The following is a 57,671-nucleotide window of genomic DNA, read 5'->3' as shown; positions in this document are numbered from 1 at the left end:
ATATGATAGACACGATCAACATAAACCGCGTATTCTCGTAATGTTTGGCCTTCAGGTCGCGGTACACCCGCGCGATTCAATTGCTTGAGAAGAACATGATAAGCACTTGTAAATGTATCTGTACCGTTTTTCCCTTTATATCTTGTAATAAATACATATGGCAGCCATTTTCTTCTCGATTGATAGAGCAAGAAAACAAAGATCGTCACTCCAGCAAGACCTATCGCTGTATTTTGCAAAACGTTTTTCCAATAAACACCATCCAATTTTGAAGATGTTGATTGATTTGGTTTATCTATTTCCGGAAGTGTTTTTTTGTCCGACTGAGTAGCTTCCTTTTTCTCTTGAGTCGTCACAGCCGTATCATGGTCATTCGCGTTAGAGTTGGTATTCAAAGAAGCATCATAAAACTGATTTGTGTTATTAAAGCCTTTTGTTGGCTCAAACGGAACCCAACCAACCTCTGGAAAATAAACCTCTACCCATGAATGGGCATTATTGTTTGTGATCATATAAACGGATTCACCGTTTTTGATCGTTGCCACACCATCAGAATAGCCTTTTGCCCAGCGTGTCGGAATGTCGAGTGAACGCAATAGAACAACCATCGCAGTAGAGAAATTATCACAATACCCCCGAAGTGTTTCAAATAAAAATTGATCCACATAATCTTGCTGCTCTTCTGGATAAGGAATATCTTGCTTATCATATACAAACTTCGGACCATCAAAATAATTTTCAATGGCCTTTGCCTTGTCATACCAATTATCTTGATCACTAGTGATCTCTAGCGCTAAATTACGAATTCTTTCAGGTAGATTCCTTGGCAACTGTGTATAAATACCTATGATATCTTTAGGAACATCATTTGCAGATGTAACCTTTTTTAAATAATTCCTATCAAATGTTGTAAGATAATAATTCACTTCATAATCAGTAAGCTTGAGCCTACCCCAACTATTCGATTGAGCTGTCAATAGATTCGTCGAGTCATTAAAAATATACTGATCTGCTCCTTCAGCTGAAACCCTCTTAAGTATACTAGGAGTTGGATACGGGACGTGATTGTAGAACTGCTCCATTTTAACGGTAGTCTTTAGTTCTTGAAGCTTCATCCCAGGTAATTCCGTACCTGTAAGATTCACCATATCCCGATCATTGTCATACTCTGTCAATTCTCCTGGATAATCAAGCCTTGTCCAGCCCTTGCCAGTATAATAATACTTGTTCTCCACCTTCCAATAGTGACGAGTAGGAGCATCTGCATAAAACACAACTGCATGATCGTCAGAAATCGAACCACCTAGTTGGCTATCATTTTCTCCGTATCCAACACGCTTGCTTCCCGCTTTGTTTGAATCTCCTGTTGATTTATTTGAATAGGATGTAATAAATGGAACAGGATCCGGCCATTGCGGTTTTAGTTTCGGTGCTGCAAAACCGATTGTCCCGCTGAACAATACCATGATCGTTAACGGCATGAGCCAGTTTCGTAATCCACGGATAGAAACTGATAATTTTTCCTGTTCAAATAAACGGAAAAAAGCGAGTAATCCTAGTACAGCAAAACCAATAATAACGACCCGAATAATCGGACCGTCTGCATCGTACGGGGTAAACGTATCAAGAACCGCTAAAAAAACAATGGTTAGCAGAAAAAATAAAAAAAGATTTCGACGGACAGCTACCCAATAATGAATTAAATAGGAAATAAGCCAAATCAAAATAAAAAACAATAATGTTCTGAAGCTATTCGTTAATAACATCCAGTCCGCTTCCACCATTCTTGTAATATTCATTTTCATATCACTTATGAGTTCCCCAATCCAGGCAAGATCAAAAAGCGAAAATTGTGAATATAAATATTGAATGGAAAGAATTATATATCCCACTAAAATCATAATTCTCACAACCCAATGCACCTGTAAAAAGTACGATAACAAAGAAAGACACACAAATACAATAAACACACCCATATTATCGGTATCTGTCAATTGATTAACCGGCTGAAGCCATTCCCATATCAACAAAGTGCCATATCCGTATAAAACCACTTTCAACAAAATATCGAGTAGGCTATTTCTTTGAATCATTGAGTCATCACCTCGACTAATCCGGATTCAAAACGCCCCGGCTCCAAATAACTAACTTTCATCCCTCTTGTATAGGCAGATTGCTTTGCCGCCAGTTCTTCTGCTGTCAACTTCTCTTCTTTTTTTATACAAAATATCGTAATGGACTGATTCGTTTTATAAGCACTGATTTGTTCCACGATTCTTCGATTCAAATGTGAAGTAAGCAAGATTAACGCCGCATGTTGAGATAGTACAGGGTGATGCGATCCAAACAAAGAGCTTAAGCTCCCTTGTCCATCTGCTTCTGTTTTTGCCAAACGGGAAAAGATATTTCGCCGCTGTCCATCCCCTCCACGGATTGGCAGAGGAACCTCATCCATCGTAGAGCCGGTATAGCCAACTAGTATCCCTTTTTTCAGAAGAGCATGCGCCAAGGAGGCAGAAAACATTACCAAGTCTTCAAAGGTATCTGATGAATCTTCGTCCAGAATTATATATAAATCATGGCTTTTCTGTTCTTCAAATTCCTTGGTCATAATGGCATTCTTATTGGCTGTCGCTTTCCAGTTAATCCATGACATTTGGTCACCCGGCTGGTATTCTCGAACTCCACTGACGATTGAATGCTCTCGCTGCATCTTTTTTACAGACCCCGCTTCGCCTTGATCAAAGAAATTCTCCAACTGCTTAAACGATAAATCATAATATGCTGGCCAAACTAGAATTTTTTTCGGAAGATCATAATTGGCTTCCTTTTCGAACAATCCAATCATATCACCCGTTTTCAGACGAATCGCAGACAAGCCATGCTCTCCCCTTGGGAGCTTATGAAGCAGAAACGTAATCGAAAATGATTTCCGGAACCAAGGAAAAATGAACGCCTTCTTCATGGACGTGTTTTTGCCTAATCGGCCAGTAAGCTCTTCTTCCACTAGAAGAAATAACAGCGGGAAGCGGTCTTTTCGTGTAATTTCAACCCTTGCTTCAATCGTTTCCCCTGCTCTGGGTTCCGTTTTATCTAACGATCTTGTTACCGTGAACTTGTGAATAGGATAGAAAAACAGCCCTATCGAATAAAGGGCAAAAGGCAGAAACGTATAGAACAGAAACCAGCTGAGAAAACCTCCCTGAAACATCGCAAACCCAAATGCAAAGACAACTAAACTAATAAGCACTATAACCTTTGCATAAGGTCTTATTTTCTCTACCAACGATTTCATCATTCATTCACAGCCCTTTTTACTGGTACGGGAATATTATTAATAATTTCTGCAACCACCTGTTCAGCTGTAATCCCCTCGTACTTCGCTTCAGATTTCAAAATGAGGCGATGCGATAACACAAATGGGGCAAGATATTGAACATCGTCTGGTAATACATAATCTCGGTCACATAATAAGGCATAGCTTTGGGATGCTTTCATTAAGGCAATCGAGCCACGCGGACTCGCCCCTAAGTACACACTACGATGATGGCGCGTTGTTTGTGTCATTTCAACAATATAATGTTTAATAGTATCATCGACAATGACTGCTCGTGACTCTTGCTGTAAACTGCGTAGTTCAACTAATGACATAACAGGCTCAAGGCTCTCAAGAGGCGAAGCCAAACGCGCACGATGCAGAACTTCCATCTCTTCATATATATTTGGGTACCCCATTCTCATTTTTAATAAAAAACGATCCAGTTGAGCTTCAGGAAGCGAGTAGGTTCCTTCATATTCGATAGGATTTTGTGTTGCCATAACAAAGAATGGCTGCTCCAACACTCTTGTTACACCATCAATCGTCACACTTGCTTCCTCCATCCCCTCTAATAAAGCAGACTGGGTTTTCGGAGATGTTCGATTAATCTCGTCAGCCAGGACAATATTCCCCATAATCGGTCCAGGACGAAAAAAAAACTCTTGCTCCCTTGGGTTATAAATGGAGACGCCTGTTACATCAGATGGTAGCAAGTCAGGTGTGAATTGAATTCGTTTAAAATCTGCACTGATTGACTTTGCCAGCGCGCGAACCATCATTGTCTTCCCTACTCCTGGAACATCTTCCAATAAAACATGCCCTCCCGCCAACAAGGCCACTACACTTAATTCTGCTATATCTCTTTTCCCTATAATAACCTTCTCAATATTACGTATCACTTCATTTAACTTTGGGTGCTTTCCTTCGTATGTCATTCCATTCCTCCTGTGATTCATTCCTTATCGACTTTTTTTAAATCCGAAAAAAACTTTCGTCCTATCGACACAATCCATTTAAATTCGCTTTAACTTAATCTAAATTCGACAACATTTCTTGTTACCCTTCTTTTTTCCATTATTTTCACAAACTTTACATCATCGACTTACCCAGTTAGGTTGAGCATATTTCGCGCCAAAATGAGTTTTATCACATGGACTGAAAACAAGAACGGCGAATCTTTCATTCAACACATATAATAATTATACGAATTTTCAAATATTTAATTCTAGTAAAAATATGGATTCGTAAACATCACAAAAAGTATGAGTTTCTCATCATATTTATATGGTAAACTATTGATAAGTGAATATAATCTTGCAGAAAAAAGGTGCTGAATATTCAGCTTAATAGGGAATTCGATGAAAATCCGAAGCTGTTTCCGCAACTGTAAGTGCGATGAAATAAGGATATGCCACTGTTTTATTTAACGGAATCGGACGTAGCACTCAATCTGTTATGTAAAATGGGAAGGTTCTTAAAGTAAATGGATGCACAAGCCAGGAGACCTGCCTTCTTTCCATCGTATTACGCTCTTCGGAAGATAAGAGGATTGTACGGCAACTCTCATCTTTTCTTTCCAACTGGATATGCAGGATGGTGTGCCGCCCAAATTTCTTGGTCGGTTTTTTTGTTATAAAAAACGATTTCAAGGGTTATTCACTCTATTCATCATATAAGGAGGATTACATTTGGCAAAAAAAGATTTCCGTTTTATGTGTTACCCGTACATGCGCGAATCCGCTTCAACAGTGGACTTCGAGATCAGAACTGACTCCTTGACATCTCGTATTGGCTTAGCTTGTGCATTTACTAAAGACGTACCTGTTGTACACAAAGATTTAATGTACTTACTCGACATGGGCTATAATCTAAACGGCTCGGTACGCGGACGGTTAGGTATCACGCAAGAAGACTTAGATCGCCTAAGTGGTATGTATGATTTTTATACAGCAGAGGTCAAAGACTCTATCGGTACTTTCGTCTTGCCACAAGGAACTCCCGGTGCCTGTATTTTGCACACTTGCCGCAGTGAAGCGAAGAAGTCAGTAAGAGCACTACATAAAGTGAGTCTTGAAAGAGAAGTTCCTAAAATCCTGTTCGATTACGCTCATTTACTAGCAAACGTTTTATTCGTTATGGCCGTCTATGTAAATAAACAACTTGGTGTTGAGGAAATCCCTCACGAGAGTATATGTTATGACATTAAATCGACGAAAAAATAATACCTCCATTCATTAATGGGAATGAGAAATGAGGAGAACACAATGAAAAAATTCATATGGAACAATTGGTTACTTGCACTAATGCTTTCTTTCATTTTAGTACTTGCTGGCTGTGGGAATAATAATCAAACAGCACCAAGTAAGGATAATGCCCCTGCAAGTGAAGTTAAAAAAGAAAAAGACCAGTCCTATTCAGTAACTGATGATCTTGGCGACAAGATCACCTTTGATAAAGTACCTGAAAAAGTGATTTCCCTTCAACCAAGCAATACAGAAATTCTCTTTGCTCTAGGAGCAGGTGAAAAGGTAGTTGGGGTCACAGATGTTGATAACTATCCAAAAGAAGCTGCCGATATTGAATCTGTTTCTGATTCAATGAATATTAACGCAGAGAAAATAATTGCGTTAAACCCAGATGTCATCATCGCCTATACAATTGGCGATGAAACTACTTTACAGCCGCTGAGAGATGCAGGAATCCCAATATTTGTCATTGCATCTGCTGCTACATTTGAAGATGTTTACGGAGACATTCAGCAAATTGCAGAAGTAATGGGCGTTAAGGAGAATGGGAACGTAATCGTCGATACGATTAAAAATCAAATTGCAGCTGTCGTTGAAAAAACAGACTCTATTAATGAAAAGAAACGTGTCTATTTAGAAATAAGCCCTGCTCCAGAAATCTACACACCTGGAAAGAAGACATTTCAACAAGAAATCCTTGCAAATGCGGGTGTAACCAACATATTTGAGGATCAGGAAGGTTGGATCAAAGTTTCTGAGGAAGAAATCATTAAACGCAATCCTGATGTCATCACAACGACTGCTGGTTTCATTGAAAATCCTGAGCAAGAAATTAAGAGCCGGACAGGCTGGGACCAACTTACATCCGTTAAGGAAGACAAAGTATACTACTTAAATGAAGACTTGATGTCCCGCCCTGGACCACGTATCGGCGAAGCTGTCGAGCTTGTTGCCAAAACAGTTTACCCAGATCTATTCAAATAAGATGCAGACAAATCCTCTCTTTTAAATTTCGACCTGGAGGAACCAAATATGCTGAGACACTTCTTCAGCAGCATTGCCCTTATACTTGGGCTCATCCAGACAATCATGGAAAACATAAGTGCAGAAAAGGCTGCCCCACGGGACAGCCTTTTCTGTACTTTCTATCTTGAAACCTCTAACTATTCCGGTCCCTTCTTTATTTATCTAAAAACGAATCATAGTCATTTGACATATAAAACTCATCATTCCTACCTCCACCGTTCAAACCACTTCTGAATTTTTTCTTTGTTACGTTCAAAAATTTTCTTAGACGTCGTATTTTCCTTTTGTTTTTTCCATTCAAAGAAGCTGGCAAGCGCGATAAGCACGATACCGCCGATGATCAAGTAGAACCACCATGGCAGATTTCCCCATAGGTGTTTGGTGTTCATATAGATATTTAACAAAATAGTCCCAGTCCCCGCTAAGAAATATGATTTATATTTCATAATAAATCCGAAGATGATTGCGACTAATGCCAACGTACCAATTATTAACGCATCATTGACGGTATTTCCTTGTAGAGCGTCTATGATTAAGACTAAAAATAACAAAGGAACAATTACTAATTCAATGGTTTGCGTCATATTCCCATAATCGAATACTTTTCTCAGCAATATTGTACTGATGATAAACAATGGAAGAATCGTGACTTCTGTTGTTACGAGATTAGGAATGTTAAACTGGTCAATAATGACGTAATATGGATACAGGCTCAATACAACCGCTGCCGTAAGATAGATTTTCTTTTCTAATCGATCTAAAGTGAAAGCCCGAATGACAAGTAAATAGCCGCTGACTAAGCAGGCTGCGATAATTTCTAAAGCAGGATAGCTATCCGCATTCGTAAAAATACGCCAGTTAATTGTCACCACATACAGAAACCCTACAATCCGATACACATCAATCATTAGATGCGATTCTTCTTTTCGAACCATTCCGTGGAAAAACATCTTACTCATCCAAGTCACCACACATAATGCAACGAACAACAACATCGTACCCGCAAATATTGATAGCTCGCTTGCATAGCGCACATAAAACAAGAATGCCAGAAGCAATGGGACTGCAATGGAATGTTCCCACTTCCGTTTCATCATTAAATAGATGGCAAACGCAGCTTGAATGGTGAAAAGCATAACTGAAAGTACATTCAAGTTGCTAGAAAAGTGGAACATATTCCAATCTGACAAATAAACAAGGAGAGTCAGATTTAAGAATACTAGTAAATAATACTCAATCATCCGTTTCCATTCTGGATTCACTCGACTCCATAGAATCGTTATCAGAGCTGCCGTAGTTGTGAAAGCAAATATCAGATAGTTGGTAAGTCCGTACTTCTGAAAGACGAGTAATACTTGTAACTGCAACGCTGTAAATCCAACGTACGTAAATGTAAATCGCTCCCATACCACCGTTGTTTTCACTGCACTAATCGCATAAAGACTGAGCGGAATTAAGTAGAAATACAGATTCGCACCTGTCATACTTATATAAAGATAGCCGAGTGTCGCCACAAGCAAGTTTGAAAGATGGCTAAACCAAAAGAAATAATTTCTGCCGATCTTTGAATATTTCCCTACATATACTGACAAAGCGTAGAACAATAATGGTCCTAAGAATAGATACGACATCCAGATATATTCATTTTCGAATTTGAAAATGGCCCAAATGGATGCATACACGCCAGAGCTTGTATAGACAACCGGAATCCATAGAAGATGATGACGATATAAATAGACGGAAAGAACTTGGATTGCTGTTGAAACCACCATTAAAGCGGTAATAAGATAAGCTTGCAATGTTCCAAAATAGAGCGTCATAAACGACACCATCGATAGGACTTGACCGGTAATAAAAAAGATATTGAAAAAGCCTTTATACGATTTTTGTAAGAAATAGCCTAGCCCGATTAAAAGCGATGCGACAATCATGACATGTAGACTAAGCGGAATCGTAAGGTCATACCATCTGCTTGTTTCGCTTATATACAGATACAAAATGAGCAATGAAGCAGCTAGGGATAACGGAAAACCATACGTACTAATATCCTTCATCCACTTTTCTATCACTTTATTATGACTGAAGAATAATAAACCAGATATGGCAGCCAGAAAGAGGCTGACGATTAACCAATCTCCATTCACCAGATTGATATAAGTCAAAAACAACATCACACTACTCGAAAAAATCCCTATACTCGTTCGGAATACCTCCATTGTTTTGGCAAAATTATATACAAACAATCCTAAATACAGGAGGATTTGAATTGCAAATAGGAAACTAGAGTGCAATTTAAAGGTCCATCCGAATGCCCAGCCAAGATAAACGAGCGACAGATTGAATAAGACAATTGCTGGATAAGTAAACACGACTTTCTTCGTTTGAACAGCTAAAAATACATATTGGGCAGATAGAAGGATCAGTGCAAAGAAAATTTGTGCATATCCTTCTCCAAACACCTGTGCATTCACATAAGCAAACACGAGTACACTACCCGCAACGCCCGTATACACAAAGCTTTTCGATACTTCTTCGTTTCTTTTGGCCATAAATAAATAAAGAGCAATGAACACGATTGGAAGCACAGCAAAAGCAATAGAAGTGAAGTCACTCAAAACAGCCAATTTCAAGACAAGATGGATATAGCCATAGCTGAATACAATACTAAATGCAAAGTTGTAATATTTTTGATTGTACTTTATCGTTAACAGTAGGAATTGCAGGGATGTTAAGAGCAAAGTAAACGAATACAATACGGTGCTTGAAGCTAGCGCAAACACGACAAAGGCTTCGACGAAAATTTTGAATTGGATAAAGTAAAATAAATAGGGTTTGAATAAAATCAATTGCTGATGACTTTTCAAACGATCCAGATACCATAAAAATAATAAATTAAACAGCACGAGTAGAATAAATAATGTTTCTGTAGTTGGCGCCACATAAGTGAAGCCGAAAATGCTTGCTAATGCAAAGGTTATCAGTGAAAGGAGCGTGAATAATTTTGACGCAAAGTGCTTAGCGATTACAAAATAGATGCCCAAACAAATCGCTCCGCCGATTAACCCCAATAACCCTCTCCCCTCACCTTGCAGCGATAAATACTCTCCAAATATCCGATAATACGAAGCTGATAATATCGCAATTGGAATAAACAGACTTGCGAGTGTTAAGAAGGCAAAGGCCGTTTGTTTAATTTTTAGTTTAAAAGCGATAAAAGCCATCCCGCAGAAAAACACGGACACCATGCTAATACAAAATACTTTCAAAATAGCATTCAATGCTCCCCACGTTGACGTCGCTAGGATTAAACCGCCAAACAAGAGAAGTATCACACCCATCACCAAGACTAGTGTTATATTTCTTTCCCGAATTTGCTCTGCTGTTTTTGCAGGTTTCACAATGGGTTGTTGTTGAATAACCGTCCTAGGTTCAGGGCTAACCATTGGCGTTTGTACTGGATCTTGAATTGGTTTTGGAACGTGCTCTTGAGTTCGCTGTATGTTATGTGGCTCTTCAATCGTGCTCGATTGAGGTGCTTCCTCTTTGTTCTCTTGCTTTTCCATTAATGCTGTTTGCTGCAGCAGCTGGTGATAATGCCGTTCATACGCACTACTAAGTCTTATGTAATCCGATTTGGGAATCAATCGTTTTTCTCTTAGTATCTTAAGTTCATCATGAAAGATCTCTCGCTTCTTTTCAATTGGGATATTGTCATTAGAATCCGTCACAATAAGCCCCCTTTCTCTGAAAACTCTACTACTATAATATAGAAAATTATACACAACCATTCCTAATTTTGGAATAAAAATCGAATCATTGGGATAAAGCTCATTAATCAATCGATTGATTAAATGCGTCGCAAACTCACTCATCCCCTCGGTTCAGTTATGTATACAGTGAGAATAATTTGTAAAAATTTGTTGATAACATATTTAACGTATTAAACTCCTACGGTTCTTTCCTATCTTTCCTACTATTGGTATTACAGTCGAATCAATGGAGAATATTTAATTAATCAATCGATTGATTAAATGATTAAAGAGACCGCTTATTTTCTTACTTGAACGATGATTGCCATTGTAAAAAGAGAGCCTGTCCCATACTGAATCGACACGTACACCTTAGACATACGGATCTTGATAATCGATATTGGGTGCTGTAAGAGTAAGTAACGGGCTAATGAAAAACATGACAAGACCTACACGATCTTTCACGGTTTAAAAAACTACTTGAATTTTCCTTTACAGAATGATAAAGTTGGATAAATTGAATTTTTCAAATAACTAAATATTCATATTCTTATCAAGAGAGACGGAGGGATTGGCCCGATGATGTCTCAGCAACCAGCCGGGTTTCGGCAAGGTGCTAATTCCAATAGGTATAAGTCATACCTTGAAGATAAGAAGATTGTCTTCGTATTTTCGTGGGCCCTCTTCTTACTTGAGGGCCCACTTATTTTTTTATTAGAGAAAAATTCGTATCCTCATTTAAAAGCTTGATGAAAAAACTATAAAAGGAAGTAGGAATGTAACATGACAGCATTAACAACACAAGAACTAGTAACGAATGCACCTTTTAAAGCCGATCACGTCGGTAGTTTTTTACGACCAGAACGTCTTAAGCAAGCGCGTTTACAAAAGGAGAACGGGGAAATTACCGCTGATGAATTACGCAAAATTGAGGACGAGGAAATTATCAAGCTAGTTGAAAAGCAGAAAGAAGCGGGTTTAAAAGCTGTTACGGATGGTGAATTTAGACGTGCTTGGTGGCATTTAGACTTTTTGTCAGGCTTTGATGGTGTTTTGTTCCATGAAACAAATGATGGAATTCAATTTAACGGCGTTAAAACGAGAGCACACGGTATTAAGGTGACGGGAAAAATTGCATTTTCTGATCATTATATGATCGATCATTATAAGTTTCTTCATAATATTGCAGGCGATGCTGTGGCAAAGTTTACAATACCTAGCCCCAATATGCTTTATTTCAGAGGAACACTTGAAACTGACGTGTACCGCACTCACGAAGAATTTTATGATGATTTAATTGCTGCTTATCAAGGTGTGATTCAGGCGCTTTATGATGCAGGTTGTCGTTATCTGCAATTAGATGATACAGCTTGGTCCCTATTCTTTTCAGAAAAAGGGAGAGAACAAATTGCTAATAGAGGGTCTGATCCTGCTACATTAGCACAATTGTTCCAAAGAGGAATCAATGAGGCCATTGCAAATAAGCCGGATGATATGATCATTACAATGCACATTTGCCGAGGTAATTTCAGATCCACATATTCATCCACTGGTGGTTATGAAGATGCTTCTAAGACGATCTTCGGTGGACTAAATCTTGACGGTCTTTTCCTTGAATTTGATGACGATCGTTCAGGTGGTTTTGAACCACTACGCCATATCAAGCGACCTGATCTTTACGTTGTATTAGGCTTAATTACTTCTAAAAAAGGCGCATTGGAAGACCCTGAACGAATTAAAGAGAGAATTACCGAAGCTTCACAGTATGTTCCATTAGATCAAATCTGTTTGAGTCCACAATGTGGTTTTGCCTCAACAGAAGAAGGAAATGTACTAATAGAAGAAGAACAATGGGCAAAAGTACGCCACGTTGTAAATATTGCACAGGACGTTTGGAAGTAATTAATAAACACTTTCCCAGTTGCACTAAAACCTAACAATGAAAAAATCACAAACTATATAACAACTCTTATGAAGAGCGGTGGAGGGACTGGCCCTATGAAGCCCGGCAACCATTTAACAAACTGTTAAAAAGGTGCTAATTCCTGCAAAGCGTCATGCTTTGACAAATAAGAGAGGATTATTCCACCAAATGCCTCTCTAATTAAACATAGAGAGGTATTTTTTTAATGCAAGGTAAGACAAACTAATTGAGTATTGGAAGTGAATTGAATGGAAAAAGAAGGTTGGAAAAGGTATCACACAATCTGGGGGTTATTATTTTTAGGTTGGTTTGTTTCTTATGTTGATCGAACAGCAACTGGACCGGTTATTACCTACATGATTGAAAATGACATAGGCTTTTTTGCAAATGTGGCTAATCCACATGGAATAGGTGGTCTGATCGGTAGTTTGTTTTTTGCGGGCTTTATGCTTATGCAATTTCCTGGCGGCTATCTTGGAGATCGCTTTGGCTATCGTACCATTATTATTTTAAGTGTCGTTTGGGCAGGCATCGCCACATTATTAACAGGTGTAGCTGGCGGCCTTATCGCATTTATACTATTTAGAGTCATACTAGGGCTAGGTGAAGGTGCGTTCTATTCAAATGATCGCTCATATATTGCCTTTCATACACCGCCTAAAAAAGTCGGCTTAGGCATGGGTGTTGCACTTACTGGATTATCTGTAGGTCTTACAGCAGGTACAATTGGTGTACCTTTTCTGATCACAGCCGCAGAACCAATAATGGGAGAAGATGCATGGCGTTTTCCTTTTTTTGTGATGGGAATTATTACGCTTGTTAGTGCATTTTTTATCTTTAGATATATGAAGCCAAAAAATAATCCGACTCAATCTGTCGATCCATCTTCCCCAGGCATTAAAGTACAATTTAATAAAGCACTCTTATATATGTCGTTATACTCTGCCGTTTTTCTAGTAATTGTCATGGGAATCTATTATTTTTCCGAAAAACTTGGACTATCCAATATTACGATTGCAGGAATACTTGTAGCGCTTTGTCCGCTCCTAATCTATTATCTGTACACTACTAAAAAGTCCGACATAAAGCCAATTTTGGCCAACAAAAACCTTTTCTTGTTATACTTATTCTTCATTCCTATCATGTGGCATCTTTGGTTTTACGGATTTTGGTCCGTATCGATTGTCAAAGATTTCGGTGGTGGTGCCTTAATGGCGGCGGCTTTGATCGCATCGTTTAATGGTTTAGCTGGAATCATTGGTTTTCCTCTTGGTGGTAAAATTTCTGACATGGTGGCCGATCGACCAAATGGACGACGTAATATTCTAGCTGCGTTAACCGCTGTTTTGACCGTTCTTATTTTTATTTTTGCTGCATATGTCATGATGGGGAATAATAGTCCGATCGTTATGTCCATAATCCTATTTGTTTCCGGATTATTCTTTTTTGCCTTACAACCCGTTGCCCATGCACTTGCTTCCGATTTAACACCTGAAAAAAGCAGAGGATCCATGTTTGGGATGCTAAATTTAATTGCTGAAATCGGAGCCGTACTCTCACCAGTTGTCTCTGGAGTACTACGAGATAATACTGGTAGTTGGGGCATACCACTTGTGCTAGACGGTATATTAATGGCAGCAGGTTTACTACTTGTATTAGGTGTCTCTAGTAAAATGGTTCGCCAATCTTCGTTACCTTTGAAAAAGAAAATAAGCTAGTTCGTGTAGTAGATTGAATCATCAAAAACCCTTATATTCCCAAAGTGAAGCACCCTCATGAATTCTGTAATCTCACGAAGGTACTTCACTTTGGAACATGCTCGTTTTGACTACTTATCCAGCAATTTTAATCGATCTAGAATAACTGCCAATTGTGCCCTTGTGACGGGTTCATTCGGCCTCATGGAGCCATCTTCATAGCCAATCATAATGCCTGCCTTTTTTGCCTTTCCCAAAGACTTTTCAGCCCAATGCCCTGTAATATCATCTATATTAGCTACCACTTTAACACCCTCCTTTTGATCAATATCAATAAACCACTCAAGTGATTTATTGCCATTTAAAACATTTAGATCAAGATCCCCTTCATACCAGCTAACTCTCCCAACTGACGTGTATTGCCAAATGTCACAAGGGTAATCAGGTTGCGTTTGCTTTAATCCATTGTTTGTCCCGTATCTTGGTAGCCATAAAAAATCCGTTTTCACTTGATCCATAGAGTACGGTTGGTAAAAATGATGTCCGGTATATAGCCCCGTTTTCCATCCAGCTTCTTTACAAACATCAATAAATGCTTGTGTAGCAGGTACCATTTGCGCAGCCGTAGAAGTCGTTTTTTCTTCTACATCTACAACGAGAAATTTAGCCTCTTTATCAATACGATTTAGAAAGTCATTGGCTTCTACCTTTGCATCAGTCTCACTAACAAAACGAGCATATGCATAGTGGCCAAATGGGATACCGTATTTTTTACAATTTGCTACGTGATTTTTATATTCGCTATCCATTGATCTAGATCCGTACTGGACCCGGATGATCATAAAGGCGACTTCTTTAGCAGCCTTTTCCCAATTTATTTTATTAGAAGGTTGATAGTGTGAAATGTCTACAATTTGATTTTTTTCCATCGCTTGTCCCTCCCTTATTCATAATTTATTCGAAAAAAAGCTACTCGATTGGGCGTCACACTCACTAATGATTATTTTTTAAACGAGCCAGTCCCCCTGATTCCCATACAAATCGGCTACTCACAAAAAACATAAATAAAATGGTAGCCACTGCCCTCTTCGTTATGTAAAGATATCCATTATCATCAAACCTTCTATCATCCTTTTTTCATATTCGTACCTACATCAAAGTTTTTTAAATCACAAAAAGGAAGACGCTATCCAACATACATTGGATAGCGTCTTGATATTTCGAATCATTCTTTTAAGGATTCGTTGACCAAAGTCCAGCATGTTTTAAGACAACACGTGGATGAAGTTTTAGCTGTGCCACCATTAAATCTGCTAAATCTTCTGCTTGCATCACCTTTTCTGGATTGCCATCTGTTAAGTTTAGCTCCACAGCCATATCTGTTGCCACTGTACTTGGCGTTAACGTTGTCACACGAATATTTTTCTTACGCACTTCAAGCATTAATGATTCACTTAGTCCGATCACCGCAGCCTTTGAAGCCGAGTATGCACTTGTGATAGGTGCACCCTTTTGACCAGCTGTTGATGAGATATTAATGATGTCGCCTGTGTTGCGCTCAATCATTTCCGGTAATACCGCACGTGTTGTGTAGTACACACCTTTGACGTTAACATCGATAATATTTGTCCATTCTTCAGGCGTTAAGTCCATGAAGCCACCGAATTTTGAAATACCAGCATTGTTTACTAAAATATCGATGGCACCTAGCTCACCACGAATGGATTCAACCGCTGTTGTAATCGAATCTAAATCCGCTACATTTGCGCAAGCGTATGCTACCTTCACATCATACTGTTTTAATTCCTCTGCTACTTGTTCTAAATTTTCAAGCGTACGTCCAACTAGGCCTACATGTACTCCTTCTTTGGCAAAAGCTATCGCTGTTGCACGGCCAATCCCACGCCCTGCTCCCGTAATTAACGCTATTTTTCCTGTGATCGATTGCATATTTTTTGCTCCTTTACTTTTGATGAGATACGTTTATTTTAACCTTTTTTGAAATAAAGTGTAAGTAAACACATTTCACGAATTAGGCTTTGTTCATTAACTCTGTTGATTTTTGACAATAGCCTTTTGTCTGTTCAATTATTAGATATCTTATTTTTTTCTCTTGTTTTCACTAAAAAATACGCATTAATCCAGGAAGCAATTGGAATAACCAAAGCTACACCAATTCCTGCATAAAGTATAGATATCATCTCGGCGCTAAATAACTTTGAATTTACGATTTCTCCAACAGAATAAGATAAATCTTTAAACCATATAAGCAATGCCAGATAGCCCCCACAGAAGGCAAAAAATAACGTATTTGTAGTTGTTCCTAAGATATCCTTCCCAATACTTAATCCAGATGTGAATAAATCTTTCCTGCTAATTAGTGGATTGTGATTAAAGATTTCACGCATGGGAGATGTAATGGAAATGGCAACATCAGTAATGGCACCTATTGTACCCATAATAATCATGGAAGCCCCAATTTTAGCAAAATCTACGCCAATATAAAGGGAAAATACGCCCAGTTCCTCTACTTCTTCTTCACCAAATCCCTGAATCAAAGCATTCTTTGCCACAATGTTAATAAAAAAAAGTAAAATACCAATTGTGATAATAGTAGAAATAAATGCAGTAATTGTTTTACTGTTCACTTCATTAATATAAAATAGATTAATACAACTAATCACTGCACATGCAATCAATGTTAAGATAATCGGATTGGCATTTGGATCTGTCATAAAAAGGACGGTAAGAAGTAGCACACCAAAGTTTAAGAATAAAGAAATAAAAGACCGTGCTCCTTTTTTCCCACCAATAAGTAGCATCAATATCAATAAAATGGCTGCCAGCCAGACTAATACATTCATGATCTTGCCCTCTTTCGATTAACAAAATAAATAGACGTATATAGACCGATCGGAATCGTCAACACGATGCCAATACCTCCGGCTAGAGCACGGGCCAATTCCAATGAAAGATTCATGGAAAGTGTAAATCCCAATGGAGAAGCATTCTTTAAATACAAAATAAGCATTGGTATAGAACCACTTATATAAGCAAAAAACAAAATATTTGTCATAGGTCCCATAATATCTTTTCCAATATCTATACCTGATGTTTTAAGTGCTTTTACTGATATGTTGTGATTCTTTTCATACAATCCAAAGATAGAAGAAGACATTGTAATGGCTATATCCATTACGGCACCTAAAGATCCGATGAATACCCCTGCCATAAACACCGTTCGATAAGGCCGAGTTAAATATTGCATTTCTTCATATCTAAGGCCTTTTCCAGAGGTTACCCACATAACAAGATAGGCAATGAACAACGAAACAAAAGTTCCCAACAAGGTCGCAATAATAGCGGCATATGTTTTATCATTAAAACCATTAACGAGTAACAAAGAAATGACAGTAAATAAAATAACACTTATACTGCAAATCAATAACAAACTCGTTTCTGGGTCATGCAAATAGATATCCAATGCATAAGATAATAAAACCGCATTAACTGCCAAACTTATAATCGAAAACAGCCCTTGTTTTTTTCCAACGATAAGTAAAATAAAGATAAAAACCCATGCTATATATAAAACGAATTTATCACGTTTTACGTCTTTTATAGATCCCGTTAACTCTGTATTTTCTTTACTGTTTGTATCAATCGAAACAAACAATTCGTTACCAACACGGTACTCTTGGTCATAAGCTCCAGATGATGAATACTGATTAGTTAAATGAAGGATCTTCCCTTTATTTTCCCCGTTCTTTATTTCGGCTGTTATCTGCTGTGTGAAAAGATGATCTTTATTATTATGCATATCAATCATTTCAGTCGTATCTTCCAGATTGGTTTTGATCACTTTGGCTATTGGGAGCTCATAGAACGAATAATTGTGATGAACAAAAATGACAGAGGCGACAAAACAAACAGCTATTAAGGTGAATAAGACCATTTGTTTGTAAGACAACTCTTTAAACTTGGTTATAAGTATGTTCAAGAAAAAACCTCCAACTATCATGATGGAACCCAGTGGATCAAGTGAAACTTCAATCAGTGAGGGGTTCCATTCCCCGCCTACAATTCTCTTTGCCTTATGATGGGGATTTTACTGCCAATAAATTGAGTTGTTAGGGACCAAGTGCAATAACCATCATTTTATAAAAATGAAGTGTTCTCAGTTACAGCCTCACCTAAACACACTTAAGTTTGCAGTGGGTTTAGATTAACAGGAATATATTTCAACCGTCAAGAAAACCTCTCTCCAGCCAATTATTTAGATAGCCCAAACATATCGTACTTATACAATCTTAGGTTTTATACTTTCCCAAATGGTTTTCATATAGTAGACCTAAATAAAATTTAAATCATGTCTAAATATTGGAATTTGACTTAAAATATATGTTCTACAAATGAACGATGTTTTTAAGGCTTGTCCTTTTCTTTCCATAGAAAAATCCCCTTCAGATAGACTGTAAAGGGACATATTACTATGGTCTCTTTGTCCAAGTCTATCTAAAAGGGATTATAGAAATTGATTAATATCTTAGTCCATGACCAAGCTTATAAATATTACCATCACTATCCTTATATGCATAGCTGAGTCCTTTAGGCATATACTTGTCCTTATCATAGCCCGGTACATCGTTTCTAGACACACATTCACCATTCTGACGAACCGCAATTACATCTTCACTCGCTGGTAATGTTAATGGTAAAACACCTACTGGTTTACTATTACCTGCGATAACCTCAAGCTGTGCATTATAGAAGGTATCATATCCAGCGATTAATGCATCTGCCATTGGTTCAATATTTCCAAGTATCCATGGCAATGTTACATTAACACTGATAACGACTTTTCCACCACGGCTATGGAGGTTGTTGGTCACTTCTTTTAGATGATCCATACCAGTTATAGTCGTTTCCTGATACAGTGAGCCATCTAAAGCTGACACTACTTTATCCTCACAAACCTCAAGCTCTAATAGTCCAGGTGTCGCGTTGAAATAAGAACCAGATTTCGGATGTAAGAACATGATCGCTACATCAGCTTCTTCATAGTTATCAGTCATCGTAAATTGGCTGAGCTCTTGACATTCTTTTCTTGCCTTTTCAGTATACTTTGTTGCTCGTTCTACTTCCTTGTGTAATACTTCTACATAAATCTTTTTATTATTAAGCTTTTCAGCTGTTAATGGTAACGTCTCATTTTGGTTTTTAAGGATCGTTACAGATTTTTTATGCCCTTCATAAGCTGCTTCCCAATTCGCTGTGTTGCTAACTACAGCTGTAGCCTCTTTTGGCGAATTATATGTACGATCATCGAAAATACCTAAAGTAAACATTTCTGTAAGGAGTCGTACATTCGCTTCATTAATACGCTTTTCGCTAATCCAGCCTTTGCTAATAGCAATTTTAAGATTTTCTATATCATTTGTGTCAGCAACGATATCTGTCCCAGCATTGACTGCCTTAGCAAAACGTTCAGCCTCACTTAATTCTTCTACGCCCCAGCTCATATTATTCACAATGCCGCTGTCACTATTGATATAGCCTTTAAATCCAAGTTTTCCTCTTAGAATATGGTTAATGAAATAGTGATTGAATGTGAAGCCTACCTCTTCGAATGGAATGTCTTCACCCTCGAACTCTTGTACCACACTCTTCTTGATACTTGGTATAGAATAATATGGCATAATAGATGATGTACCATGTTCCACCGCTGCTCTAAATGGTGGTAAGTGATATTTTTCTAAGCTTCCTGGAGTTGGGTAAAGATTCCATTTCCCTTCTTTATAATGAGGATCAAATCCATTTTCTCTTGCTCCTCCACCAGGAAAATGCTTCGTTGTCATTGCAATACTATTTTTCCCTAATTCCTCGCCTTGGAATCCGTCGATAAGGCGACCAATAGCATCAGAAATAAATGCTGGATCTTCTCCAAATGTACCATACGTTCGTTGCCATCTTGGATCTGTAACAGTATCCGCCATGTACATATAACCTTTTCTGATACCCGCAGCATCCCACTCTTCGCGAGCGATTTTAGCAAATTCGCTAATAAGTGATGCATCTCCACCGTTTTTAATATCTCCCTGTGCTGCCGCTGCAAGTCCTAGGGTTCCAGGCCATGTAGAGAAAATTCCACCTGCATCATTCATACCAAAAATAGGTTCTGCATTTTCATTTCTTGAATTAGATGTAATCAAGCAAGGAATACCTAAACGGGTTCCCTCAGCAACTTCATTCATTTTATTAATCCACTCGGCCATTTCTGCTGGACTAAAGTTGTCTCTTAAAATGAAGTGTCTTAAATTCCTTTTCTCGATGGTATGTGTTGTTCCATATATTTTTGATGCGGCGAATATATTTTCCCCTTTTTCCACAATCGCTTCATCTAATATACCATCATGACTTGTCTTTTCCTTATCTTCCTGAGAAAGCCCCATTTTACGCGTATTAATCAGCATCATACCGATCTTTTCATCAATATTCATCAATGAAACAAGGTTCTCTGCACGCTCTTTCGGGCTTAAACGCCAATCCTTATAAGGATCTAGTTTCCCATTGTTATTCAAATCTTTAAATTTTAACCCATCCACTTCAATGATGTTCTTGACTCTGACTTCTAATTCCGGTTGTTTATGGTTAAATTCCATTTTTAATGCCTCCTTAACTTGGCTTTCTCCTCATTATGCCCTTGAGAAGAATCTATCTATCATGCAAACACCATGGATAATAAATTTGATATCGCTTTCTTTATACTGTTATAATAACAACAAAAAGTTAAAAATAAATGGCGTTTGTTGCTAAAAATATTGTAATTATTGCTATGCGAGAGGTTGACACCAAATGAAGCAATCTGTTCTTATTCCAGTAATAAATCAAGGTTTTGAAATTCATTACTTTAGCAAAAAAAACCAAGCTCATGATTGGCTCAAGAAATATAACGAATCAGCAAAGGATTTTTCCCAATTAGAGGCTTTATTTCAATTGCACAGGCACGATGTTTTGGAGATTCTTGTATTTTTAGATGGAGAATGTGACTTCTTTTGTGAAGGAAAAACATATTCCTTACGGAGAGGCGATGTTGTGGTAATCCCTCCTTATGCTGTTCATAAAGCGAATGTTAAGAGTATCGATAACTATGAGCGCATAATTGTTAGCGTTAGTGAGCATTTAATGGCAGACTTTCTATCTAGTTCACCATCTATGAAAGAGAATATGGTTAATCAAAAGACACAAGGTTCTTATGTATTACACCTACATTCAAAAAACTTTCAAGATATCATTTCTTTACTTGATGAAATGACTCATAGAATGAAAAATGGCGAAAAGAATTTTTCCTTCACATTAAATTATCAATTATTTCAAGCACTTCAAATTATCTTCGAACCCGCAAGTAGTATGCCCCACCTTAGAAACAAGGAAGAATTAGACCAAAGGTTCGTATCTATATTAGAATACATTGAATCACATTTGACAGAGCCAGATTTAAGTTTAGATAATATATCTAGTTATTTTCATTTAAATAAATACTATTTTTCTCATTATTTTAAAAAAAATATGAACCTACCCTTTTACCGTTACGTCTCATTAAAGCGCCTATCTTTTGCGGTAACAATGATTAAACAAAATAAAATCTCCATAGAGGAAATTGCTTTAAAATGCGGTTTTCCTGATTATTCTAGTTTCTATAGACTCTTCAAAAAAGAATACAACCTTTCTCCAAAAAAACTACAAAGAGAATATAAAAATTTATAGTAAGATGCGTCTACGTAACTTAAGAAATGAAAAAGAGGCTTCCCGTAAGTTGAGAGTGTGTAATATCTTTAACGATATGTTCTAAAAGTGCGGTATATTAAGGTTTTGCTGAATCTGAGATGTAACATCTTTAACGGGAATTTACAGTTTTTCACTTGATTGAGTTAACAAAATGTTAGCATTTTGTTTTCCCTTTACACAGAAACCTTGTATAACAATAATTATTTTCAACTAATAAATCATTTAGAAATATAAAATAATATTTACAACACTTCAACAATTCCCCCGTAAATTTCATGTTTATACGATATAACTAATTTACAATTATAATCTCCAATTTAAGAAGAAAAGGCTTCTCATAAATTTGGATTATTTATGGGAAGCCTAAATTATATTATTATTTTTGTCTAATTCGTGTTTCTTCCTCTAAAAATTTATATTCAACTTTTACTTTGAAGGTTTAAATGTATCATCTAGACATCGAGCCATAAAAGCAGCAAAATGTTGACGTGATAGATTAATAGTTGGTTTAAACGTTCCATCTTTGTAACCAGCGGTAATATTATTTGCTGCCAGTATCGATATAGAATTATATGCCCAGTATCCTTTTGGGACATCCTTGAAATCTGCTGGATAAGTTCCTTTCAAGTCATAAGCCAGCACTAGGATATTAGCCATTTGTGATCGGGTTAACTTTCCGGCAGGGTCAAAATATTTTTGACCTTGGGCATTTATATTTCCATTGATAATACCTAATTCAACAGCCTTCGCAATCTCTTCATATCCATAATCACCAGGCTTCACATCAATAAATCCCGGATTAAGAACACTAGAATAATCCGTAATTCCCTTTTCTCTTAAAATGATCTCTATAGCTTGCAAACGAGTAATTGGTTCATTTGGTTTAAATGTTCCATCCTCGTATCCTTTAATCATTCCTTTATCAGCCAAATACTCAATCTCATCTACAAAGGAAGTTACATCTTTAAATGTAGTTTTACCATCGAAATCATCTTGGAAATTAGGCGTTGTTTTTGGTATAGTTCTAGCATCGGTTGCTTGTTCAAAAGAATAAGCTAAATCGAATAGAGATTGTTCACTATATGCCAAACCTAAGAAAGAAATCCCAACAGGTACCTCTTCTTTCGTAGCTCCGGCAGGCACGGTAATTTCAGGGAACCCTGTCGCCGTTGCTACATAACCCGCAGCATACGTGTCATATGCTTCACATACATATGTAGGATCTTCCTTATCAAATCTCGGTGAAGCTGGACATGACAACGTTGGAAAAACAATGGCATCCAAATCATTTTCTTCCATCATTGTTTCGATTTCATGACGTACTTCAGACATTTCTTTCGTTACGATATTGTTGTATTCTGGTGTGTCCTTAAACTCTGCTTGTACCATAGAGTTTTTTAGACCTTCCAGACGCGCTGGATTTACTGGAGTCGATGAATTCAAGACCTCTGGAGATTCACTGATTTTAATAATTTCTTCTAGAGTTTTCGGCTGACCCTCTGGAAGTTGACTTAGATATTCTTCTAATTGAACTTTAAAATCCGCGTCATTAACAGGGCCAATAATAGGTGTCCAAAGATATTTCGTCTTTTCTGAGAAAGAAACTGGTATAAGCTCTGTACCTATTTTCTCCATCTTTTCTAGTGCCTTTTTGGTAATAGAGTCTACCTCTTCGTTATCTCCAAAAAAGTCACTAGCTACTCCGATTCGAGCATTTTTTAAAGCCTTGCTATCTAATAATTTACTATAGTCTTTTACAATGTGATCCTTTGCAAGCAAAGTTTTGTCATCTTTCTCATCAACACCAGCCATAAAACTTAATGCAATGGCTGCATCTTCCACAGACTTCGCTAATGGTCCAGTAGTATCAAAATTTAACGAGGACGGAACTACTCCGCTACGACTTGTTAAACCAAGTGTCGGTCTAATACCAACTAGTCCTGTAACATTAGCTGGTCCTCTGACTGATCCAGATGTATCTGTCCCTAGTCCAAATACGGCAAAATTTGCTGCAACTGCCGCAGCAGATCCGCTGCTTGATCCAGAAGCATCTCGATTTAGATTATACGGATTTAGAGTTAAGCCACCTAATGAGCTGTATCCTAACCTGCCATATGATGCTGCGAACTCTGATAAATTTGTTTTTGCAATGATAATTGCCCCTGCATCCTTAAGTTTTTGAATCGTAAAAGCGTCTTCTGTAGGATAAGCATCCTTTAATGCTACTGAGCCTGCTGTCGTAGGCATTCCTATTACATCAAAATTATCTTTAACAACGATTGGGATACCATGAAGAATACTTCTTGAGCCTTCACTTTGTCTTTCTGCATCCAATTGCTTTGCAATCTCTAAAGCTTGATCATTAATAGTAATGATTGAATTAATCGTTGGACCTTGCTTGTCATATTTTTCTATACGCTCTAGATAATATTTAACCAATTGCTCAGAGGTAATCTGATTGTTATTTAATGCTTCGGAAATTTCACTAATACTCTTTTCAAATGGGTCAAATTTGATTTCTTCTGCAGAAACACTTACCAAAGGAAGCATGGTTATTACTAAAATAAAAGCTATCAAAGTTTTAAACTTGTATATCGTCTTAAACATGGTGTTTCCCCCCTAATATAATTCCTAATTAATGATTAAACTCTTCTATCTCTCTATTTTTTTTAAGACATTTTACATAGACTAAAAATACGATATACATTTGGTCAAAGATTATGTTAGATAATCTAGCAATCTTTTCAGCCATTTTGCTGATAGAAATAATAATATTACAGTTTAAATTGCTGGATAACTTCCTCTAATTCTAATGACATTCTTGCTAACTCTTGAGATGCTAATGAAACCTCTTCCATTGAAGCACTCATCTGTTCTGAGGATGCAGCAACATTTTGTGAATGTTCGTTTACCTCTAAACTCGTTTTTGAAACTTCCTCTATATGGGTTACAACTTCTGCTATATGTTTTTTCATGTTATCCATCGCGAGGCTAACCTCAGATATTTTTGTTGTAGCAGCTAGAACTGAATCCTTAATTTCTCCAAAGGCTTTTCCACTTTCATTAACAAGTTTCATTCCTTCTTTAGCAGAGGTTGCCCCCTGATTTACGAAACTCATTGAATCCTCAATGCCATCTTTAATATCATTAATAATCTCATTAATCTGCAATGCTGAATGGCTGGATTGCTCAGCAAGTTTTCGTACTTCATCTGCCACTACCGCAAATCCCTTCCCATGTTCACCAGCTCTTGCAGCTTCAATTGCCGCATTCAAAGCTAATAAGTTCGTTTGCTCTGAAATGGACTGGATGATCAAACTTATCTGGCCAATTTCGTTCGATTTCTCATTTAATACACTAATTTTTTCAGCAGAAGAGGTTACATTTTTATCTATTTCACCCATTTTCTTTACGGTATGGTTAACAACATCACTACCTTGTTTAGCGGATTCAGCTGAATAATGGATGGAATTGCTAACATTTTTCATACTCAGTGTAACATCATCAACGTGCTTAAATACTTCATTGATAATACCTACTGCATTCTTCATTGCAGCGTTCTGTTCATCTGTTCCGGTGGCAACACTTTGAATTGACTCAGTTATTTGATTGGAGGCTTTTTGATTCTCAATGGAAGAAGCAGCTAGTTCCTCAGATGTAGCTGATAATGCTTGAGATTCAAACCAAATCTTTTTAATTGTTTCTTTTAAACTACTAGACATAATATTGTAATTCTTCCCCATATCTCCAATTTCATCATTTGACTTAATCGTGACTAATTGAGTCAAATCACCTTTAGACATAGCTAAGGATAAATCACTAATACTTTTGATGCTTCGTGTTATCCTCAAACTAACGACAATGGAAACTAATAAAGATACAACAGCGAAAATCCCGCCTATAATGAAAATCGTCGAGCGTATAGAATCTGCAGTAGTTAAAAGTTCGCTCTTCTCAATAACAGCGATATACTTCCAGCCTTCATTTTTTGAAGAGATTGTGTTTAATACATAATCTTTTCCGTCAATTTTTGTTTCAAAAGAGCCATCTTTACTTAAATCTTTTAATTCGGGAACATTTAGCTTAGAAATGGGCTGAAAGTTCAAATCAGAATTTTTTGGATTTGCAATGATTGTTCCATCTCCTTGCGCTAGAATGACATAGCCATTTTTTCCTATACTGATTTCCTTAATAATACTCGTTAAACCTTCTAAACTAACATCTAGACCTAACACCCCGATTTGTTTTCCGCCTTTTTCAATCGCAACTACATTACTTACAATGATTCCTTCTATCCCAGTTGCGGCGTAGGCGCCTGTTAATTTTACTTTCCCTGGTTCTTCTATACCCGTAGTATACCAAGGACGTTCTCTGGGATCGAAACCAGCTGGCACAGGACCCTCAGGATATTGAACATACCCTCCATCCGATGTCCCCATATAAGCATAAGCTGCATTAGGATGGCTCTTACCAAATTGAGAAAGCATATCAAATATTGCTTTCTCTTTCTCCCCATTTGCTGAAGGGGTCATGTCAATTGAGCCTTCTCCTGCTATATCTTTATAGGAGGCAATGCTTGAATCAGCATTTAAAACGGCAGGGGTGGTAGCTAATAAATTGACATTTTCCCTAATAGATTCAAAGTACAAGGAAATTCCATTGTCTACCTGTTTAATTTCTCTTTCACTAGAATTGATATAATCCTTCTCGGTTTTTTCACTAACTGTTTTATTAACTAAAAAGCCAATAAAGATGATTGGTACTAATGATAGTAATAAAGAATTAATTAAAAACTTTGCTTTAAATGAAAATCTTTTATTTTTCACTTTACCAAAACCTTCCATTTTTTTACTCGAAGCAAACATAAGATCCTTACTGTTACATAGCTATTAAATCGTTAACTTCAATAATTTCTCATCCCTTATTAAATATTTTTTTAGCAAAGTTATTACCCTACATTCACAATTCACTAAAAAACAATCCAGATTTGTTGATGATTCACAAATTCTCACTTCTGGAAACTAGTATTGCAAAAAAAAAAGACTACTCTATGTACCATAGAATAGCCAAAGGATATTAATAAACATTAATCCACAAATTTGGTAACCAGGCGATCATAGTTTAGATCAAGGGACTTTCGACCCCCAACCTAAACCTTAGACCCTAGGCTTTGCGTCCTATCCTTTCGGAGTAGTTTGCCTTTATATTCCATAAACACCAATCTAAAATCACATTTTATTATAATCTCACATAATTCTACAAACTTCAACAATTTTCGCGAAATAAAACAATACTTTTTATTTTGCAAAAATTGTTCTTTATTGAAGCAACTAAGATTGCTTTAAATTATTCAGGTTACTGCAAACATACAAAACGCATATGGCGTTCTAACGCCACCATTTACTATGTAGGCTAAATCGTGTATAACGCTACACTCACCTAATCACAATGGCGGCGGTGCGAAGCCAGATATAGGTATACTTGATAAGAAGATTGGCTATATCATGAAATTGCGAAGACCCGCCCCATGTCCCATACAAAAAGGCTTTCTACCAGTTCAGGTAACTGATGATGATGTTGTTTCATGATCAGCAGACTCCCCTTTGGATGAATCTGAAGTCTGACACCCTACTAGTAATGAACTGATAGCTAATATGCTTAGCCCCGTTGCAAATGAAATCTTCATTTATAACACTCCTTATAATCGTAATCATTACGATTTTATATTATATACATTGTGTGAACGTCAAGTTAGAAATGTACCAATTGCGCCGAATGAACGTTTTACGACCATTTACTGTGATCACGAAACACAAAATACGCGCAAGGAGCATAGGAATGCTTGCACGTTTGAGTTTTTTCATATCATGTATATTACACAGGTAAGGTAGGGTTTGTTAATAGAGAATAGTTTAGTAGAGGTGGGAATAATAAAGGTAGGGACATGGTAGCTTATAAAACAGAGGAATTACATTCAATTTTAGTTATCAAAGAAAATGGATTTTCCTTTGTTACCATTGGAACAGTTATGTTACTACCAAACTATTTTGTCCAAGAGTTGACGGTACAAGATATCCTTGTGTTGATGGCAAACATGTCTGAAATGAATAAAAACTTGCATATTTTCTGCTTGTTAATAATTATTAATATTTAACAAAAGACTCCATTAACCATCCATGAAGCGCAAAAATCAGCGCTTCACCACAGAGTATGAAAATGGGTAGGAGATGTCAATACTGATACTGACCCTAATCCATGGGCTTATTAATTAACGCCCTTCTCTTTTTTTTACGATTGAGCCGGGTCTTCTTTAGTATTGTCATTTTTCTATTCTTGAAGAAACTTATTTTCATGGTAGTGAAAAAAGAAACTGAATTACTTCACAAAAATAGCTTCAAGAAATCTAAAAATAAAGAGATCACAAAAACCATTAGAATCAAAGAACAGCTAAACCTTGCGACCCAAAGTAAGGAAAGTTAGTCCAGGAAGCAACCTGCAATCTTGCTAGACTACCATCATTTTGGATATTAAATACTGACACTGTCCCCTGATTCCCGTTAAGAGTGTAAAAATGCCTTCCGTCTTTACTCACCCCAACATCCATCGGCAGACCTGGTGTTGTACCTAGCGGTGTACTGGTAATATCCCGTACCACCGACAGTGCACCATTGGGATCGATTCGGTAGGTGGAGATAGTGCCGCTTAAAGTGTTAGTAATGAATGCAAAACGTTCATCCTTCGTTGGTATAACCCAGCAAGCAGTCTTATATCCGTTTGGTACAGAGCCGCTAATCACATGAAGGATCCCGTCGTTGCTAAATGAATAAGATGATAGCGCGTTTGAAACTGCTTCTGTAACTAAGAGTATTCCAGAGGTTAGAAAATAAGCGCCCAATGGTCCTTGACCATAAGAATCATTAACGATTGGTCCTGTAATCGTCCCATTTTTATTTACATGGAATACACTGAGATGGCTTGAAGTAAGTTCGGATACAAGGATTTTACTGCCATCAGGAGTAAAGAGAACCTGCGCGGGTTGGGCATTAAATGTGCTGAGAGAGTGGGTAGATCTGGGAATAGGAGTGATACGTCCGTTATCATCGATGTGAAATCCAGTGATATTGGATGAAAAATTATTTGCAGCATTACCTACATTGGAAACATAGACAAGAGTACCAAACACATCCACACTATTGGGCTGAGCACCTCCTGATGGCTTAACATCTACGAGGACAGGTGTTCCGCTTTCGGTTATGATGAAACTACTGATACTATGACTTCCTGCGTTAACGGCAAGTAGGAAACGTCCGTCATGGGACAAAGTTAGGGCGCCTTGCGAAGTAAGGGGATCGACTCCATCATTTGCTGTTGCAGTGGAGACTTCCTTTGTTCCAGTACCTCTACCATGAGTCGGGTAAGACCCAACAAAAGTGAGCATTCCATTCATATCCCTGTAAAAGGCAATGATTTGATTCATTACTTCATTATTAGTCATCATGTAGACCATACTCACACTCGTACGATAATCCTTGTTTATTATCTGCATTTTATCACTCTCCTCCTTTCATAATTTTATATGACTCTTTTGCCATTTCAATTCCCTAACTTGATGTAAATTGTTTTACAACGAGAAGTTGACTTCCATCTGATTAACCAGAAATGTTAGTCCAACAATAACGGAAATTGCTACTAGAATGAGTGTTAATACACCTGAAGGTATTTAAAGCCGCAAATGCACCGCCTAAAATGAGAGCAACCGATAAAACGACTCCACCAATCTGACTAGAGGCTACTTATTTTATTCTTAATATAATTTTTCCTTTTGCTCTACCTGATTTGGAGTATTCCATAGCCTTTTGGGCTTCCTCAAATAGGTATTCACGATCAATTACAGGATTAATTTTTTCAGATTCAATTAACTCAGTAATGATTTTTAACTGTTCACCGCTCGGTTTCATAAACAAAAAGGTATATTTTACATTATTTTATTTCTCTAGCTTTGTTATTTTATGAGTAGCAATTCGGAATAAATTGGTTTTTAGAAAACCAGAACCATATTTCTTCCCAAAACGGGCATTGGGTAATCCTGCAATAGAAACAATTTGTCCTCCTGATTTCACTATTTTAAATGCTTTTTCCAAAGTTTCTCCACTGATTGTATCGAATACTACATCATAGTTGTGTAATACCTCATCAAATTGTTCAGTCTTATAATCTATAATTTGGTCAGCCCCTAGAGACTTTACTAATTTGTACCCAGCTTCGCTTGTGGTCGTTGCAACATAAGCATTCATTGCTTTAGCAAGTTGTATTGCAAAGGTACCAACCCCGCCTGCCCCAGCTGGAATTAACACTTTTTGTCCAGCAGTTAACTGTAAAATATCATGTAACGCCTGATAGGAGGTAAGCCCTACTAAAGGAATTGATGCTGCTTCCACAAACGATAGGTTTTGTGGTTTTAAAGCTATGGCACTCTCATCTATTATACTCGAATGTTTATGGCATCATAAAAGTGGTTCTTTTCAACTAACTTTGGAAAGAACCATTTTTTGATTGCCAAATACAAAAGATGACTCTGTAATTATTTATCGTATTTTGCATAGCCGTAGGAATTATCTTTGCGAGCTATTTACCTTCGTTGAAAAGGATGGCTAGCCTAGCCCAAGTTAAGTACTATCTATATCCACTAACATACAATGTTGATTTAAGTCTCTCACCAAAAAAGAAGCCTCCCACAAGTTCAATGAACTTATGAAAAGCTTCTTTTTATTTGGTATGGCCGTTCTTACATCATGCCGCCCGTAAGGTGAAAGTGTGTAATATCTTTAACGACGTGTTCCAAAAGTGCGGTAAATCAATGTTTTTGATAATCAAAGGTGTAACATCTATAACGAGAATTTACCGTTTTTCATGAAATTGCGTTAGCAAAATGTTAGCAACTATTCACACACTCCTCCTGTGCGGAGTGTTGGTGGGTTTATTATAAAGGCTAGGTTCCTATTTCAGTGGAACCTAGCCTATTTTATATTCATCTTCAACTGTTGCTTATTCAACTAAAGCTATTCCACAATCACGCCTGATTCTAGAATAAGATTAAAAATAAATATGATTGAAGATGTAAGCAATTAAACCTTCTAACACCTTTTTGTTTAATATATTGATCCCGTAATTATTAATTTCTATATTTCCCCATCAAAAATGAACCTTATGTATCTTTTCGCAGGCTCTATCTTAAGAGTGAATAAAAAATTTCTCGTGCTTTATACTATTCAAGATTAATCTAAATTCGTCACTAAAGTACTATGTTCGTTTTCAAGACGATTAGTTGAGTGTAGAATGATTTTCACAAAATATACATTTGGAGGAAGTCATAATGGGCATTCAAAAAGTGGCAGTTATTACCGGTTCCGCACAAGGTATTGGTAGAGGGATAGCTGAGAGATTAGCAAAAGATGGTTTTTCTATCGTATTAAGTGATCTTAATGAAGAAGTTTTGAAGGAAACAGAAAAAGAATTCAAAAATAAAGGTGTAAATGTAACCTCCTTTGTAGGGAATGTAACAAAACCAGAAGATCAAGAAGGATTAGTTAAACATGCTGTAGATACATTTGGTAATGTTGATGTATTTATTAACAATGCAGGAGTAGAGGGACAAGTTGCCCCTTTAACAGCAGTAGATCCTAAAGCTGTAGATTTTACTTTAGATGTAAACATTAAAGGTGTAATTTACGGAATTAAAGCCGCAGCAAACCAAATGAAAAAACAGGGTACTGGCGGTAAAATTATTAATGCATGTTCTATTGCAGGGCAAGAAGGATTTGAAATGTTAGGTGTTTATTCTGCCACTAAATTCGCAGTTAAAGGATTGACTCATGTTGCCGCTAAAGAACTTGCCCCATTTAAAATTACTGTAAACTCCTATTGCCCGGGAATTGTAGGAACAGGAATGTGGGAACGACTTGATGAAAAAATGATGGAACATATGGGAACGAAAAAAGGCGAAGCCTTCGCGAAATTCACTCAAGGCATCGCACTTGGCCGTCCTCAAACTCCAGAAGATGCGGCTAACCTAGTATCCTTCTTGGCATCTTCTGACTCCGATTACATCACGGGGCAAAATATTCTAACTGATGGTGGTATGGTTTTCAATTAATCTATTCATATGAAGAAAGGGACGAACGATCTACAGCTGTTCGTCCCTTTCCAAAGTGAACAACATTCCTCAAGCCTTAACGACTAGGCACGTAAAACACCATCAATAATGATAGTAGATTTAGAATTTTGAAAATATAAAGATATAAAATAGTTCCTCAATTATTTGCTAAAGCCCCTCATTAATTTAAATTCGAATGAATCACAATTTCTTTCTTCAATTAGTAGTGAACAGTCTAGATACCTACTTATTTAATCGGTTCAATCCTATCGGTACATTAGTACAAAGATAATAATAAAACTACTCCTAAAACAAACTAATTGAAAGTAATGAATTTATATATTAAAATATATATTATAGATTATCGATAATCTATAATATATAACACCTTTAGCTAGCCACCCTATACACTGAACTATGTTAAAATATAAAGATATAAATTTATTGGAGTGGTTTGATGGGGTTTGGTGAAAATTCAATTTCTAAAAAAACAATTTCAGAACAAATAGCTGAACAATTATTATTTCGCATATTTTCTGGTTATTATGAACAAGGCCAGCGACTGATAGAAGCGGAAATCGCAAAAGAGCTGCAAGTAAGTCATGCACCTGTCCGTGAGGCTCTTTATCTTTTGCAAAAAGATGGTGTAGTTGAAAAAGTACAACATAAAGGTGTAAGAGTTAAGACTATTTCGGATCAGGAATTGAAGGATTATTTGGAAGCGCTTTATTCCCTATTGAATTTTGCACTTACAAGTTGTGAACCAAAATGGACTACCAATTTGCAAAATGAACTATTGCTTCGTTTTGAAACGATGAAGCAAAAAAAGTCTGCTGAAAATATTTATGAATATGTTGTTTCGTTTGCCCACTTGTTAGAATTGTTTTTTGAGGTTACAGGAAATATTGCGATGCTGCGGTTCTTTAAAGAAACCATATTTGTTACAAATGTAGCTGCACAAACAAAATGGAAAATGAATCTACTTGAATCCTATCATGAGTCCATTCATACGTTTATTAAGTGTATAGAATTGTCGGATTTTGAAAAGGCCCGAACAGCTATTAAAGATGTTATTTTATGGCACCATTTTAATTAATTTTATGGGGGTAATATATATGAAAGCGGCAGTTTGGCACGGTGTAAAAGATATTAGAGTTGAAGAGGTTGAATTAAGAGCTTTAAGAGAAGATGAAGTGAAAGTGAAAGTAGCATGGGCCGGTATTTGTGGAAGTGACTTACATGAATATCAAGAAGGGCCAGTATTCGTACCAGTTGATGCTAAAGCTGATTTAACAGGTGAAGTTGCCCCACTTACAATGGGTCATGAATTTTCTGGTGTTATCGAAGAAGTTGGCTCTAAAGTTACTGACTTTAAAGCAGGAGACCGTGTGGTAATAAATCCTACATTAACATATAGAAACAAACATGAAGATGTCGATCGTTATGATGGATTCAACTTCATCGGATTACATGGAAACGGTGGATTTGCAGAATATGCCAACGTCCCTGTAACAAATGTACATCGTTTAGCAGATAACTTAACATTACAAGATGGTGCATTAGTAGAACCAATGGCTGTTGCTGTACAAGCTGTTAAAGATGCTGGAGTTACATTAGGAGATTCTGTTGCAGTATTTGGTGCTGGACCAATTGGATTATTAACAGTGATCGCTGCAAAAGCATCTGGTGCAAGCAAAGTTATCGTATTAGATCTATCTGATAATCGATTAGAAAAAGCAAAAGAATTAGGTGCAACACATGTAATTAACTCTGGTAAAGAAGATCCTGTACAAGTTGTTGGAGCGATTGTAGCGGACGGGGTTGATGTATCCTTTGAAGTTGCGGGAGTTGCTCCTACCTTTAAACAAGCAATTGATGTAACAAAACCACGTGGTAACATGATGATTGTGTCAATCTTCGCAAGACCAATCGAATGGAATCCAATTCAGCTTACAAACACTGGTGTTAATATTATGTCTTCCATTGTTTATACACCATCAATTTTCCAAAGAACAATTGATGCAATGAGCTCTGGTCAACTAAATCCACAAGGTATCATCACAAGTCAAATTGAACTAGATGAAATCGTTGATAAAGGATTCGAAACGTTAACAAACGACAACACTCAATCTAAAATTTTAGTCGCGATGAGTGGAGCAAAATAATACAATTGATAGATTAATATAAATCTATTCTTAATAAAGGAGCATGGCTAATTGCAGCCATGCTCTTTTCGTATTACCTACCTGCATGAGTAACTCAGAAAAAGGTATTCACGTTCCAATCGTACCTAGCTAATGAAGAAACCTCCTATAGAAGATAATTTCTTGAACTATAGTAAACTTAATAAAGTTGAAGTAATTATTTTGGAACATTTCTTAGAAGTTTGTTTTAATCTAAAAAAGCTCTAGATTTTATTGGTTTTGTCTCCACTCCCATTATTAAAGTGGAGACATTTTTATTTATTAGCTATATTTGTACAGATTTTTATCATATAGAAATTATTTTACAAGGTCACACTTCAACTCCAACCAAGCGACCGCTTCACAATGTGTTGATTGTTTGTGGCAACACAGGAATGCTGGTTGGTTTATGATATAGGCTCAGATCCCATTTAAGTGGAATCAAGCCTATTTTCCCTGTCTAATCTTTAACTATTGTTTATGCAAACACCAACGCCAAACTCGGGTTGTAGAACACTAAAAATAATTGTTCCTCAACAAAAACGTTAAGCAATGCGTTTCTAAAATCTTGACGTAGATCCATCCTAATAAACAAGAACTTAACTCCGAAACAAGCAACATTCATCTTATTTCACCCTAGAACATAAATTATATTTAGGGAATTTTATAACATCGGAGGTTAAATGATATGTGTACTGCCATTTCATTACAATCTTTGCAAGGGGAAAACTTCTTTGGAAGAACTATGGATTTTTCCTATCCTATCGAACCCGGACTTTATGTAATACCAAGAAATCACCAATGGCATAGCCTTGCGACAATGAAAAAAAACATTGATCACTATAGCTTTATTGGTATCGGTCAAGAAACAGACGGTATGTTAGGTTTTTTTGATGGCGTAAATGAACGAGGGTTTGCTGCGGCAACGTTATATTTTGAAGGTTATGCTAATTATGAGTTACCGTTAGAAAATAAAGAGCCTGTTGCTTCCTTAGATTTTCTACATTATCTGTTAGGTTGTTGTAGCTCAGTAGATGATTTAAAGCCTTTATTAGAAAACATTCGTATTGTAGGTGTTCCCGATCCTGTTACACAAAAAGCCGCTCCCTTACATTGGATTGCTACGGATAGAAGTGGGAAATGTGTTGTGATTGAGCAAACGAAAACTGGGATTGAGGTAATTGATAACCCTATAGGAGTCATGGCAAATAGCCCTGATTTTCACTGGCATATGACCAATCTAAGAAATTATATGGATGTATCAACTACGCAAGAACAGAAAGTTAATTGGGGAAATGTATCCTTAATCCCTTTTGGCCAAGGAGCAGGAACGATACATCTACCGGGTGGCTTTACTTCTCCTGAGCGTTTTGTTCGTACAGCATTTCTAAAAACACATGCTAATATACCAGACAACCAAGCCGAAACAATTATGACATGCTTTCATCTGATGAATAGCGTTTTTATTCCTAAGGGCATTATTATAACGGATAGAGGAACTTATGATTATACGAAATATATTGCTTTTATGAGCACAAATACATGTGAATACTACTTTAAAACCTATGAGAATAATCAAATCTTAACGGCAAGTCTTTGGAATTATAATACACATGGTACGCAACCAATCTATCTTGGAAGTATTGTATACCCTTCTGCTGTCTGAACATACTTAGTTGTATACAATCTATTTGCTGGAAAGCAATTGATACCGTTTCTAAAATCACGGAACTAACACCTACTCTTTTAGTGCGCTTCAATTCACTTGAATAGCCCTCTCTTGAACTTGATGAACAATGGGCTATTTAATGCCTTGTTGGTGGGTTTATGGTGTGTTTATATGGAATACCCGGTTTCTCTATAGAACCGAGTATTTTAATTTCCACATTTTACAACACAAAACCTCTTGATTTTTTTTCATCAAAATAGGAACCCTCTTCGGAATATATTAATAATAGAAATACCATAAAAAACATTGTTAAAACTAAAATTTATAATAAAAGATCATCAGGAATTAAAGCATTACCATCTTTAAATTCCTTATCAACCAACACCACATTTTCTAGATTTGTATTTCCCCAAATTGATGATGGAATGTGTTCAAACACAATAATTTGAAAATCACATTTATACTCTTCATTAATAGAATTTATGAAATCATTAAGAACCTTGAATGCAATTGGTGACACCAAAAACGAAAAATCTAAACGAAAAATTGTTGTGGATGAAGATGTAATCAAAGCTTTGAGCCTTAACAAAGAAACTCAAGCGAAAATCATTCAGCAGTTAGGTAACGCTTACTATAATCAAGATTTCATCTTTGCTAAAACAGAGAGACACCCCGGATATCCTATCGTTATTAAAATGGTACAACTTAGGATGGCTAGACTTCTTGCAATCGCAAAATTAAACCCTGACTTAACACCTCACTCATTGAGACATACACACACTCCGCTTTTAGCAGCAGCAGATATCGCACTTGAACAAATTATAGATAGACTTGGCCATTCAGATGATCAAATCACCAAGAATGTCTATCTCCACGTGACAAAAGAAATGAAAAAGGAAGCTTCCCAAAAGTTTGCACAACTAATGAGAAGCCTCGATTATGATCCTTTATGTTAGCAAAATGTTAGCATTTCACTTTCACCTTACATACAACCCCTTATATATCAAGGGTTGAAGCGGCTTATTACATCATGCCGCCCATTCCACCCATGCCGCCCATATCAGGCATACCCATGCCGCCAGCACCAGCAGGTTCTGGTTTGTCAGCAACTACTGCTTCTGTTGTTAAGAACATTGCAGCTACTGATGCGAAAAAACTGTATCATTTATAGTTGTAAATAGAATCGACTACTTCTTAGGTTATATCTAACATTTTTAATATAAAGCAGTTATAGAAAAATGTAAAGATTCTTTTGGTTTTTTATTACACTATTTCCATTACCAATGTCATTAATCCTAGCTACCACCTAATACATATCATAAACCCTTGTAATCAGTCGATAATATCTCCGTTTTCACAAAAAAAAGAAAGACACCCTTTATGAGTGCCGAAAATGTTCGTTTTAAATGGAAATATTAACTTCGTAATACGGTCTGTACATGACATAGAAAATTAGCAAAAACATGATTATATCAACGTTTATTATTTTTCTTTCTATTATATATGTGGTTGTATTGCATAGTTCATTCATAGCATTTATTAATAACTTAAGCCTTGTACGAACTAACTCAGATATATCATAATTTGTAAAAAGAAAAACCATGTATATAAAATTCCAATAATTTTATAAGGAAAGCCATGGTGATATTATTTCCGTCCATGATTTATTTAATAACTTGTGGATAATAACCTTAACTAAAAAATCACCTATTACTAAGCAAATAGGAAATCACTTTTAACCTTGACATTAATTTGGAAGCCTATGAGTTTCTCAACTCATTTTATGTGAACAACAGTATGATTTCGCTAATCATATGTACTAACTATCACGAAAGAGAAAAATCACATAAGATTTCCCTTGATATATCTTGGTTTTCCACTTATCTAATCTGAACGATCACATAAGATTTCCCTTGATATATCTTGGTTTTCCACTTATCTAATCTGAACGATCACATAAGATTCCCCTTGATATATCTTAGTTTTCCACTTATCTAATCTGAGCTATCACATGACGATCACATAAGATTTCCCTTGATATATCTTGGTTTTCCGCTTATCTAATCTGAACTATCACATGACGATCACATAAGATTTCCCTTGATATATCTTAGTTTTCCACTTATCTAATCTGAGCTATCACATGACGATCACATAAGATTTCCCTTGATATATCTTGGTTTTCCACTTATCTAATCTGAACTATCACATGACGATCACATAAGATTTTTCAAGCCCAGAATGGTACATACTTAGCATACTTTTTCGACTTATTTTCTGGGTCGTAATCTTTAACCAATCCGGCTTCAATAGCATCTGCAATAATTCTTGAAGCAATAGAATAATTTTTTTGAGCTATTTGAAGACGTTCTCGAAACGTTTGATTAGTCATATAGTCTGATGATACATATTTCAAACAGCTATGCTGATAACACGCTCTAATTTTATCTTGTTTGTCCATATGAGATAACTTTCTATAGGCATACATTATAACCTTCATGGAATTAGTTCCTTCAATAAAGTTAGGTGCAGGTAGTTGGTATTCTTCAGATAAGTTAACAATTTTATCAATACCACTCCCCCTTTCCTCACACACATTTATTCTTCTCATAAAATATGCAAGCTTTTCATTCCTTGATTGAGGACTATGGTCAATTAGCCTTAAATAGTTAATCAAAGGCTTTCCTGGATTAGTAATCTCAATTCTATCTGCGAATATCTCTATCATGGGACCCGTACCAACCTCATTGAAATCTTGATGAATAATAGCATTTGCTACAGCTTCACGAATTGCAAGTTCAGGGTACATTTTTACTTCTTTCCTAAATACAGCACCGATTTCTTCATTTGTTGGTAGTTGGTCATTAATGTAATTAATCAATCCTTCAAAGCCAATTGCATATCCCTTTCCACCAACTTGCTCTTTTTTGGCGTTAAGCCTATCTTTACCTTTGTAAATAACTACCCTTATTGCTTTTCTAGCTAACTTTTCAAAGCTGTGTAAGTCTTTTGCGAAAAGAATTGCACCTAGATTTGTAATATCATAAAGTTTCCCGCTCTTAACCATCATCTTTTCTTCTTCAAGTTTGTTAAGAATGCCGGACTTATCAGTTGGCAAATTTTGATTTAACAAACTGAAATAGCTTGGATAATCAAGTAGCTTTAGAACTGTATCCTCATCAACCGAATGTAAAGCAATTTGACTTTCAAATACTTGATTACTAGTTTTTGTCCATATCTTCCTTGCCTTCTGAGGATATTCATCTAACTTTTTCTTGTATGACCCTACTCTAATATATGCAATTCCTTTAAAACTTACCGGCATATTATTTGTAGCATCCACTTTAAACATTACCAAATCTTTATCATTATATTTAAACTCAAAAATTTTAAAGTCTACACGAGGGGCAATTATCGTCGCAAGCCAACTCTCAAGTTCTTGATTCCCAACTTTTTTTGTCCGAGGTTTGAATTCAGTCCCTATAACTTCACGGGTTTTATCATCAATTCCATATATTAAATAACCAAACTTTTGATTGTGTAAACAAGCAGAATTAGATAGAGCCGATAAATATTGACCAATCAAATCAGGCTCGTCATTATTAACTTTAAATTCAACCCACTCATTTTCATTCATTTCCCGAAATTCATCAATTAAAGAACACAATTGATTATTATCCAAACACTCATCTCCCTAAAATCCTTTTATCAAATTTTTATAAACTAGGTATTATTAAACATTATATATCCGTAAAAGCACTATATATTCAAACTAATGCAGGAAAAATCAAAAAAGTCAAGAAACTAATATAAATATGTACATTATATCATAGTAAAACCCTTTATCTTCTAATACCTTTCTATAATACAGCAACGATTATCCTTTTTTATTATTAATGAGTATAAATAGAATAAGGTAGTCAATAGACTACCTTTTCAATCCTTCACGTTCCAATATCCTGTATATCGTACCTGTACCAACCTTAAAGGTTGTACGAATATCATTTATAGATTTCCCATTTTTATAGGCTTCAATTATTGCTTTCATTCGTTGTTCTTCCTTACCACCATTAATTAGCTTTGTTTTACGTCCTCTGAATTTCCCTTCACTTTTAGCTATCTCTATACCTTCCTTTTGACGCTGCTTAATCATCTTACGCTCAAACTGCGCTAGACCTGAGAAGATAGTAAATAGTAGCTCACTCATAGGGTTATCATCTGAAAGGTCCAACCATTTATCAGTAATAGACTTCAATCCTGCGCCTTTACTCTGGATCGTTTCAACAATTGCTAATAAGTCTTTAGTTGAACGTGATAACCGACTAATTTCATGGATAATTACCATATCACCCACTTCAAGTTCCTCAAGCATTCTTTGTAATTCTGGACGTTCCATTGTAGCACCGCTCAATTTTTCAATATAAAAGTGTGTACATCCTACTTCTTTTAAAGATTTCTTTTGACGAGCGATGTTTTGACCTTCACTGCTAACACGGATATATCCAACCATTTTCATTTAAACCACTCCATTACCGTTATCTATAATAATAACTTACTAGTAATTACGGTAATAGTCAAACGGTAATAAACCTCAGTCTTGAAAGCCTTGATATGACTGTATTCCATTTTGCACCTGTTCGTTACCGTTAAAGTGTAGTCTATCGGTAATGAACACATTTATGATATATCCTTTTAATCACTACTCCATAATAAAACCTCATCCATTTCTAAAGATGAGGTTTCTGATGATCAAAACAATAGATGTTTCCTTTAAATCGTTCATTATTAGATATGCAAAAATCTTTAACTTTTACAGATACTCCTATACCGCACGTTTTACAAGTTTCCACTTGATTAAAAGAACCACCAGAATCCCCTTTGCTACTTTTAGCTTTTAATATCTCAACATGCTTCTACCTTACATTAAAATAGGGGCAATTAGATTGGGTATGCCCCTGTTTTTTTATTGTCATTTGACTAAGCAACAATTAGCGCTGTATCATTAATAAAAGACTAATTAAAAGGGAGTGCTATTAATGAACAACTCTGAAGAATTTTGCCCTCATTGTAACGCTAATTTACAAGGTGACCCTATCCCAAAAGAGTCTCAAAAGTATTATAAATCCACACATTTCACTAGAAAAATTGGACTTACTAAAGTTGAAAGAGATAGAATTTTGAAATGGCAATGTCCAGATTGTAATAAGGAATGGGATGTATAACGATTGTTAGCATCCTTCACATATACTTCTATTGAAAAATTATATTAGCTCCACAAGCCGTCCAGACTAACTCTTGCCAATGAAAACCCTTAAATTTACAATTCAATATTTCATCCCCTTTATCTGTCTTTTAATCCCTTCCTACACTGGTACTTAACGTACTCAACCAAAAGCCCTTTGAAATGTTCTCCCATCATATTATTCAATTAATCCTGCTTGCGTAAACAATTTTCTTTTTAGTTTAGCCTTATCATTATCCAAAGACTTTTTAATTCCACCCGCAATATGAAAACTACTTAGGGAAAAGGTTTTAAACATTTCTTCCACTAATTCCAATTGCGTTTTCGCTAAATTTTTACCAATTTCATTGGATGGTTTAGTGAACTTGTTATTTTTAATATCCGTATAAATACTAACGTTCTTCAAATGATTAACAAATGCTAGATTGTCTTTGATTTCTTCCTTTTTTAAATTCAAACTACCATTTCCCGTAAAGTTTAACATCATTTGATAAAAGGCGAAATTTTGCTTATTTTTAGATTCATGGCTTCTCAAACGATTGTGAAATTTTTTCCAATCATGTTTTTCTTTGAAAAATGACTTAGTAGCTTCTTGATAAATAATCGGTAGTTTCGCTAATTCTTCATGAGCAAATTGGGCTAAAGCGTATGACCTTGCATATTTATTATTTCTGAATAATAATCTTGATTCCTCCAATAATTCTCCTGCATTCTCATAAACACAGATATATGCTTCTTCTAACTTTTCAAAAGAAAGAGCAGTCAATGTATCCACCCCAAACCATTATTTTTCTCCTATTATACCAATTTTTGTATACCAAACAAAAAAATAGAACTGATTATGGTTCGCTCCTTTTAAATGTCAAATTTAGACCAATCCTTAAGCAAATTACTCATTCTTTCCGCAGGAATATTACAATTCATCGGTTCGTCTTTACGGATATACCTAAAGATAAATTGCTTACAGCCAATAAATCTTCGTTTACACTCCCATACCTTGTGGTGAAAATGAAAAGAATTGATGGGATAGATCTATTCTTTTATAGGTAAAACGCTCCTCTTAATGGGGGGGTTATATGTTGAACTTTTATATGATTTGTTATTTCTGCATTTTCTTGAACTCGAATTACAGGTCTCCTAACGATGGTCTTCTAGATTTAAAGTTAAAATTCCCGCCTCTATATCTAAGTATTTTATTGTAATTAATGAATTCCATACTTCTCTTGCTTGTTTGTTATTGATTTAGCTCATTCTGAATTCAATAAAACTCCCTCTTTTATTTATGATAAGGATCACCGAACCGCATCTAAGTACAAAGCTTTGGTCGATCATAACATTTACATTACTATAAAAAAACCCACTCCAGCTTTTGAAGAGTGGGTTCAGGCTTACGAAGTGCCATATTTTTCTAAAATAAGTCTCACTTCATTTATTTCGTTATTTATCAATTTGTCTCGCAATCCTCTTTCAAATTCTATATCCCTTGTTTTCTTCTTTAGTTCTTCTATCTTTTGTTCAATAAGTGGAAGAACTTCATTATCACGATAACTTATTGCTTCTTCAACTGTTGAGAAATTTTTGTATATTGTCGTATCAAATACATTTGTATGAACTTTATAACCATAAATTACATACTCACCATTCTTCTTTTTACGTTGAGGGTAAATTAAATTTAATCCTTCAGAAGAGTATTTGCTTGTTGTATTAGTAGAGTTAAGTTTACTATTATATATACGAAGATTCTCTTTACGATTGTCAAGTGAATTTTTGTTAATATGGTCAACAGTATTGCCCCAATAGTCTAGCTCGTTGTACTCATTCTCTACTATCATTCTGTGTATTCTGACCGAGTGCTTATTGATACTTGTTTTCACCACATGATAATTATCTTTGCATAATGCTGTCCAATGAAATTTGTGTAAATATCTCTCCCAAGTAAGTTTGTCTACAATCACTTCTACCTTATACTTTCCTCCTGTAACGAATTTAATATACTCTTTGCCATCAATAATTGTTTGGGAAAATTCGTTTTTTGCTTGTAACTTCTCCAAGTTAGTTAATACCTCCAATGATTGTTCGAATTAACGTTAGATTTCTATATAGCAACTTTACTTCACCATATAATACCTATTTATATCTATTTAATTAGAAGTGTTCATTTTCTACTAGATTGTTACACTTTTTTCGAAATTATTTATTTGATCTATTATCCTTATATAAATGTCGCTGTTTGGATTCCAACTGTCTGTATACATCTCGAGCCATTCCAAAACTGCTTCTTCAGGTATACTGCGAAAAAAGTTAAAAAGATTATCTTCTTCAATCCATATTTGTACATTTAGAAATTCAAAGATATCTTCTTCTAACTCTCCGTCATGCTCTATCTCACAAACTACAATTTCATAAAACAATGCTTTTTCAACTTTTGTCATATTTAATTCACTCCTTCTTAGAAACTAGCATTACCAAAAAAATTGTTCTTATACATTATGTAAATTATTTAGTATACCCAGGTGCCAAATAAAGTAGACATGTTTATAGGTGCTAAATAAAGTATTTTTTTACAACATATCCTTGATATAAGAGCCTACCGCAGAAACGCTACGCTGGCTACGCTTATTCTTTGCTTCTTGTAGAAAGCAAGCTTTCTCCAAGCGGATTGTTAACTCGAATGAGGTGCAATTTTTAGATTCTTACAATTTATGATCCACTGTAATTAGAAGAGTGGTGCTAAAAAAGGTGTATTTTAAGCAGTACACGGTAGCTAAGCGCAAGCTTAGTGAAAGTGAAGTGCTAAAATGCATCTTTTTTGCAACCACAGAAACCTTTCCGTTTAGTCAATTATGATATATTTAAGTATCTTTCTCTTAAGGATTTCATTTTAAAAGCTAGATTTTTACTGGGTTTTCAAGGTATGCTTAGGCAGTCTTATTACCTAGCTCATAAATGCCAGTCACTTGGTGGTTCATTTGTAATTGCGTTTTCTGGTGCTTCTTCATATACTTCACTGTTAAGAAATTTTATAAATAAATCCCTCATTCTTTTACTTGGAATGTATACTGATATTTGATTACCATCCCTAATACCACTCCTCCACAGCCACTGAACTAATTCTGATAATGCCCAAGTTTCTTCATCAATTACTACGCCATATTGTTCAAAGAACTTCTTTTCTATAGGATTCATGTATCTATTTACAAGATAAGCTAGATAAGTTTTGAGCTTAAATTGATTGGTCGCACGAGAGGTCATCGGAACAAACGAGTTTGTATACCCCCTTGGAGTAACTTTAATCATAATTTTCCCTTTGTCGCCTTTTACTTTATCTCCTTTTATTGTTGTCCACATAACTTCTTCCCCAGTAACCTTACAAATATTCATAAGGTAATTCCGTGCATTATTTTTTAGCTTTACAATTAAGTCTTTATTATCTGGTTTCAGGAACCATGATTTCGAAAGACTATTCCGTCTATCGCCAATATCATTAAGATGACCATTGTATATGTTAATTCTTTTTCGCAACAGTTCTTTGTCATAGACCTTTCTTTCATCGTAAGGGATTAGCTCATAGGTACCATAATCTTCACTAACAGATAAATATCTATAACTAATATCATGCAAGTCGTAATAAGCCTTTTGTATTTGTCCTTTAAATAAATAAGTTAAAATAAAAACATTTTGAAACGATAAAAAAATCTCACATGGGAAATTCCATATGAGAGCAGAGTTATCGCAGTACATTAGATTATGCGTTAAAGCCATATTCTTAATATCATTATATTTAGTATCTGAATCCACATTTTCATTCCAATCGATATATTTCAGTCCGTTCTCTCGTTCGATAATACTTACTGCATTAGCATTCTGTAATAGTCTTAAATCATCTTTCTTTAATTTGATTTGTTCGATTACATTAATGACCTCATCCAAAATTAAAGTGTATCTATTTACTCTTAACAGCTCTCTTGTTTGATCATTTGCCATCTGGAACAATGCATGTGTTGTACAAATGTCTTTCCCTTCCCCCAACATTTTGTGTAAATCATCTAATTTTGTTTTTCCTTTACTAGCTACTGGGTCAAAAAATTGCCGATTAGTCACAGATTGTTTCACTCTTTCAATCTCTTCTAAAAATGGTGTTACATAAATGAATTGATGTGAATCAGTTGCCATACTATTCATATACTGAATTGCCCAAGATGTCTTCCCATAACCACACGGTGCATCTACTACATTGATTGTTGTCGTCATTGTTGATTTCCCCTTTTATAATTAAAATTTTGAATTGCTCTTGTTGGATTATCTCTATACTCCTTCCTATTTTCAGAATTCATAAAAACAAAAAAACTCCTACAAAGTAGAAGTTTCGATTCAGAGCTTCATTTTTAATAGTGAATACAACCAGCGTTTTTATATGTCTTTGGCTGATGACTCAAGTTTATAAAAAGCTCCCTATATATATTGTACATGTGAAGCGGGATATCCCACAAAACATCAAAAATATATTTTATTTTTATATTAATATCTCTATCCAACACTTTATTTATAATCGAGTTCAACAATCAAAAACTTCAAATTAATGCAAGTGTGTCGGCTGATTTTGACTTTTCGGATCGCAATTAATATCAATATGGGTTTCTGTATATAAGTGTACAACCTGCCCCCCCAATATTGAAGATGATAATTTCTTGAAACCAGCCTCCCTCCTCTAAGATCTGAAAAGGAGGAAAACATCTGCTCCTCTTACCGTTAAATTCATTTTGATTTTAGAAAGTCAATGATTTGTTTTAAAAAATTTCTAAACTTTATGCTATTACATTACCATTATTACTTTCTTTATTCTTTTTGTCATTCGATGTCTCATGATAAAGATTAGTAATGGCAAACACAAATCTTTATATATCAAGAGTATTCAAAGGATTAAATTTATCATTTTGTTCCTTCAAATCATTACCCCACATGGCGACATAGCGCATTGTAACTGCTATATTTTCGTGTCTCATCATTTTTTGAATTGCAAATGCTGACATGCCACTCATTGCCATACGATGACAAAAGGTGTGTCTAAATGTATGTGGAGAAACTCTTACATCAGAAAAATTCATCTTTTTTTGTAAATTCTGAAATACCAGCATGATAGAGTTGTCTGTCATTGAATTATTTTTCGAATCAACAAACACATATTCGCCTAGTGTTTTAAAGTGTCTTTGGCAAAATAGACTATAGGCTGATAACTCTTTCACTAATTTCTCTGTCATTAGAACTGTTTCTCTTCTTCTGTTTTTCCCAAATACGAAAAGGGTTAAGTTAGTTAAATCAACATCAGACCATTTCAAATTGATTATTTCTTTTCTTCTAATCCCTGTCCCTAGAAGCGTTACAATCATCATATAGCCTCTATAGGCAAAATAACTCTTCTCACGCCTTTTCAGTCCTCTGTAGTAACCAAGCATCTGTTGAATCTGTTCATCTGTAAACACATTGATTTTTACATCTTCTTTTAACCGCTTAACCTTTTTAGCAGGGTTTTCCTTTATCATCCCTTCTTCAACCATGTAGTTGAGAAATGCTCTGATTTTCTGCAACTTGGTGTTAATGGTGCTTGCCCCATTCCCTTTCTCTTGGCATGACATCAAAAAGCTTTTTACGTGACCACTACTTACATCTTCAACGTTGATTACTTCGTTTAAAATACAATAGTCGATGAAACCACCCAATAAGACTTTGTGATTTTGGATATTGACACTGGTTGTATTTCTAAACTTTCGATCCTCAATAAAATCTTGGAAAGCAAATTTTAACAACAAAAAGACTACCTCCTTTTTTTAGGAAGTAGTCTTCTATTTACAAACTATTTAGGATACAGACTGGTTCTCAGATGTTTGGCTAAAAGCCTTACATCATGCCGCCCATTCCACCCATGCCGCCCATATCAGGCATACCCATGCCGCCAGCACCAGCAGGTTCTGGTTTGTCAGCAACTACTGCTTCTGTTGTTAAGAACATTGCAGCTACTGATCCAGCGTTTTGTAGAGCATAACGAGTTACTTTTGTAGGGTCAACGATACCAGCTTCGATCATGTTTACCCATTCGCCGTTTGCAGCATTGAAGCCTGTTCCTACTGCTTCACCTTTTAGGCGTTCTACGATAACTGATCCTTCAAGGCCAGCGTTGTGAGCAATTTGGCGTACAGGCTCTTCGATTGCACGAAGAACGATGTTGATACCAGTTGCTACGTCACCTTCAGCTTGGATCTCAGCAATTTTGCTGTATACGTTTAGAAGAGCAGTACCACCACCGGCTACGATTCCTTCTTCAACCGCTGCACGAGTAGAGTTTAATGCGTCTTCGATACGTAGTTTGCGTTCTTTTAATTCTGTTTCAGTTGCAGCACCAACTTTGATAACTGCTACTCCACCAGCTAATTTAGCTAGGCGCTCTTGTAATTTTTCACGGTCGAATTCAGAAGTCGTTTCTTCTAATTGAACACGGATTTGGTTTACACGAGCTTGGATTTGAGCAGAATCTCCAGCACCTTCAACGATTGTTGTATTCTCTTTAGAAACTACTACTTTAGAAGCGCGTCCTAATGATTCGATTGTAGCCGATTTAAGATCAAGACCAACTTCTTCTGTGATCACTTCTCCGCCAGTAAGTGCAGCGATATCTTCAAGCATCGCTTTACGACGATCTCCGAATCCAGGTGCTTTAACAGCTACTGCATTGAATGTTCCACGAAGTTTGTTCACAACAAGTGTTGCAAGTGCTTCACCTTCAACATCTTCAGCAATCATCAATAGTGGTTTACCTTGTTGAACAACTTGTTCAAGCACAGGAAGGATTTCTTGAATATTTGTAATTTTTTTGTCAGTGATTAAGATATATGGGTTGTCAAGGACAGCTTCCATTTTGTCTGAATCAGTAACCATGTATGGAGATGCATAGCCACGGTCGAATTGCATACCTTCAACAACATCAAGCTCAGTTGTGAAGCCTTTTGATTCTTCGATTGTGATTACGCCGTCGTTTCCAACGCGTTCCATAGCTTCAGCAATTAGTTGACCAACTTCTTCGTCAGCAGAAGAGATTGCAGCCACTTGTGCAATGCTTTCTTTGCTTTCGATTGGTTTAGAGATAGCTTTCAACTCTTCGATCGCTACGTTTACTGCTTTCTCCATTCCTTTACGGATACCCATTGGGTTAGCACCCGCTGTAACGTTTTTAAGTCCTTCACGGATCATCGCTTGAGCAAGAACTGTAGCTGTAGTTGTACCGTCACCAGCAACATCATTTGTTTTGCTCGCTACTTCAGCAACCAATTTTGCACCCATGTTTTCAAATGCATCTTCAAGTTCGATTTCTTTTGCAATTGTTACACCATCATTTGTGATAAGTGGTGAACCGAATTTTTTCTCAAGAACGACGTTACGTCCTTTTGGTCCCAATGTTACTTTAACTGCATTTGCAAGTGCATCAACCCCGCGCAGCATTGCACGACGAGCGTCTTCACTGAATTTAATATCTTTAGCCATGTATAAAAACCTCCCTATTATTATTAAATGGTTCGTCCAGTTATATTTTGTATGTGTTTAGCTAATAACAGCTAAAATATCGCTTTCACGTAGAATTAAGTATTCTGTACCTTCATATTTCACTTCAGTACCAGCATATTTTGAGAAGATGATACGATCGCCTTGGGCAACCTCTAAAGCTACACGTTCACCATTTTCAAGAATACGACCATTGCCGGCAGCCACTACTTTACCTTCTTGCGGCTTTTCTTTTGCAGTATCAGGAAGTACAATACCGCTTGCAGTTTTTTCCTCAGATTGAACTAGTTCAATAATAACGCGATCACCTAATGGTTTTAACAAGTGAAACACCCTCCTCAAATTGTGTTGATGCATGGTTTCTCATTTTTATTAGCACTCACCACACTCGAGTGCTAACACAATTATTATATTAAATAAAACCTGGTTCTTTTGCAAGTAATTCTATTGTAAATTTTTCTATTAATTTTATTGAGATGATGGGGATACTAATTCTCATGGAAATTCCTTATTTTTAGAAACTAATTGAGGGTTCGTACGTATAATTGGAGTTATTTGTTTTTTTTTGATACCCTTTTCTTTATAAGAGAAGAATAAGATTTATGATACAGCATGCGCGCCTAATTAGAGCATGTGGTCTTATCTTCTTTTTATATTCATAAAATGATTGTATACCCTAGATTAAAGGAGATATCTTTTTGAAAAAAGAATTTTGGTTTGTCATCATTACATACGTCATTATGCAACTGTCCGGTGGATTAGCTGTCGATATCATAGCAAAGATTACTGTTTCTGCTGGTGCTGAGTTAACGAACGAACTAAAGACCTTAATTGGTGCCTACTGGATTGTTTTTAGCTTCATTATCGCCCTGATATTCGTCCTATTTTTCATGCGGAACGAGATGCGCATGAAGGATATGCGTAATCAGACAACGATTCCTGTTTCGATTCTTTGGGGGTTTGGCGGGATCTTCCTTGCCATGTTTGCGCAGATAATAGCTGGACTGCTTGAACAGAAGATGGGCATTAAACAGAACTCACAAAACACAGAGCAAATTTTAAAGCTGATTACACAATTTCCAATCGTTATGCTTGTAACCTCTATCGTAGGACCCATCCTGGAAGAAATTATTTTCCGAAAAATCATCTTCGGCTCTCTTTATAAACGATTGAACTTTTACCTATCCGCACTTATTAGTTCAGTCATATTCGGTATTGCTCATTTTGAGCCCGAACATATTCTCTTATACTCCGCAATGGGTTTCACCTTTGCATATCTATATATAAAAACCAATCGAATTCTTGTCCCAATATTTGCACATGTAACGATGAATACACTTGTCGTCATCGTTCAGTTGAATAGTGAAAAATACTTGGATTCCTTGGACAAAGCGCAATCATTTATCGGAGGGTTTTTATGAAACGTCAGTCACCATTATCAATTGGGATTATCTATATCGTATTAGGGGTTCTATTCATCGTATTTGCCATTCAATCGGTCTCATCAAACGGTTGGGGCTTCTTTTCTTATTTTCTTGTCGGTTTAGCTACTCTTGACATGGGTTCAGGCGTAAGAATGCTTATTCTGCATTTTAAGATTAAAGCGATACAAAAGAGTAAGAAAAAGTAAAAAAATAATAAGCAACGCTGCCTGATGGAAAAAATCGAGCAGCGTGTTTATTATTCTTCTATACTATCCTCTTCTTCTGACCCTGTATAATTCTTAAGGAAGTAAATGAGAGACTGTAATTCCACAGCGAGGTCAATATGATGAATTCGAACTGTACTAGGTACATTTAATCGCGCAGGTGTAAAATTCAATATGCCGCGAATATCCGCTTGAATCAATTGATCAGTAATTGGCTGAGCAACCGGTGCCGGTACTGTCAAAATCGCAACTGCAATATTTTCTTCTTTCAATCTTTCTTCAATCTCATCCATATGATGGACATACACATCTTCTATCCGTTTCCCAACCTTCTCTGGATCTACATCAAATGCTATCGCAATTTTTGTATTATTATTTTTCATGAAATTATAGTTTAAAAAGGCTGTTCCTAAATTACCCACTCCAATTAGGGCAACTTTGCTTAGGTCATCTTGGTCTAATGTTTTTTGAAAAAATGATAATAGGTAATTCACATTATATCCATAGCCTTTTTTGCCTAAAGCTCCAAAATAAGAAAAATCCCTACGAATCGTAGCCGAGTCAACTTTAACTGCATCACTTAACTCTGCAGACGATACTCTTTGTTTACCAGCAGAATGTAGATTTTTTAAAAAACGATAATATAAAGGTAGCCGTTTGGCAGTTGCTTGCGGAATCTTCATTGGTTCGTGGATCATAATTTTCCCCGCTTTCCCATGTGCTATTTCTTTATTTAGTAGTCAAAACGGTCGATATCTCATGCTTTTGGTCTGCACTTTGTATATCTTTTGATACTAACAATGAAAAGGGTTACTGGTAGCGTTACCATTTCAATGCTTGTACCCTCATGTTCATGTAGGATATTATCCTATCTTGGCTACAATTCCTAAGTGAACTTCTCTTTTTAAATCATACACTATAATGCATTATTTGTAACAACTTTGTTTAATTTCCTTACACGAATGCTTATATATAAACGCTTCTATTGCCGATAAATGCCATAATACGTTACACTATGGATAACGCAATCGAGGTGAAATTATGATTTTATTACAAATCAATCAATTATCCAAGTATTATGGAGCTGAACTTATTTTATCCAATATGAAGCTCGAAGTTCAAAATAGAGACAGAATTGCATTAGTCGGCAGAAATGGTGCCGGTAAGTCCACATTATTAAAAATCATTGCCGGGCATCTTTCTTTTGATGGTGGTGAATTGATCAAGCCAAAGGGTGTTTCCATTGGTTATTTGGCACAAGATACCGGGCTTGAATCCGAACTCTCCATCTGGGATGAGATGCTAACTGTATATGAAGATCTTATTTCCAAAGAAAAAGAACTGCGCAGACTAGAAGAAACGATGTCACAGCCTGAAACATTTGAAAATGAAATCTTCTATCAAAAGATACTTTCTGAATATGATACTTTACAGGTGCAGTTCAAGGAACAAGGCGGTTATCAATACGAAGCTGATATCCGCTCCGTTCTTCATGGTCTTCAGTTTGCAGACTTTGACCGTTCTACATTGATTCACAGCTTAAGCGGCGGTCAAAAAACAAGATTAGCACTTGGGAAATTGCTGTTGACGAAGCCTGATATTTTAATTTTGGATGAACCCACAAACCATCTGGATATTGAAACATTATCATGGCTTGAACAATACCTCCAAAGTTATCATGGTGCTGTATTAATCGTATCCCATGACCGTTACTTTTTAGATAAAGTGGTGAATCAAGTCTATGAAATCTCGCGCAATGCCATCAGGAAGTATCATGGAAATTACAGCAATTATCTCGTAAAAAAAGCAGAAGACTTCGAGCGTGACATGAAACTGTTTGAAAAACAACAGGAGGAGATTGGAAAACTGCGTGATTTTGTCCAACGAAACCTTACAAGAGCTTCCACAACCAAAAGAGCTCAAAGTAGGCGGAAGCAGTTAGAAAAGATGGATGTAATCGATCGGCCTCAAGGCGATGAGAAATCCGCCTCTTTCTCTTTTCAAATAGAAAGGCAGAGTGGCAATGATGTTCTTTCCATCGAGGACTTAGCAATCGGCTACGAGGACACGACTGTCTCTCAACACATTACGATGAAGATTTCAAAGGGAGATAGCCTTGCTCTTGTTGGTCCAAACGGCGTCGGAAAATCAACTTTATTAAAAACGATTATTGGCAAGCTTGAGGCGATACATGGTAACATTCGTTTCGGCACAAATGTTCAAGTCAGCTATTACGACCAGGAACAAGCGAACCTTGTTTCTAATAAACGTGTGCTTAATGAACTGTGGGACGAGTACCCATCTGTACCTGAGAAAGAAATTCGTACGATACTTGGTAATTTTCTATTTACGGGTGATGAAGTATTGAAAACAGTCTCAACCCTAAGCGGTGGCGAGAAAGCAAGATTAGCTTTAGCGAAGATGATGATGGAGAAAGGGAACCTCCTCATTCTAGATGAACCAACCAACCATCTCGACCTTGACAGTAAACTCGTATTAGAAAATGCCTTGATTGATTATCCAGGTACGATCCTTTTCGTTTCACATGACCGTTACTTTATTAATCGAATTGCCACCAAAGTAATTGAGCTTTCCAAAGTTAGAAGCGAGGAATTTCTCGGTGATTATGATTATTATGTCGAAAAAAAGCAAGAACAACTAGAGATTAAAGAATATGAACAAAGTCATAACCGTACAAACCAAGAACAAAAAACAGACAAATCTACATTTAAAGTAGATAAAGAAGTGAAAAAAGCAGAACGTCAGCGTAAACGTCGCATTGAAGAAATCGAAGCAACGATGGAAAAGCTTGAAAGTGAAGTTGAACGATATAATGAGCTTCTCTGTGACCCTGATGTATTTCAAAATCACGAAAAAGTACTCACGATCCAAGCTGATCTTGATCGCGTTCAGACAGAACTTGATGTACTTCTTGAAGAATGGGCAGAGCTTGCAGAATAAGAACGAAGATGGTATTTAAATACCGAGTTTAATTATTCTATTTAGAGTATCACAAAAGGGTCAGACCCCACACTCTATATACCGTTTATCGTGTCATTTACACGACACTTAAACGATATATAGCAAATATGGGCTCTGACTCTTTATTATGGGACGAGATCCTTTTATTCATATACAGTAAACTGTGGTTTTGTTAGATGGTCGATTACTTTGGCCTTGTTGGAAAAGCGTTTCAGCTTTTGATAAAGGGCATAATCTCCTAAACAACCTGCCACCATAAAGATACCAAGCAAAAGAAAACTAGGTGAATTGAAGATTAAGCCAAATAGCAACGGAATGACTGCAGTTGGAACAAATGGCATAAACAAAACCCACTTCATCTGTTTTACAGTAACAGGCATTGTAGAATGTGCATAAGCTACTCCCAACTTCCAATTCACCCCCCATTTTAGCTTTTTCCATTCTACATGACCAACCCAATGAAAAGCACACAAATGTAGAGCTTCATGGAAGAGGATAAAAAAAACATATAAAGCTATGAACAGTAATAAACCGTTTAACGTCATACTGACTTCCAACCTCCCATGCAGCCACACATGAAGAAAGCAAAACCCAATAAACAGTAACAAGATTACAACAAAAACGGCTATATTTATTTTTTTCATTGAAAGTTCCACGACCGTTTCTTTTTCCATGCTTCGCCCCCTCATTCCGCCCCCTAGTTACCCACAATCTTACCCACACTATCAACGTTATTATTCCTAGCCTCATTAACGTTTTCCACAATATCCACAGATTAACTCATATTTATCCACAAAATCATGTGGTTATACACATAGCAACAGGATAGTTATCCACAGACGATAGAATTTTCTATTTTTTTAATAAGTAATGCGCTTTCTTGTGGATAATTTACCTGTTATTTCTAATTATCCACAACCTATTCATAAAAAAAGGCGAGTTGCCTTTTACCGCTAACTCACCTTTTTCAATTATATTGTTTCAATATCTAAACCTGGGTTCCCATTCATCGCCATACCAGACCTTTTCCCATTTTCAAATAACACACTTCCTGCCGCTCCAATCATTGCTGCGTTATCTGTACAGAGAGAAAGAGGAGGAATAATCAATTCAGTCTCCGTAATTGATTCAAATGCCTCAGTAAGAGCCTTACGGAGACCTTTATTTGCAGCTACCCCGCCAGCCAAAAGGACTTGATTAACATCATATTCCTGAGTAGCCTTGACTGTTTTCTTAACTAAAACATCAATCACACTTTGCTGAAAGCTTGCTGCTAAATCGGCTGGCTCAATCGTTTCACCACGCTGCTCTGCATTATGAAGTGTATTGATTACCGCTGATTTCAAACCGCTAAAGCTAAAATCATAAGAATCTTCAAGCCAAGCCCTTGGAAGTGGTACAGAAGTGGGATCCCCCTCCTGAGCTAATCGATCTATATGAGGGCCGCCCGGATAAGGTAGATGCAGGGTTCTAGCCACTTTATCATATGCTTCTCCAGCTGCGTCATCCCGTGTCTCACCGATCACTTTGAAATGCCCGGGACGTTCAATCAATACAAGCTCTGTATGCCCCCCTGAGACGACTAGCGAAAGAGCCGGGTACTCAATTTCTTTAATCAACCGATTTGCATAAATATGTCCCGCAATATGATGCACACCTACTAATGGGATGTTATGTGCGAACGCCACTGCCTTCGCTGCGTTTACTCCTATTAATAATGCACCAACAAGACCTGGTCCTTCAGTGACCGCAATAGCATCAAGATCGTCATAGGTAACATTTGCTTCTCGCAACGCTTCTTCCAATACAAGAGTAATCTGCTCTACATGATGTCTTGATGCAATTTCAGGAACAACCCCACCAAAACGCTTATGACTTTCAATTTGTGAGGCAACGATATTACTAAGAATATCGGTCCCATTTTTAATAACGGCTGCTGCTGTTTCATCACAGCTCGTTTCTATCCCTAAAATAAGTTGATCTTTTTTCACGTTAAATTCACCCACATTACATATGCATCTTCCTGGTTGTCGGTATAATAGTTTTTACGAATGCCTCCAGTTTGAAAGCCAAGCTTCTTATAAAGAGACTGGGCAACCATATTGCTAACACGTACTTCAAGCGTCATCCGAATGACCCCCATACTTAAAGCAACTTCAATCATCTTTCGAAGCAGTTCTTCACCAAGCTTGAGCCCACGATAATCAGGCAAAATTGCTATGTTGGTAATATGAGCTTCATCGATGACAATCCACGCGCCGCAATATCCGGCAATCTTACCTTCATCCTCAATAACCAGATACTTCGCATATTGATTATGATTCAATTCATTATAGAAAGCTTCCCTGCTCCAAGGCAACGTAAAGGACTGTCTCTCTACAACTAAAACTTGATCGATATCTTCTGTTCTCATTAATCGAAACGTCATCGTTTTACTCATCGCAACCGGTCTCTTCCATTTAGAATTTTTATCTATTTTTTCTGTTGCTCTAACCACTTAACTTCTGCCTCTGCCATCCTCACATAATTCGGGACAAACATATGAACGTCCTCTTGTTTCTTATCTCTTCCTAAAAACGCCAGCTCGGCAGGTCTTGGGTTATAGGCTTGTACTGGAATAAAATAAGCTTTTTCACCTAATACATCTTTAAGTGTGTCAACATGAATTGCAATATCTTGACCGACGAATAGTACTGGCTCATTCAACTCTTTAAGCTTTTGTGCCCATTCAACTGCCAACATATTTTTGTCCTCACCACGACACTCTAGACCACTCTCAGTAAATTGATACAATCCTGTATAAATTTGTCCACGGCGCGCATCGAATAAAGGAGATATCATCCCATTGAAATAACGGCCATTTGCTGCTAGAGCTTCTAGACTCGAGATTCCAACCAAGGGAATATTTAATGTCCAAGCAAGTGTTTTAGCAATAGTAACGCCTATCCTAACCCCAGTATATGAGCCAGGTCCTTTTGCTACGACAATTTTCTCCAATTCAGCCGGCTTTGTATCACAATCTCTTAAAAGTGATTCAATGGCCGGCATTACGCGCAAAGAATGGTTTTTCTTTAAGTTTGTAACATATTCCCCAACCACTTGGTCTCCATCGGTCAAAGCTATTCCTAATGTAAAATTGGATGTATCAATCGCTAATACCTTCATGAAATAATCTCCTTACATAACTCAACATACCGAGTTCCAGAAGGCTGCAATACAATTCGCCTCTCAGAATCACCCAGTCTAAAAATTTGAATCGTTAACATTTTTTCCGGAAGCTGTTCTTGAATTAAATGGGCCCACTCAACAACAGTCACTCCCTCTCCCTCAAAATACTCGTCAAAACCAAGGTCCTCTTCTTCTTCACTCACTCGATATACATCCATATGATACAATGGTAAACGGCCCATATATTCTTTTATTATCGTAAATGTTGGGCTGTTCACATTCCGCTTTATACCTAAGCCTTTTGCAAGCCCTTTGGTAAAGGCTGTTTTACCCGCACCAAGATCGCCTTCTAAAGCCAAGACATCTCCAGCATTAAGCTTCTCTGCCAAGGTACTAGCAAAGTCTACCGTCTCTAATTCACTCTTAGAAACCCATTCAAACTTCTGTTCCATCTATACTATCACCTCAAAAAAGCCAATTAGCTATACACAAGCTATTTCATAATCCTATATGTAGTTTACCTTTTTTCAAAACAAGACACAAACAAGAAAAGCACAAGAATGCACGAGGAATTTTTACCAAGGGAGCCGCCTTCTCTTTTATTGGAAATAAATCCCTATTATTAATTTAGAGGTTACTGGATCTCAATGAATTAAACTGCTTTTGGCACATCTTAATGTATTGTAAAAACCGGAATTTCACTCAAGCACTTTTCAGTTATCCACAAAATGAAATGAGTAGTTCTTAATTTTTACTTTTCATTCTGTGGATAATTTTAAAACAAGTTTATTCAAGCTATGCATTCACAATATATGTTTCTCATTATTAACCCTTATCGGTTAACGTGTTGTACTGTGCTCAGTTTATCTGAGCCATCTTAATTCTTTTTATGGTTTCTAAAAATCCCTTAATTAGTTATACACATGTTAATAATTCTTGGGAATCAGCCACTGAGGTTGAATGCAGACAGACGAATTGAGTAAGCTTATCCACAATCTCCATTCATTTAGACAATAAAAAAAGCGAAACCTAGGTTTCGCTTTTTTTATGATTGCGGGGACAGGATTTGAACCTGCGACCTTCGGGTTATGAGCCCGACGAGCTACCGGACTGCTCCACCCCGCGACGATATGAGTTGTTACTTAATAATAATAGTATATCCTTCATTTAAGAAATTATACATTAATTATTATTAAATATAAACAAGACAATAAAAAAAGCGAAACCTAGGTTTCGCTTTTTTTATGATTGCGGGGACAGGATTTGAACCTGCGACCTTCGGGTTATGAGCCCGACGAGCTACCGGACTGCTCCACGACGATATGA

The 57,671-nt window shown here is 36.5% G+C and carries 43 protein-coding genes, 1 tRNA gene, 2 pseudogenes and 4 riboswitches (1 of these 50 running past the window's edge); of the genes and pseudogenes, 14 read left to right on the top strand and 32 right to left on the bottom strand.

The window, feature by feature from the left end:
* The 3 genes in view from AC625_RS01615 to AC625_RS01605 are tightly spaced (each overlapping or abutting the next) and all read right to left on the bottom strand, a layout consistent with a single transcriptional unit that may run on beyond the window.
* Window positions 1-2,093, bottom strand: partial view of a transglutaminaseTgpA domain-containing protein gene (locus AC625_RS01615; RefSeq protein ID WP_049679694.1) — the 5' portion only. 130 nt of this gene lie to the left of the window's left edge; the window shows 2,093 of its 2,223 coding nt (coding positions 1-2,093); the start codon lies at window positions 2,091-2,093; its stop codon lies off the left edge, out of view.
* On the bottom strand, window positions 2,090-3,298 hold the full coding sequence (locus tag AC625_RS01610) for a DUF58 domain-containing protein (RefSeq protein ID WP_049679693.1): 1,209 nt from the start codon (window positions 3,296-3,298) through the stop codon (window positions 2,090-2,092). The genes AC625_RS01615 and AC625_RS01610 overlap by 4 nt, the downstream gene beginning before the upstream one ends.
* Window positions 3,295-4,254 (bottom strand): AAA family ATPase, encoded by a 960-nt coding sequence (locus tag AC625_RS01605; RefSeq protein WP_049679692.1) that lies wholly within the window; start codon window positions 4,252-4,254, stop codon window positions 3,295-3,297. The genes AC625_RS01610 and AC625_RS01605 overlap by 4 nt, the downstream gene beginning before the upstream one ends.
* Before the next feature lie 373 nt (window positions 4,255-4,627).
* Window positions 4,628-4,846, top strand: a riboswitch (cobalamin riboswitch).
* A gap of 185 nt (window positions 4,847-5,031) precedes the next feature.
* Here AC625_RS01605 and AC625_RS01600 point away from each other — a divergent pair.
* Window positions 5,032-5,541: a hypothetical protein gene (locus tag AC625_RS01600; RefSeq protein ID WP_049683533.1), complete on the top strand. Its 510-nt coding sequence runs from the start codon at window positions 5,032-5,034 to the stop codon at window positions 5,539-5,541.
* 42 nt (window positions 5,542-5,583) lie between these two features.
* Window positions 5,584-6,549, top strand: coding sequence for an ABC transporter substrate-binding protein (locus AC625_RS01595; protein ID WP_049679691.1), 966 nt, complete (start codon window positions 5,584-5,586; stop codon window positions 6,547-6,549).
* A gap of 248 nt (window positions 6,550-6,797) precedes the next feature.
* On the opposite strand, the gene AC625_RS01590 is transcribed toward AC625_RS01595, so the two are convergent.
* A complete protein-coding gene (locus tag AC625_RS01590) occupies window positions 6,798-10,319 on the bottom strand; it encodes a hypothetical protein (protein WP_049679690.1) in 3,522 nt (1,173 codons plus the stop codon).
* Window positions 10,320-10,887: 568 nt separating this feature from the next.
* Window positions 10,888-10,996: riboswitch (SAM riboswitch) on the top strand.
* 127 nt (window positions 10,997-11,123) lie between these two features.
* Here AC625_RS01590 and AC625_RS01585 point away from each other — a divergent pair.
* Both AC625_RS01585 and AC625_RS01580 read left to right on the top strand, forming a co-directional pair.
* The gene (locus AC625_RS01585) at window positions 11,124-12,242 is read left to right on the top strand and encodes a 5-methyltetrahydropteroyltriglutamate--homocysteine S-methyltransferase (RefSeq protein ID WP_049679689.1); all 1,119 of its coding nucleotides are present in this window, start codon (window positions 11,124-11,126) and stop codon (window positions 12,240-12,242) included.
* 64 nt (window positions 12,243-12,306) lie between these two features.
* Window positions 12,307-12,416, top strand: a riboswitch (SAM riboswitch).
* Between the two features lie 96 nt (window positions 12,417-12,512).
* On the top strand, window positions 12,513-13,982 hold the full coding sequence (locus AC625_RS01580; protein ID WP_049679688.1) for an MFS transporter: 1,470 nt from the start codon (window positions 12,513-12,515) through the stop codon (window positions 13,980-13,982).
* Window positions 13,983-14,092: 110 nt separating this feature from the next.
* Here AC625_RS01580 and AC625_RS01575 read toward each other — a convergent pair whose 3' ends face one another.
* From AC625_RS01575 to AC625_RS01555, 5 genes are all read right to left on the bottom strand, one after another.
* Complete coding sequence (locus AC625_RS01575; RefSeq protein ID WP_053177976.1) at window positions 14,093-14,890, bottom strand: GH25 family lysozyme; 798 nt, start codon at window positions 14,888-14,890, stop codon at window positions 14,093-14,095.
* Window positions 14,891-15,194: 304 nt separating this feature from the next.
* Window positions 15,195-15,911 (bottom strand): 3-ketoacyl-ACP reductase, encoded by a 717-nt coding sequence (locus AC625_RS01570; protein ID WP_049679687.1) that lies wholly within the window; start codon window positions 15,909-15,911, stop codon window positions 15,195-15,197.
* 134 nt (window positions 15,912-16,045) lie between these two features.
* On the bottom strand, window positions 16,046-16,825 hold the full coding sequence (locus AC625_RS01565; protein ID WP_049679686.1) for a YibE/F family protein: 780 nt from the start codon (window positions 16,823-16,825) through the stop codon (window positions 16,046-16,048).
* A complete protein-coding gene (locus tag AC625_RS01560) occupies window positions 16,822-17,961 on the bottom strand; it encodes a YibE/F family protein (protein WP_425415428.1) in 1,140 nt (379 codons plus the stop codon). Before AC625_RS01560 ends, AC625_RS01565 begins: the two co-directional genes overlap by 4 nt.
* 538 nt (window positions 17,962-18,499) lie before the next feature.
* Window positions 18,500-20,623 (bottom strand): glycoside hydrolase family 3 protein, encoded by a 2,124-nt coding sequence (locus AC625_RS01555; protein ID WP_049679684.1) that lies wholly within the window; start codon window positions 20,621-20,623, stop codon window positions 18,500-18,502.
* A 193-nt stretch (window positions 20,624-20,816) separates the two neighbouring features.
* Between AC625_RS01555 and AC625_RS01550 the strand changes: the two genes are divergently transcribed.
* Entirely contained in the window at window positions 20,817-21,728 is a 912-nt protein-coding gene (locus AC625_RS01550) for an AraC family transcriptional regulator (RefSeq protein WP_049679683.1), read from the top strand.
* Window positions 21,729-22,175: 447 nt separating this feature from the next.
* Here the strand turns inward: AC625_RS01550 and AC625_RS01545 are convergent, their stop codons facing one another.
* The 5 genes and pseudogenes from AC625_RS01545 to AC625_RS01525 all read right to left on the bottom strand — a co-directional run.
* A complete protein-coding gene (locus AC625_RS01545) occupies window positions 22,176-24,356 on the bottom strand; it encodes an amidase family protein (RefSeq protein ID WP_049679682.1) in 2,181 nt (726 codons plus the stop codon).
* A gap of 167 nt (window positions 24,357-24,523) precedes the next feature.
* The gene (locus AC625_RS01540) at window positions 24,524-26,575 is read right to left on the bottom strand and encodes a methyl-accepting chemotaxis protein (RefSeq protein ID WP_180320050.1); all 2,052 of its coding nucleotides are present in this window, start codon (window positions 26,573-26,575) and stop codon (window positions 24,524-24,526) included.
* A gap of 272 nt (window positions 26,576-26,847) precedes the next feature.
* A riboswitch (cyclic di-GMP riboswitch) is annotated at window positions 26,848-26,959 on the bottom strand.
* Between the two features lie 347 nt (window positions 26,960-27,306).
* A complete protein-coding gene (locus AC625_RS26320) occupies window positions 27,307-27,435 on the bottom strand; it encodes a hypothetical protein (RefSeq protein ID WP_425415427.1) in 129 nt (42 codons plus the stop codon).
* Window positions 27,436-28,185: 750 nt separating this feature from the next.
* Window positions 28,186-29,295 carry a lactonase family protein gene (locus AC625_RS01530; protein WP_049679679.1) on the bottom strand — a complete coding sequence of 370 codons (1,110 nt, stop codon included), beginning with the start codon at window positions 29,293-29,295 and terminating at the stop codon, window positions 28,186-28,188.
* Between the two features lie 247 nt (window positions 29,296-29,542).
* A pseudogene (locus AC625_RS01525) lies at window positions 29,543-30,232 on the bottom strand (NADP-dependent oxidoreductase); the annotation flags it as partial.
* 896 nt (window positions 30,233-31,128) lie between these two features.
* Between AC625_RS01525 and AC625_RS01520 the strand changes: the two are divergent.
* The 4 genes from AC625_RS01520 (at window position 31,129) to AC625_RS01505 (ending at window position 35,751) form a co-directional block, all read left to right on the top strand.
* On the top strand, window positions 31,129-31,902 hold the full coding sequence (locus AC625_RS01520; protein WP_218971228.1) for an acetoin reductase: 774 nt from the start codon (window positions 31,129-31,131) through the stop codon (window positions 31,900-31,902).
* Between the two features lie 457 nt (window positions 31,903-32,359).
* On the top strand, window positions 32,360-32,998 hold the full coding sequence (locus AC625_RS01515; RefSeq protein ID WP_049679677.1) for a GntR family transcriptional regulator: 639 nt from the start codon (window positions 32,360-32,362) through the stop codon (window positions 32,996-32,998).
* Window positions 32,999-33,017: 19 nt separating this feature from the next.
* Window positions 33,018-34,067: a 2,3-butanediol dehydrogenase gene (locus AC625_RS01510; protein WP_049679676.1), complete on the top strand. Its 1,050-nt coding sequence runs from the start codon at window positions 33,018-33,020 to the stop codon at window positions 34,065-34,067.
* Between the two features lie 706 nt (window positions 34,068-34,773).
* Window positions 34,774-35,751: a choloylglycine hydrolase family protein gene (locus tag AC625_RS01505; RefSeq protein ID WP_049679675.1), complete on the top strand. Its 978-nt coding sequence runs from the start codon at window positions 34,774-34,776 to the stop codon at window positions 35,749-35,751.
* 325 nt (window positions 35,752-36,076) lie between these two features.
* On the opposite strand, the gene AC625_RS28420 is transcribed toward AC625_RS01505, so the two are convergent.
* Window positions 36,077-36,274: a DUF3732 domain-containing protein gene (locus AC625_RS28420; protein WP_180320049.1), complete on the bottom strand. Its 198-nt coding sequence runs from the start codon at window positions 36,272-36,274 to the stop codon at window positions 36,077-36,079.
* Here AC625_RS28420 and AC625_RS01500 point away from each other — a divergent pair.
* A complete protein-coding gene (locus AC625_RS01500) occupies window positions 36,237-36,710 on the top strand; it encodes a tyrosine-type recombinase/integrase (RefSeq protein ID WP_082190907.1) in 474 nt (157 codons plus the stop codon). The two genes, AC625_RS28420 and AC625_RS01500, sit on opposite strands and share 38 nt — an antisense overlap.
* A 67-nt stretch (window positions 36,711-36,777) precedes the next feature.
* On the opposite strand, the pseudogene AC625_RS28415 reads toward AC625_RS01500, so the two are convergent.
* The 3 genes and pseudogenes from AC625_RS28415 to AC625_RS01490 form a co-directional block, all read right to left on the bottom strand.
* A pseudogene (locus AC625_RS28415) lies at window positions 36,778-36,903 on the bottom strand (hypothetical protein); the annotation flags it as partial.
* Window positions 36,904-37,984: 1,081 nt separating this feature from the next.
* On the bottom strand, window positions 37,985-39,436 hold the full coding sequence (locus AC625_RS01495; RefSeq protein ID WP_245644889.1) for an ATP-binding protein: 1,452 nt from the start codon (window positions 39,434-39,436) through the stop codon (window positions 37,985-37,987).
* A 246-nt stretch (window positions 39,437-39,682) separates the two neighbouring features.
* Window positions 39,683-40,270 (bottom strand): recombinase family protein, encoded by a 588-nt coding sequence (locus AC625_RS01490; protein ID WP_049679674.1) that lies wholly within the window; start codon window positions 40,268-40,270, stop codon window positions 39,683-39,685.
* 520 nt (window positions 40,271-40,790) lie between these two features.
* Between AC625_RS01490 and AC625_RS01485 the strand changes: the two genes are divergently transcribed.
* On the top strand, window positions 40,791-40,976 hold the full coding sequence (locus AC625_RS01485; protein ID WP_049679673.1) for a hypothetical protein: 186 nt from the start codon (window positions 40,791-40,793) through the stop codon (window positions 40,974-40,976).
* A 198-nt stretch (window positions 40,977-41,174) separates the two neighbouring features.
* On the opposite strand, the gene AC625_RS01480 is transcribed toward AC625_RS01485, so the two are convergent.
* The 7 genes from AC625_RS01480 to groES form a co-directional block, all read right to left on the bottom strand.
* On the bottom strand, window positions 41,175-41,762 hold the full coding sequence (locus tag AC625_RS01480) for an AbiV family abortive infection protein (protein ID WP_049679672.1): 588 nt from the start codon (window positions 41,760-41,762) through the stop codon (window positions 41,175-41,177).
* 622 nt (window positions 41,763-42,384) lie between these two features.
* A complete protein-coding gene (locus tag AC625_RS01470; RefSeq protein WP_049679670.1) occupies window positions 42,385-43,047 on the bottom strand; it encodes an HNH endonuclease in 663 nt (220 codons plus the stop codon).
* Window positions 43,048-43,161: 114 nt separating this feature from the next.
* On the bottom strand, window positions 43,162-43,428 hold the full coding sequence (locus AC625_RS01465) for a hypothetical protein (protein ID WP_049679669.1): 267 nt from the start codon (window positions 43,426-43,428) through the stop codon (window positions 43,162-43,164).
* Window positions 43,429-43,936: 508 nt separating this feature from the next.
* On the bottom strand, window positions 43,937-45,247 hold the full coding sequence (locus tag AC625_RS01460) for a DEAD/DEAH box helicase family protein (protein ID WP_049679668.1): 1,311 nt from the start codon (window positions 45,245-45,247) through the stop codon (window positions 43,937-43,939).
* 644 nt (window positions 45,248-45,891) lie between these two features.
* Window positions 45,892-46,803, bottom strand: coding sequence for a tyrosine-type recombinase/integrase (locus AC625_RS01455; RefSeq protein ID WP_082190905.1), 912 nt, complete (start codon window positions 46,801-46,803; stop codon window positions 45,892-45,894).
* An 88-nt stretch (window positions 46,804-46,891) separates the two neighbouring features.
* Window positions 46,892-48,529, bottom strand: a complete 1,638-nt coding sequence (gene groL, locus AC625_RS01450; protein WP_049679667.1) for a chaperonin GroEL — start codon at window positions 48,527-48,529, stop codon at window positions 46,892-46,894.
* 57 nt (window positions 48,530-48,586) lie between these two features.
* Window positions 48,587-48,871 (bottom strand): co-chaperone GroES, encoded by a 285-nt coding sequence (gene groES / locus AC625_RS01445; RefSeq protein ID WP_049679666.1) that lies wholly within the window; start codon window positions 48,869-48,871, stop codon window positions 48,587-48,589.
* 374 nt (window positions 48,872-49,245) lie between these two features.
* Between groES and AC625_RS01440 the strand changes: the two genes are divergently transcribed.
* Together AC625_RS01440 and AC625_RS01435 are read left to right on the top strand one after the other, a co-directional pair.
* Window positions 49,246-49,968, top strand: coding sequence for a CPBP family intramembrane glutamic endopeptidase (locus AC625_RS01440; protein WP_049679665.1), 723 nt, complete (start codon window positions 49,246-49,248; stop codon window positions 49,966-49,968).
* Window positions 49,965-50,177: a YdiK family protein gene (locus AC625_RS01435; RefSeq protein WP_049679664.1), complete on the top strand. Its 213-nt coding sequence runs from the start codon at window positions 49,965-49,967 to the stop codon at window positions 50,175-50,177. Before AC625_RS01440 ends, AC625_RS01435 begins: the two co-directional genes overlap by 4 nt.
* Window positions 50,178-50,227: 50 nt before the next feature.
* Here AC625_RS01435 and AC625_RS01430 read toward each other — a convergent pair whose 3' ends face one another.
* Window positions 50,228-50,893, bottom strand: a complete 666-nt coding sequence (locus AC625_RS01430; RefSeq protein WP_049679663.1) for a redox-sensing transcriptional repressor Rex — start codon at window positions 50,891-50,893, stop codon at window positions 50,228-50,230.
* A 343-nt stretch (window positions 50,894-51,236) separates the two neighbouring features.
* On the opposite strand from AC625_RS01430, the gene AC625_RS01425 reads away from it, so the two are divergent.
* On the top strand, window positions 51,237-53,156 hold the full coding sequence (locus AC625_RS01425; RefSeq protein WP_049679662.1) for an ABC-F family ATP-binding cassette domain-containing protein: 1,920 nt from the start codon (window positions 51,237-51,239) through the stop codon (window positions 53,154-53,156).
* A gap of 164 nt (window positions 53,157-53,320) precedes the next feature.
* Here AC625_RS01425 and AC625_RS01420 read toward each other — a convergent pair whose 3' ends face one another.
* From AC625_RS01420 to AC625_RS01395, 6 genes are all read right to left on the bottom strand, one after another.
* Window positions 53,321-53,851, bottom strand: coding sequence for a DUF3267 domain-containing protein (locus tag AC625_RS01420; protein WP_049679661.1), 531 nt, complete (start codon window positions 53,849-53,851; stop codon window positions 53,321-53,323).
* Window positions 53,852-54,148: 297 nt separating this feature from the next.
* On the bottom strand, window positions 54,149-55,168 hold the full coding sequence (gene tsaD, locus AC625_RS01415; protein WP_049679660.1) for a tRNA (adenosine(37)-N6)-threonylcarbamoyltransferase complex transferase subunit TsaD: 1,020 nt from the start codon (window positions 55,166-55,168) through the stop codon (window positions 54,149-54,151).
* On the bottom strand, window positions 55,165-55,617 hold the full coding sequence (rimI, locus tag AC625_RS01410) for a ribosomal protein S18-alanine N-acetyltransferase (RefSeq protein WP_049683528.1): 453 nt from the start codon (window positions 55,615-55,617) through the stop codon (window positions 55,165-55,167). Before rimI ends, tsaD begins: the two co-directional genes overlap by 4 nt.
* A gap of 32 nt (window positions 55,618-55,649) precedes the next feature.
* A complete protein-coding gene (tsaB, locus tag AC625_RS01405) occupies window positions 55,650-56,342 on the bottom strand; it encodes a tRNA (adenosine(37)-N6)-threonylcarbamoyltransferase complex dimerization subunit type 1 TsaB (protein WP_049679659.1) in 693 nt (230 codons plus the stop codon).
* Window positions 56,339-56,797: a tRNA (adenosine(37)-N6)-threonylcarbamoyltransferase complex ATPase subunit type 1 TsaE gene (gene tsaE, locus AC625_RS01400; protein ID WP_049679658.1), complete on the bottom strand. Its 459-nt coding sequence runs from the start codon at window positions 56,795-56,797 to the stop codon at window positions 56,339-56,341. Before tsaE ends, tsaB begins: the two co-directional genes overlap by 4 nt.
* 599 nt (window positions 56,798-57,396) lie before the next feature.
* Window positions 57,397-57,470, bottom strand: a tRNA-Met gene (locus AC625_RS01395).
* Between the last annotated feature and the right edge of the window lie 201 nt (window positions 57,471-57,671).

Origin of the sequence: Peribacillus loiseleuriae (assembly GCF_001183985.1) — a bacterium.
GTDB classification, from domain to species: domain Bacteria; phylum Bacillota; class Bacilli; order Bacillales; family DSM-1321; genus Peribacillus; species Peribacillus loiseleuriae.
Note: the sequence above shows the minus strand (reverse complement) of the source record. Positions and strands in the feature narration are given on the sequence as shown.

Bases quoted from the DNA above. Each gene is read 5' to 3' on its own strand.
- AC625_RS01610 (WP_049679693.1), bottom strand. From the start codon at position 3,298: ATGATGAAATCGTTGGTAGAGAAAATAAGACCTTATGCAAAGGTTATA.
- AC625_RS01605 (WP_049679692.1), bottom strand. From the start codon at position 4,254: ATGACATACGAAGGAAAGCACCCAAAGTTAAATGAAGTGATACGTAAT.
- AC625_RS01600 (WP_049683533.1), top strand. From the start codon at position 5,032: ATGTGTTACCCGTACATGCGCGAATCCGCTTCAACAGTGGACTTCGAG.
- AC625_RS01595 (WP_049679691.1), top strand. From the start codon at position 5,584: ATGAAAAAATTCATATGGAACAATTGGTTACTTGCACTAATGCTTTCT.
- AC625_RS01585 (WP_049679689.1), top strand. From the start codon at position 11,124: ATGACAGCATTAACAACACAAGAACTAGTAACGAATGCACCTTTTAAA.
- AC625_RS01580 (WP_049679688.1), top strand. From the start codon at position 12,513: ATGGAAAAAGAAGGTTGGAAAAGGTATCACACAATCTGGGGGTTATTA.
- AC625_RS01575 (WP_053177976.1), bottom strand. From the start codon at position 14,890: ATGGAAAAAAATCAAATTGTAGACATTTCACACTATCAACCTTCTAAT.
- AC625_RS01570 (WP_049679687.1), bottom strand. From the start codon at position 15,911: ATGCAATCGATCACAGGAAAAATAGCGTTAATTACGGGAGCAGGGCGT.
- AC625_RS01565 (WP_049679686.1), bottom strand. From the start codon at position 16,825: ATGAATGTATTAGTCTGGCTGGCAGCCATTTTATTGATATTGATGCTA.
- AC625_RS01555 (WP_049679684.1), bottom strand. From the start codon at position 20,623: ATGGAATTTAACCATAAACAACCGGAATTAGAAGTCAGAGTCAAGAAC.
- AC625_RS01550 (WP_049679683.1), top strand. From the start codon at position 20,817: ATGAAGCAATCTGTTCTTATTCCAGTAATAAATCAAGGTTTTGAAATT.
- AC625_RS01545 (WP_049679682.1), bottom strand. From the start codon at position 24,356: ATGTTTAAGACGATATACAAGTTTAAAACTTTGATAGCTTTTATTTTA.
- AC625_RS26320 (WP_425415427.1), bottom strand. From the start codon at position 27,435: ATGAAGATTTCATTTGCAACGGGGCTAAGCATATTAGCTATCAGTTCA.
- AC625_RS01530 (WP_049679679.1), bottom strand. From the start codon at position 29,295: ATGCAGATAATAAACAAGGATTATCGTACGAGTGTGAGTATGGTCTAC.
- AC625_RS01515 (WP_049679677.1), top strand. From the start codon at position 32,360: ATGGGGTTTGGTGAAAATTCAATTTCTAAAAAAACAATTTCAGAACAA.
- AC625_RS01510 (WP_049679676.1), top strand. From the start codon at position 33,018: ATGAAAGCGGCAGTTTGGCACGGTGTAAAAGATATTAGAGTTGAAGAG.
- AC625_RS01505 (WP_049679675.1), top strand. From the start codon at position 34,774: ATGTGTACTGCCATTTCATTACAATCTTTGCAAGGGGAAAACTTCTTT.
- AC625_RS01500 (WP_082190907.1), top strand. From the start codon at position 36,237: ATGAAATCATTAAGAACCTTGAATGCAATTGGTGACACCAAAAACGAA.
- AC625_RS01490 (WP_049679674.1), bottom strand. From the start codon at position 40,270: ATGAAAATGGTTGGATATATCCGTGTTAGCAGTGAAGGTCAAAACATC.
- AC625_RS01485 (WP_049679673.1), top strand. From the start codon at position 40,791: ATGAACAACTCTGAAGAATTTTGCCCTCATTGTAACGCTAATTTACAA.
- AC625_RS01465 (WP_049679669.1), bottom strand. From the start codon at position 43,428: ATGACAAAAGTTGAAAAAGCATTGTTTTATGAAATTGTAGTTTGTGAG.
- AC625_RS01460 (WP_049679668.1), bottom strand. From the start codon at position 45,247: ATGACGACAACAATCAATGTAGTAGATGCACCGTGTGGTTATGGGAAG.
- groL (WP_049679667.1), bottom strand. From the start codon at position 48,529: ATGGCTAAAGATATTAAATTCAGTGAAGACGCTCGTCGTGCAATGCTG.
- AC625_RS01435 (WP_049679664.1), top strand. From the start codon at position 49,965: ATGAAACGTCAGTCACCATTATCAATTGGGATTATCTATATCGTATTA.
- AC625_RS01430 (WP_049679663.1), bottom strand. From the start codon at position 50,893: ATGATCCACGAACCAATGAAGATTCCGCAAGCAACTGCCAAACGGCTA.
- AC625_RS01425 (WP_049679662.1), top strand. From the start codon at position 51,237: ATGATTTTATTACAAATCAATCAATTATCCAAGTATTATGGAGCTGAA.
- AC625_RS01420 (WP_049679661.1), bottom strand. From the start codon at position 53,851: ATGGAAAAAGAAACGGTCGTGGAACTTTCAATGAAAAAAATAAATATA.
- rimI (WP_049683528.1), bottom strand. From the start codon at position 55,617: ATGAGTAAAACGATGACGTTTCGATTAATGAGAACAGAAGATATCGAT.
- tsaB (WP_049679659.1), bottom strand. From the start codon at position 56,342: ATGAAGGTATTAGCGATTGATACATCCAATTTTACATTAGGAATAGCT.
- tsaE (WP_049679658.1), bottom strand. From the start codon at position 56,797: ATGGAACAGAAGTTTGAATGGGTTTCTAAGAGTGAATTAGAGACGGTA.